Source organism: Paraflavitalea pollutisoli (assembly GCF_029360705.1).
Taxonomy (GTDB): domain Bacteria; phylum Bacteroidota; class Bacteroidia; order Chitinophagales; family Chitinophagaceae; genus Paraflavitalea; species Paraflavitalea pollutisoli.
This window is the reverse complement of the sequence record NZ_JARKMX010000008.1, coordinates 2557244-2614914: the sequence shown is the minus strand read 5'-3', so window position 1 is coordinate 2614914 and position 57671 is coordinate 2557244. Positions and strand designations below refer to the sequence as shown.

Annotated in this window: 48 protein-coding genes (2 of these 48 running past the window's edge); 21 read left to right on the top strand and 27 right to left on the bottom strand. The window is 51.6% G+C overall.

Translation table 11 applies throughout. The features are described 5' to 3' along the window. On the top strand, positions 1-238 hold the end of the coding sequence (locus tag P2W70_RS24070) for an outer membrane beta-barrel protein (protein ID WP_276484096.1). 2177 nt of this gene lie to the left of the window's left edge; only the last 238 of its 2415 coding nucleotides appear in the window; its start codon lies beyond the left edge, outside the window; it ends in the stop codon at positions 236-238. Positions 239-241: 3 nt separating this feature from the next. On the opposite strand, the gene P2W70_RS24065 is transcribed toward P2W70_RS24070, so the two are convergent. Beyond that, complete coding sequence (locus P2W70_RS24065; protein WP_276484095.1) at positions 242-1531, bottom strand: nucleoside hydrolase-like domain-containing protein; 1290 nt, start codon at positions 1529-1531, stop codon at positions 242-244. Positions 1532-1892: 361 nt separating this feature from the next. On the opposite strand from P2W70_RS24065, the gene P2W70_RS24060 reads away from it, so the two are divergent. Continuing rightward, on the top strand, positions 1893-2558 hold the full coding sequence (locus P2W70_RS24060; protein WP_276484094.1) for a hypothetical protein: 666 nt from the start codon (positions 1893-1895) through the stop codon (positions 2556-2558). Between the two features lie 5 nt (positions 2559-2563). Here the strand turns inward: P2W70_RS24060 and P2W70_RS24055 are convergent, their stop codons facing one another. Together P2W70_RS24055 and P2W70_RS24050 are read right to left on the bottom strand one after the other, a co-directional pair. After that, complete coding sequence (locus tag P2W70_RS24055) at positions 2564-3265, bottom strand: LytR/AlgR family response regulator transcription factor (RefSeq protein WP_276484093.1); 702 nt, start codon at positions 3263-3265, stop codon at positions 2564-2566. Continuing rightward, on the bottom strand, positions 3262-4308 hold the full coding sequence (locus tag P2W70_RS24050; protein ID WP_276484092.1) for a sensor histidine kinase: 1047 nt from the start codon (positions 4306-4308) through the stop codon (positions 3262-3264). The genes P2W70_RS24055 and P2W70_RS24050 overlap by 4 nt, the downstream gene beginning before the upstream one ends. Positions 4309-4509: 201 nt before the next feature. On the opposite strand from P2W70_RS24050, the gene P2W70_RS24045 reads away from it, so the two are divergent. Then, the gene (locus tag P2W70_RS24045; protein WP_276484091.1) at positions 4510-5343 is read left to right on the top strand and encodes a hypothetical protein; all 834 of its coding nucleotides are present in this window, start codon (positions 4510-4512) and stop codon (positions 5341-5343) included. After that, complete coding sequence (locus P2W70_RS24040; protein ID WP_276484090.1) at positions 5340-6500, top strand: acetyltransferase domain-containing protein; 1161 nt, start codon at positions 5340-5342, stop codon at positions 6498-6500. The genes P2W70_RS24045 and P2W70_RS24040 overlap by 4 nt, the downstream gene beginning before the upstream one ends. 164 nt (positions 6501-6664) lie before the next feature. Here the strand turns inward: P2W70_RS24040 and P2W70_RS24035 are convergent, their stop codons facing one another. From P2W70_RS24035 to P2W70_RS24015, 5 genes are all read right to left on the bottom strand, one after another. Further along, positions 6665-7339 (bottom strand): hypothetical protein, encoded by a 675-nt coding sequence (locus P2W70_RS24035; protein ID WP_276484089.1) that lies wholly within the window; start codon positions 7337-7339, stop codon positions 6665-6667. Between the two features lie 21 nt (positions 7340-7360). Then, positions 7361-8014: an NADPH-dependent F420 reductase gene (locus P2W70_RS24030; protein WP_276484088.1), complete on the bottom strand. Its 654-nt coding sequence runs from the start codon at positions 8012-8014 to the stop codon at positions 7361-7363. A gap of 108 nt (positions 8015-8122) precedes the next feature. Further along, a complete protein-coding gene (locus P2W70_RS24025; RefSeq protein ID WP_276484087.1) occupies positions 8123-8725 on the bottom strand; it encodes a Crp/Fnr family transcriptional regulator in 603 nt (200 codons plus the stop codon). A gap of 156 nt (positions 8726-8881) precedes the next feature. Next, positions 8882-11422, bottom strand: coding sequence for an excinuclease ABC subunit UvrA (gene uvrA, locus P2W70_RS24020; RefSeq protein ID WP_276484086.1), 2541 nt, complete (start codon positions 11420-11422; stop codon positions 8882-8884). A gap of 54 nt (positions 11423-11476) precedes the next feature. After that, positions 11477-12493 (bottom strand): SphA family protein, encoded by a 1017-nt coding sequence (locus P2W70_RS24015; protein ID WP_276484085.1) that lies wholly within the window; start codon positions 12491-12493, stop codon positions 11477-11479. Between the two features lie 129 nt (positions 12494-12622). Between P2W70_RS24015 and P2W70_RS24010 the strand changes: the two genes are divergently transcribed. After that, a complete protein-coding gene (locus P2W70_RS24010) occupies positions 12623-15004 on the top strand; it encodes an ABC transporter permease (protein WP_276484084.1) in 2382 nt (793 codons plus the stop codon). A gap of 65 nt (positions 15005-15069) precedes the next feature. Here P2W70_RS24010 and P2W70_RS24005 read toward each other — a convergent pair whose 3' ends face one another. Then, positions 15070-16284 (bottom strand): erythromycin esterase family protein, encoded by a 1215-nt coding sequence (locus tag P2W70_RS24005; protein WP_276484083.1) that lies wholly within the window; start codon positions 16282-16284, stop codon positions 15070-15072. 221 nt (positions 16285-16505) lie between these two features. On the opposite strand from P2W70_RS24005, the gene P2W70_RS24000 reads away from it, so the two are divergent. From P2W70_RS24000 to P2W70_RS23985, 4 genes are all read left to right on the top strand, one after another. Further along, complete coding sequence (locus P2W70_RS24000; RefSeq protein ID WP_276484082.1) at positions 16506-16946, top strand: leucine-rich repeat domain-containing protein; 441 nt, start codon at positions 16506-16508, stop codon at positions 16944-16946. A gap of 94 nt (positions 16947-17040) precedes the next feature. Next, positions 17041-17391, top strand: coding sequence for a hypothetical protein (locus tag P2W70_RS23995; RefSeq protein ID WP_276484081.1), 351 nt, complete (start codon positions 17041-17043; stop codon positions 17389-17391). A gap of 65 nt (positions 17392-17456) precedes the next feature. Beyond that, positions 17457-18020, top strand: coding sequence for a hypothetical protein (locus P2W70_RS23990; RefSeq protein WP_276484080.1), 564 nt, complete (start codon positions 17457-17459; stop codon positions 18018-18020). A gap of 30 nt (positions 18021-18050) precedes the next feature. After that, the gene (locus tag P2W70_RS23985; RefSeq protein WP_276484079.1) at positions 18051-18629 is read left to right on the top strand and encodes a hypothetical protein; all 579 of its coding nucleotides are present in this window, start codon (positions 18051-18053) and stop codon (positions 18627-18629) included. Between the two features lie 39 nt (positions 18630-18668). On the opposite strand, the gene P2W70_RS23980 is transcribed toward P2W70_RS23985, so the two are convergent. The 7 genes from P2W70_RS23980 to P2W70_RS23950 form a co-directional block, all read right to left on the bottom strand. After that, positions 18669-20183 (bottom strand): glycoside hydrolase family 32 protein, encoded by a 1515-nt coding sequence (locus P2W70_RS23980; protein ID WP_276484078.1) that lies wholly within the window; start codon positions 20181-20183, stop codon positions 18669-18671. A gap of 377 nt (positions 20184-20560) precedes the next feature. Beyond that, on the bottom strand, positions 20561-21334 hold the full coding sequence (locus tag P2W70_RS23975; protein ID WP_276484077.1) for a patatin-like phospholipase family protein: 774 nt from the start codon (positions 21332-21334) through the stop codon (positions 20561-20563). A gap of 106 nt (positions 21335-21440) precedes the next feature. Further along, positions 21441-21656, bottom strand: a complete 216-nt coding sequence (locus tag P2W70_RS23970) for a hypothetical protein (protein WP_276484076.1) — start codon at positions 21654-21656, stop codon at positions 21441-21443. 51 nt (positions 21657-21707) lie between these two features. After that, positions 21708-22004, bottom strand: a complete 297-nt coding sequence (locus P2W70_RS23965; RefSeq protein WP_276484075.1) for a Bor family protein — start codon at positions 22002-22004, stop codon at positions 21708-21710. A 93-nt stretch (positions 22005-22097) separates the two neighbouring features. Then, positions 22098-22817: an SDR family NAD(P)-dependent oxidoreductase gene (locus tag P2W70_RS23960; RefSeq protein WP_276484074.1), complete on the bottom strand. Its 720-nt coding sequence runs from the start codon at positions 22815-22817 to the stop codon at positions 22098-22100. Positions 22818-22968: 151 nt separating this feature from the next. Then, a complete protein-coding gene (gene dinB, locus P2W70_RS23955; protein WP_276484073.1) occupies positions 22969-24120 on the bottom strand; it encodes a DNA polymerase IV in 1152 nt (383 codons plus the stop codon). 3 nt (positions 24121-24123) lie between these two features. After that, the gene (locus P2W70_RS23950) at positions 24124-27279 is read right to left on the bottom strand and encodes a DNA polymerase III subunit alpha (protein WP_276484072.1); all 3156 of its coding nucleotides are present in this window, start codon (positions 27277-27279) and stop codon (positions 24124-24126) included. A gap of 449 nt (positions 27280-27728) precedes the next feature. Between P2W70_RS23950 and P2W70_RS23945 the strand changes: the two genes are divergently transcribed. Further along, complete coding sequence (locus P2W70_RS23945) at positions 27729-28016, top strand: hypothetical protein (protein WP_276484071.1); 288 nt, start codon at positions 27729-27731, stop codon at positions 28014-28016. Positions 28017-28141: 125 nt separating this feature from the next. On the opposite strand, the gene P2W70_RS23940 is transcribed toward P2W70_RS23945, so the two are convergent. Then, a complete protein-coding gene (locus tag P2W70_RS23940) occupies positions 28142-28792 on the bottom strand; it encodes a protein-L-isoaspartate(D-aspartate) O-methyltransferase (protein WP_276484070.1) in 651 nt (216 codons plus the stop codon). Positions 28793-28958: 166 nt separating this feature from the next. Between P2W70_RS23940 and P2W70_RS23935 the strand changes: the two genes are divergently transcribed. The 4 genes from P2W70_RS23935 to P2W70_RS23920 all read left to right on the top strand — a co-directional run bounded on the left by P2W70_RS23935 (position 28959) and on the right by P2W70_RS23920 (position 33648). Beyond that, positions 28959-30566 carry a Na+/H+ antiporter gene (locus P2W70_RS23935; protein WP_276484069.1) on the top strand — a complete coding sequence of 536 codons (1608 nt, stop codon included), beginning with the start codon at positions 28959-28961 and terminating at the stop codon, positions 30564-30566. A gap of 103 nt (positions 30567-30669) precedes the next feature. Next, positions 30670-31755 (top strand): helix-turn-helix domain-containing protein, encoded by a 1086-nt coding sequence (locus P2W70_RS23930; protein ID WP_276484068.1) that lies wholly within the window; start codon positions 30670-30672, stop codon positions 31753-31755. A 187-nt stretch (positions 31756-31942) separates the two neighbouring features. Further along, positions 31943-33094, top strand: coding sequence for a DUF4932 domain-containing protein (locus tag P2W70_RS23925; RefSeq protein WP_276484067.1), 1152 nt, complete (start codon positions 31943-31945; stop codon positions 33092-33094). Positions 33095-33243: 149 nt separating this feature from the next. Beyond that, a complete protein-coding gene (locus tag P2W70_RS23920) occupies positions 33244-33648 on the top strand; it encodes a DUF4259 domain-containing protein (RefSeq protein ID WP_276484066.1) in 405 nt (134 codons plus the stop codon). An 84-nt stretch (positions 33649-33732) separates the two neighbouring features. Here the strand turns inward: P2W70_RS23920 and P2W70_RS23915 are convergent, their stop codons facing one another. Beyond that, positions 33733-36123, bottom strand: coding sequence for a TonB-dependent receptor (locus P2W70_RS23915; protein ID WP_276484065.1), 2391 nt, complete (start codon positions 36121-36123; stop codon positions 33733-33735). Between the two features lie 343 nt (positions 36124-36466). On the opposite strand from P2W70_RS23915, the gene P2W70_RS23910 reads away from it, so the two are divergent. Beyond that, on the top strand, positions 36467-37297 hold the full coding sequence (locus P2W70_RS23910; RefSeq protein ID WP_276484064.1) for a glycosyltransferase family 2 protein: 831 nt from the start codon (positions 36467-36469) through the stop codon (positions 37295-37297). Positions 37298-37384: 87 nt separating this feature from the next. Here P2W70_RS23910 and P2W70_RS23905 read toward each other — a convergent pair whose 3' ends face one another. Beyond that, on the bottom strand, positions 37385-38341 hold the full coding sequence (locus P2W70_RS23905) for a hypothetical protein (protein WP_276484063.1): 957 nt from the start codon (positions 38339-38341) through the stop codon (positions 37385-37387). Between the two features lie 74 nt (positions 38342-38415). Here P2W70_RS23905 and P2W70_RS23900 point away from each other — a divergent pair, with 74 nt between their 5' ends. Continuing rightward, positions 38416-39177 carry a glycosyltransferase family 2 protein gene (locus P2W70_RS23900; RefSeq protein WP_276484062.1) on the top strand — a complete coding sequence of 254 codons (762 nt, stop codon included), beginning with the start codon at positions 38416-38418 and terminating at the stop codon, positions 39175-39177. 9 nt (positions 39178-39186) lie between these two features. Here the strand turns inward: P2W70_RS23900 and P2W70_RS23895 are convergent, their stop codons facing one another. After that, positions 39187-40122 carry a glycosyltransferase family protein gene (locus P2W70_RS23895; RefSeq protein ID WP_276484061.1) on the bottom strand — a complete coding sequence of 312 codons (936 nt, stop codon included), beginning with the start codon at positions 40120-40122 and terminating at the stop codon, positions 39187-39189. 93 nt (positions 40123-40215) lie between these two features. Between P2W70_RS23895 and P2W70_RS23890 the strand changes: the two genes are divergently transcribed. Then, positions 40216-41331, top strand: coding sequence for a glycosyltransferase family 2 protein (locus P2W70_RS23890; RefSeq protein WP_276484060.1), 1116 nt, complete (start codon positions 40216-40218; stop codon positions 41329-41331). Positions 41332-41341: 10 nt separating this feature from the next. Here the strand turns inward: P2W70_RS23890 and P2W70_RS23885 are convergent, their stop codons facing one another. Next, positions 41342-42010 (bottom strand): hypothetical protein, encoded by a 669-nt coding sequence (locus tag P2W70_RS23885; protein WP_276484059.1) that lies wholly within the window; start codon positions 42008-42010, stop codon positions 41342-41344. A 31-nt stretch (positions 42011-42041) separates the two neighbouring features. Beyond that, the gene (locus P2W70_RS23880; RefSeq protein WP_276484058.1) at positions 42042-43022 is read right to left on the bottom strand and encodes a glycosyltransferase; all 981 of its coding nucleotides are present in this window, start codon (positions 43020-43022) and stop codon (positions 42042-42044) included. A 452-nt stretch (positions 43023-43474) separates the two neighbouring features. On the opposite strand from P2W70_RS23880, the gene P2W70_RS23875 reads away from it, so the two are divergent. The 3 genes from P2W70_RS23875 to P2W70_RS23865 all read left to right on the top strand — a co-directional run bounded on the left by P2W70_RS23875 (position 43475) and on the right by P2W70_RS23865 (position 47441). Beyond that, positions 43475-46030 (top strand): TonB-dependent receptor, encoded by a 2556-nt coding sequence (locus tag P2W70_RS23875; RefSeq protein WP_276484057.1) that lies wholly within the window; start codon positions 43475-43477, stop codon positions 46028-46030. A 264-nt stretch (positions 46031-46294) separates the two neighbouring features. Then, positions 46295-46849, top strand: coding sequence for a hypothetical protein (locus P2W70_RS23870; protein ID WP_276484056.1), 555 nt, complete (start codon positions 46295-46297; stop codon positions 46847-46849). A gap of 34 nt (positions 46850-46883) precedes the next feature. Then, on the top strand, positions 46884-47441 hold the full coding sequence (locus P2W70_RS23865; RefSeq protein ID WP_276484055.1) for a hypothetical protein: 558 nt from the start codon (positions 46884-46886) through the stop codon (positions 47439-47441). Here the strand turns inward: P2W70_RS23865 and P2W70_RS23860 are convergent. Further along, the gene (locus P2W70_RS23860) at positions 47427-48443 is read right to left on the bottom strand and encodes a glycosyltransferase (protein ID WP_276484054.1); all 1017 of its coding nucleotides are present in this window, start codon (positions 48441-48443) and stop codon (positions 47427-47429) included. The genes P2W70_RS23865 and P2W70_RS23860 overlap by 15 nt on opposite strands. Positions 48444-48495: 52 nt before the next feature. On the opposite strand from P2W70_RS23860, the gene P2W70_RS23855 reads away from it, so the two are divergent. Continuing rightward, positions 48496-50352 carry an ABC transporter ATP-binding protein gene (locus P2W70_RS23855; RefSeq protein WP_276484053.1) on the top strand — a complete coding sequence of 619 codons (1857 nt, stop codon included), beginning with the start codon at positions 48496-48498 and terminating at the stop codon, positions 50350-50352. Positions 50353-50366: 14 nt separating this feature from the next. Here the strand turns inward: P2W70_RS23855 and P2W70_RS23850 are convergent, their stop codons facing one another. The 4 genes from P2W70_RS23850 to P2W70_RS23835 all read right to left on the bottom strand — a co-directional run. Then, positions 50367-52436, bottom strand: coding sequence for an SIR2 family protein (locus P2W70_RS23850; protein ID WP_276484052.1), 2070 nt, complete (start codon positions 52434-52436; stop codon positions 50367-50369). Positions 52437-52486: 50 nt separating this feature from the next. Beyond that, on the bottom strand, positions 52487-52912 hold the full coding sequence (locus P2W70_RS23845; protein ID WP_276484051.1) for a response regulator: 426 nt from the start codon (positions 52910-52912) through the stop codon (positions 52487-52489). 20 nt (positions 52913-52932) lie between these two features. After that, positions 52933-56319, bottom strand: a complete 3387-nt coding sequence (locus P2W70_RS23840) for an ATP-binding protein (RefSeq protein ID WP_276484050.1) — start codon at positions 56317-56319, stop codon at positions 52933-52935. A 97-nt stretch (positions 56320-56416) separates the two neighbouring features. Then, positions 56417-57671, bottom strand: the 3' portion of a protein-coding gene (locus P2W70_RS23835; protein WP_276484049.1) for an alpha/beta fold hydrolase. The gene runs 188 nt beyond the window's last position; 1255 of the gene's 1443 nt are visible here — the last part of the coding sequence; the start codon falls outside the window, past its right edge — the gene reads right to left on this strand; its stop codon occupies positions 56417-56419.

The following is a 57671-nucleotide window of genomic DNA, read 5'->3' as shown; positions in this document are numbered from 1 at the left end:
TTCTAAACGGCTGGGGCAATCCTGGAGGTTCACCTTCGCGGTCAATGATGTCTTCCATACGGCCTTTGACCGTACCAGTACGTTGTTTGAACAAACGGAACTAAGAGAACGGTACTACCATGAAACGAGTAGGGGTGTACGATTCTCCATTGCCTATAATTTCCAGCACAAAGTAAAGAACAGTAACATTAACGAGAAGGCTAGCAATAGCGAGGAAAAGAGAAGGGTGGGGAAGTAAGGTCTACTTCAGCCAGGCCAGCCGCTTCGCCCAATCCAGTAAAACCTCGTTGCGCCATTTGGAGACCGTTTTGCCTCCCTGTATCTTACCATCGTAGTAAGCTGTAGCGGATTTATCGGTATACCAGTTGCGGCCCAATTGGTAATCGGTAGCGTGGCGCTTGCCTGGCCAGGCATTGGTGACCACCAACACACCCGTTTGTGCGGCAAATCCCTGTATGGTGGATACTATACGATAGTTGACGACCTCCGCCTGCTTGGGAATGTAATGCAGTGCATATTGGCCATTGCCCCGGTAGTAGCCCGCCCATTTCTGCACCACATTTTTGTACGTTGTTTCCATATAGAAACAAATGGAGTCGGCCGGTATTTCAATGGCCGGACCTTTCAAGTTAAACTCTACGATCGTACAATATGATACCGTGTCTTTGGCAGTGGTTACCCGATCATACACCACCCGTGGACTGTAACTGAATGGCTCAAAACTGCCACCCCAGCTTTCCCGCCCGGGGTTATTGGGGTCTCCATCCATCATGTACAGCAGCGACGGCGTATCGCCCATCTTCACCACGCCATCGTAGTAGCTTTTAAAGTCGGCCCCGAGGTGGCCAGCCCCTTTTATATATTTATCGTAGTAGCCTGAATTATCGACGCTGTCGATGTACTCCGTTTTCGAGAAGAAACCATAATAGGAAGCGTTGACCTCGATAAACCAAAGCCCCGGAAAGTTCTTCACGATATAGGCATAGCTATTGGCACTCCATTTTTTATTGGGACCACCAATCCAGTACACTTTTATATTACGCTGGATGGTCGGGTCATCGTGCAAGGCCTGCGCCACATCTTCCAATCCGCCCCACACCAATACCCACAAAGGTTGCTTGCTTTTCTTCTTCGCACAGTTAATGATCCAGTTGGAGCCCTCTGTAGCCGTTGTGTAACCTACATAAGGTGCAGCACCCTTCTTTCCCTGTTTGGTAACAGACCGTAATTGAGCCGGCTGCGCCATAGCTGGCTGGTGCTGCTGCAATTTGGGGAGGTCTTTTTCGTACAGGTCGATCATGCGGAAGATCTCTGCGGTACTTCCGCTACCATAGGAAGGAGAAGACACCAGGCCCTCAATGGTGAATTTGTCGCTGTACATCAGCAAATGCGCCATCGACTGGTTATCGTCTGGATCGGTGCCTCCAATATCTGTACTGATCAATACGCGGGGTTTCACGGGCACAGGCTTTTGTGCCTGTAAGAGCAGCACAGTAAGTATTAGCGAGGCAAGCAATGTTAGTTTTTTCATATTCGATACTTTTCAGCCAGACGGCGTTGACTATTTTTTCGACCTGGTATTGGTGGTAAGTAGTCCAATACATGCCTCTGCTTCGTGTTTGCCGTTTAAAATTAGTGGTCTGCTTTTGCGAATGTTTATTTAGGGGCTGTTTTATTTACGCAAACGTTCCCAGTTGGAGATTGTGGTACTGTCGGAGAATAAAAAATGATGTGTAGGAAAGTGATAGTGGGAGAGCCGGTATATTCTCTTTGTGTCGCATAGTCTGGATAAGAGGAGGGTGGGGGAGCAGAGGGGGGAGGTACTATGTCCAGTGGATTATTTCGGTTATGACGTTTGGTTGTAATGTTGTAATATAGTGTTTTCTATAATCATGAAATTTTATCTTCAGTCAGCCACGATATTAGCATGTACACTTGTTTGCGTAGCTTCAATGGCACAGGCTCGGCGAGTAAACGCAGTCGACGAAACGTTTGCGCAGTCCTTATTGAAGTCTGGCGTAGATACGGTGCTTATTTATAGGCCCTATTCGTTTTACGGCAGCGGCATGATTTCTGATTCGTCTGTCCTGGAGGATATTAGTTATATTTTTTCAAAAAAAACCGGCATGCTTGTAGTCGAACGGCTGACTTCGGAATACAGCGATGGCTATCGGCCGATTTCGACTCACAAGGTTGTTGCTAAAAAGGATTCACTCCAAATATTTGATTTTTTAGGCAGTAATTTTAGATCCATTTTTGCAGATACCTTGTTGCCTGGCATGGTTAAATACCCCATTGATGGGAGGGATACCTTGGTACGATGGCTTGGATCACATGCACAATACATCGGGTTGGTTGTGTTGACGAAAGCAGGTAGGCACGCAAATGGTTTCTTTAATGATGACCTCTGTGATGGTGTTATCCGGAATGAGGATGGCAGCGTAAGAGTGAAGTTTGAGAGCATCAATTATACATATAATTTATCGACTTCGATCTATAAAATCACTTCCCTGTTGAAGCAACAGATATCAGCAATCACGGATGTTTATGGCTATTAAAAGCGTCACCCCACCACCTTCTTCATAAACTCATTCTTGAACACCCGGCCGATAGGAAGCGGAGTGCCACCAATGATGACCTGGTCGGCCTGAATGCGCTCGATCTTGTCCAGGGCGATGAGGAAGGACTTATGTATGCGGGCAAACTTACCCTCGGGCAGCTTGTCTTCCATATAACTGATGCGCTCCGAAGCCACCAGCACCCGCTGCGTGGTGTGGACCTTGGTGAAGTCCTTCAGCCCTTCGATATAAAGGATGTCCCGCAGATATACCTTCACCTGCCCTTTACCAACCTTCAGGAAGATATACGCCGCATCAAAGCTGTTGGGCGCCTCAGGCTTTTCAACCGGCGCATGGTTGTAATAATTGAACCGTGAGATGGCCTTCATGAACCGCTCCTGCGTGATCGGCTTCACCAGGTAGTCCATCACATCCAACTCAAAGGCCTCCACGGCATATTCGCGGTAGGCGGTGGTGAGTATCACTTTTGGGCATACCTTCAGCGAGCGGATCAATTCCAGGCCCGTGAGCCGCGGCATCTGGATATCGAGAAACAACAGGTCGACCGTATGCTTCTGCAAAAAGCTGAAACCGTCCAGGGCATTGTCAAACGAAGCCACCACCTCGAAGTCCTGGAGGTTGGCCAGGTGTAAGGCGATCAACTCCCGCGCTGGCTGCTCATCGTCGATAATGACACAGGTTATCATCCGGCTGTCTTAATTTTTAGTATGACCAGGTACGCATGCGGCTCGGCCACGATCTTCAATTCATGGGTGTCGGGATACAACAGCTGCAGTCGTTTCTCCACATTCCTGATGCCCAGTCCGCCGGGCTGCGGCTCTGTGGTGGTTGACTTTTCCTCTACACTGTTTTCAATCTTCACCGAAAAACTGCCCGGCTGCCGTGCCACGTCTACCCGTATCCAGCCTTCGCCTATCGAGCTGGCAATGCCATGTTTAAAGCTGTTCTCGATCAGGGGCAACAGGAGGAGGGGTGGTATATAAAGATCGGTCAAATCATCGTATATATTGATGGAGGCATCGAGCTTGTTGCCATACCGGTTCTTTTGCAGCTCGATATAATGCCGCAGGTAGGCGATCTCGGAATTCAACGATACAAAGTCCTGCCGGGCCTCGTACAGGTTGTAATTCAAAAAGCTCGAAAGATGGGCCACCAGTTTGGCCGTGTCGGGGCTCGTCTTCAGCGCGGTAGCATAAATATTGTTCAGTGCATTGAAAATGAAATGCGGCTGCACCTGCGATTTCAGCAACTCCAGCTCGGCCATGGTTTTCTCCTGCAACAGGTTTTGTGCCCGCTCTTTCTCTTCGTACCAGGATTTGACAAAATAAAACAACGCATATACGCCCGTGATGACGTAGAGATTGAAGATCTCGACGATCATCTTCCCAAACGAATACAAGGGTACCTGTTGGGCAAAAGGGGCATACCGCGGATAGAGCACGTAGTAATTGAAATGCCGCCTGATCAACAGCAGGACGAGTGACAGGGAGATCTGCAAAACCCAGAACTGCCAGTGCTTTCCGGGAAGGTAGAATTTTTTGATCAACACATGCACGGTGATCCAGGCCACAAGGAAGGATAAAGGCAAGGCCATGCACGCGTTCAGGAAATACAGCCTGTATTGACCCGACAGGGCTGCCAGGCCAAACCATTCATACAGGAAGTAGACCGTCCAGAAGGCCGTGTTGAAAATGATTTCCCGCTGCTGCTTTGTTGGTAACCGATCCACTTCCCCTTTTTGTAAACAAACATAGGCATTATTGCACAGCCTGTAGGGGGCAGGGGGCTTTTGTCTTGTTGATCCAGGTGTCTTTTCGACCAACACCGTTCTTTTCAGACAAACTGCTATCGACGGGTTCACCGGGTGTTGACCGAATAACAGCGGCGATCATTCATTTTGGTCAATACATTTGATGGCATAAGTATAGCCATGAATTATCTGATTAAAATGGGTAGAGCATTTTATGCGCTGGCGCTGATCGTGTACGGAATCCAGCAATGTTATTTTAGCAGCTTCCGGAATGTGTTCGTATCTCCCTATCAGCAATACCTGCCCTGGCTGCCATTGTGGGCCTGGTTATTTGGCGGGTACCTGATCGCATCGGGCCTATCGATATTGACTGGTAGGCGGGGAAAGGAGGCAGCCTTACTGGGAGGGGCTGTTTTCCTTTTTTTGTTCCTGAGCACGCAGCTTACGTATCAACTGATATCCGAGCCCAACAAGATCTATCACCTGGGCTTGTGGGTGAATCAGTTTAAGGAGTTGGCTTTGAGTGGCGGCGCTTTCGTGGTGGCTGGCTCTTTTTCCGAGGGAGCGTCGGATAACAGGTTCTACGCGCTGCTGAACAAACTGGTGCCGTATGGCAACTTGCTATTCCTGTTTACGATTACGGTGTTTGGCATGGGGCATATCATCTATGCGGAGCTGATGCCAAACGCTGTGCCGGCCTGGTTTTCGGACAGGCTATTCTGGATCTACTTCACAGGGATACTACTCGTTGGGGCAGGCATTACCATAGGGTTTGGCATTCGGTTGCGGGTAGTGGCGCTGTTGCTGTCGGTCATGATCTTTTTGTGGTTCTGGATCATTCATGTGCCGGGTGCTATCGGTGATCCCATAGCACGCAGGGGCGAGTACCCGGCCAGTGCGGCTGATGCCCTGGCTTTTTCCGGTGTTGCCTTACTGATTGCCTTCACCATGCCCCGGCAACAATGGGTAAGCGATATTGAAAACTGGGGTCGATCACTAAAACAACCTTTATGAAACGGATCTATACGATCGATGTTATGCGTGGTATTGTAATGGTGATCATGACGCTGGACCATGTCAGGGATCTGTTGCATACCACCTCCATGGACTTTCAGCCTACAGACCTTACGAAGACCGACCCCGCGTTGTTCTTTACCCGCTGGGTGACACATTTATGTGCGCCTACGTTTGTGTTCCTGTCGGGTGTCTCGGCATTCCTATCCCTGCAACGAAGCACGGATAAAGCCGCTGCCAGGCGCTTTCTCGCGAAACGAGGTTTGTGGCTGATCGTGATAGACCTGACGCTGGTCAACTTTGGTATTTGGTTCGATGTACATTTTCAGGTCTTCATCTTTAATGTAGTGGCTGCTATTGGCTTTGGGTTGGTGATGCTGGCATTGCTGGCCGGTTTCCAGGTAAGAACGATTGCGATCATTGGTCTCTCCATAGTGTTCCTGCACAACCTGTCGCCGCTGGTGCCGTTTGGTGAGGCATCGGTGTTCACGCAAGTCCTGATGCCGTTCTTTGCCCCGCAGGCTTTTCCATTGCCGGGCGATCGCGTGTTTATCGTTGGCTATGCTCCCATTCCGTGGACGGGCGTTTTGCTGGTGGGCTACGCGGTGGGGAAGGTATTTGGGTGGGAAGCTGGGCGGCAGCGTCGTTTCTTTGGGCAGGCAGGTGTGGGGGCCATCGGATTGTTCCTGGTATTGCGGCTGATCAACGTGTACGGTGATGGCGCACCGTGGGCTGTACAAAAGAGCAGCCTGTTCACATTCTTTTCCTTTATCAACCTCACCAAGTATCCGCCATCGCTACAATTCTGCCTGTTGTTCCTGGGTATTTTGTGCTTGTTGCTGGCAGCCTTGCAGGGAGCCAGTCGCCCGTGGATGGAGCGAGTGGCTGTTTATGGAAAGGTGCCCTTGTTTTATTTCATCGTTCATTTTTACCTGATACACCTGCTGCTTTTTGTGATGGTATGGGCGCAGGGATTTGGCCCTGCGGATATGGTCTTTGGGTCCAACTTCGGCCGGCCCAAGTCGGGCAGTGGTTTGCCGTTATGGGCAATCTATCTCGTGTGGGTGGGGGTAGTGATCGTATTGTATCCATTGTGTACATGGTATGGTGCGTATAAGGAAAAGAATAAAGGCAAGGCTTGGCTGCGGTATCTGTAGCGGCAAATATACTTTGGGTTGTGGTAGATGTTGTTGGGGCTCATCAGTTGGGAATTGAGTTACAAGGCGGGGCAATCCATTGACTGCCCTTTCCTGAAATTGCCAATTGCGTGCCTGGATGTAGAATGCAGGGCTGAGGGTGACAATATGGGTAGAAAAGCGTATTAATCCTGCCGGGTGATCTTTACGTCAGAAAAATAACCTTCAGTGCCTATGTCAACCCACAAACCAATTGTGCCAGATAGATCCGCTCCCAGTTTCAAGTCGTTCACGATCAGCACGGGCTGTTTACTATTGTTCAGATACAACTGTGCCTTCATGCCCTTGACAACGATCTTCAGCGATATCCACTCATTGAGGCCCATGTCTGCATAAGACTCATACTCGCCGGGGTTCTCTTTTCTAAACCGCTCGAATGTATAACCCGGATAGGAGAAATATTGAATAGACCGGTTTCTTCTAAGCTGGTTATCGGCCCTTCCATTAGTAGGGCGTATGTAGATACACTCGAACTTATTAACGCTATCACAAACCCGGAAGGCGATGCCGATAAATCCTCTGGCCATGGCTGGTGCATTTGGCAATAGTCTGCTGAGTACCCTGGCTTCGATTATCCCGTCCTTAAACGTGACACCCTTCAGTAAGGCAAAAGTTGGTTCGTCAAATCCCGTCACCGAAGAATCTTTGATGACTTTTGCCACATTCTTCCCATCCAGCATTGTTGCCTGTACTATAGCACCAACGGGCAACAGATTGCTTTTGTCCAGCCTCACCGTTTGTGCAAACAGTCCCCCAAGCAGGCAGCTGCAAAAGGATAAAACAAACACAACTTTTTTCATACATCATGATTTGAAGAGTGACTAGATCTTATCGGCCACTTCGACCTTGGTAGTGACCTTACCCAGTGCGCCGAACTCGTGCAGTTCACCAAAAACTTCGATACGGATGGATTGATCTATGCCGCCCACACGCAATGGTTCGAATCCCGTGTTCTGTATGAGTGTTTCGATAGTCGCATTGATGTTGGTATCGTCTGTGGCATAAAAGAGGACTGCGGGTACGGGTTGTTGAAATGCGGCAGTGGAGAGGGAGCCTGCACCCAGCGTTCCCAATGCTTTGGCTAATTTTGCACCTTTGGGCAACAAATTAGCAATGATCTCTCCGGCTGATTCTTTTTCACCGATTATTTTTTTAAATCCGCCTTTTTCGTCTGGAGCTATCGGATTGGAGGGATCAACGATAATCTTGCCTTCCAGCGCCATGCTATAGGTGTTCAGCAGTTCTTTGATAACATCGAACCATACCGCCAATACGATAACATCGGCTGCCCCGATGGCCTGTGGGATATCCAGCGGGGTGGCCAGGCTTCCCAGTTTGGCGGCGAGTTCGTTGCGTTTTTGCTCGTTGCGGTCTGCAACAATAATTGCTCTGTTACCTTTCACCAGGTTCGTTGCAACGGCCGCACCTATATTTCCTAATCCGATGACTGCTACTTTTACATTTTGGGTTGACATGTCTATTTCTTTAGTTTGAATGATTGATTATCAGTGCAAACTTACGGTCGCGGGGCAGGGTACTCCAATGACCTGGTTCAAGAAATAGTCTTGATGTAGTTCAAGTTTTCAGGGGTTGCCGGCTTTTGTTCGCCGGTTTCTCAGCCTGCTCAGAAACTCTGCGCTTATACCCAGGAAGGACGCAATTTGTACCTGCGGAAGGCGGCCTAAAAGATGAGGGTATATCTCTTGGAATGAGCGGTATCTTTCTTCTGCGGTGGAACTAATATTTTGCAGCAACCGTTCCTGCAGTCTGACATAGCTATTTTCTATGAGCACACGGAATATCCGGTCAAACTTTGGCGCTTTGAGATACAGTGAAATCAAATCTTCCCGGCTTATTTGAAATACCACCGTGTCTTCGAGGGCATCAATATTCAATAGCGATGGTTGGGTGCCATGGAAACTGGCGATATCAGCTATCCAATTGTTTTCGGCACTGAATTGAAGAATATGGGTATTGCCTTTGTCGTCGACCTTATACATTCTCAGACAGCCTCTTAATACAAAGTAAAAATGTGTGCAGGTATTGCCCTCCTGTAACACGTACTGCCTTTTTCTGAATAGTCTGGGATGGAATCTGGCGAGCACGAGTTCCTTTTCCGGTTGGTTCAACGGAATAAGACGGTCAAAATAATCCAACAAAGGTTCTGCCGACTGATCGGGCAACAAGTGTTTCGTCATTTGCCCTAAAGATAGGCCTAGATCCTGACATGGCTGAAGAGGAGTGATTTGCAGGACCTACCTACTTTTTGGGTATAATGTACCGTTTTTGCGGGACAAGCTAGGCAAACCTTTTACGGCATCAAACGCTAGCCTGGTCAGTGGTTAAGCGGGCGAAAGCGCCGCCTTTAAATAAGGCGCCGTTCTGCTATTCTTTGACTGCGCTACTTTGGCAGGTGTGCCGGCAGCTACTACTTGTCCCCCTTTGTCGCCTGCGCCTGGCCCCATATCGATGACCCAGTCGGCCTGGGCGATCAATTGCATATCGTGCTCAACTACCATCACGCTGTTGCCGGCCTCTACCAGGTTATTCAGTTGCACCATCAGTTTTTCTACATCGGATGGGTGGAGTCCTGTAGTTGGTTCGTCCAATATATACAAGGTATTGCCTCGCTGCGTACGTTGTAGTTCCGTCGCCAGTTTGATGCGCTGTGCTTCGCCGCCGGATAACTCTGTTGCCGCTTGCCCCAGGCGCAGGTAGCCCAATCCCACTTCCCTTACCATATTCAGTGCCCGGTTCAGTGCCGGCTCGTCTTCAAAGAAATGAAATGCTTCTTCTACCGTCATGGCCAGCACATCGGCAATGTTCTTCTCGCGATAGCGTACTTCCAGTGTCTTGGCATTGTAGCGCTTGCCCTGGCAGGTAGGGCAGGGCGAGTACACGCTGGGGAGAAATAACAATTCCACCATCACAAAACCTTCGCCCGAACAGGTTTCACAGCGACCCTTGGCCACGTTGAAGGAGAAGCGGCCTGCATCGTACTTGCGTGCCTTCGCCATCTTGGTAGCAGCAAACAATTTACGTACCTGGTCAAACAATCCGGTATACGTGGCGAGGTTGGAGCGTGGTGTGCGACCAATGGGTTTCTGGTCAACCCGTACCAATCGTTTGATGTGCTCGAGGCCACCGGCGATCTTGCCGGTGGTTGTTGGCATGGTCGTGTCTGTTAACTCCTCTGCATCGGGCTCGTCGTTGTCAACCTCATGCCCCAGGTGAGTGGCTACCAGGTCGACGAGTGCCTGGCTGATGAGGCTTGATTTGCCAGAACCGGATATGCCGGTAATGGCGGTGAATAGACCGAGTGGTAGATCAATATCTAATTTGACGAGGTTATTGCGGGTAATGTCTCTTAACTGCAACCAGTGTTTAGCTTCTCGTGGCTCTTTGGTTACCAACTGCTGTTCGCTAAAGAGATAGCTGCGGGTACGGGATTCCGTGGCCTTGGCCAATCCTTCCAGCGGCCCGCTATATAATATGCGACCCCCTTTTTCACCGGCAGCAGGACCTACGTCTACGATCCAATCGGCTTTGCGGATCACTTCCAGCTCATGCTCTACCACAAAAATGGAGTTTCCGGAGTTCTTCAAACGGTCCAGCGCTGCCAACAATGCTTCTGTATCTGCCGGGTGTAAACCGGCAGAGGGTTCATCAAGTACGTATACGACGCCAAAGAGATTGGACTGTACTTGTGTGGCCAGCCGAAGCCGCTGTAACTCGCCCGGCGAGAGGGTAGGTGTGCTTCGCTCCAGGGCCAGGTATCCTAACCCGAGGTCGAGCAATACCGACAGGCGGTTCATGAGGTCTTGCGCTATACGGAGAATCACGATGTCTTTCTCGGGATGCTCGCCATGTTGTTTATCGTGAACAGCTTCCTTGCTTTGCGCGTAGGGAGCAAAGATATCGGCCAGCTTGCTGAGGGGCAGTGCCGCCATATCAGCGATGTCCATGCCGGCAAATTTAATGCTGAGAGCTTCCTGCTTCAGTCGCTTGCCATGGCAAAGCGGACATTCCATATTGAGCATGTATTGCATCACCCTTTTTTTCATGAGGGCGCTTTGCGTATTGGCAAAAGTGTGCATCACATGCCGCCTGGCACTCGAGAAGGTGCCCATATAGCTGGGTGGCTCTTTCCGCTTGTAAGCACGTTGCATTTCTTCGGCGGTAAGTCCTGAGTATACGGGTACGATGGGTTGTTCATCGGTGAAAAGTATCCAGTCACGGTCTTTTTTCGGAAGTTCCCTCCAGGGGAGGTCTACATCATAACCCAGCGTCATGAGTATCTCACGCAGGTTTTGTCCCTGCCAGGCAACCGGCCAGGCAGCGACGGCCCGCTCGCGGATACTGAGCGAAGGATCAGGCACCATCGATTGTTCGGTTACCTCATAAAGCCTGCCGAGGCCATGACACCTCGGACAAGCACCATCGGGCGTATTGGGTGAAAATGATTCTGCGTATAAGATGGATTGACCGGGTGGGTAATCACCAGCCCGGGAAAAGAGCATCCTGATCAGGTTGGATAGGGTGGTTACGCTGCCAACCGATGAGCGGGTGGTGGCAGCACCCCGTTGTTGCTGCAGGGCGATGGCGGGTGGTAAGCCGTCGATGCTATCAACTTCAGGTACCTCCATCTGGTGAAACAGTCGGCGGGCATAGGGTGACACGGATTCCAGGTAGCGCCGCTGTGCTTCTGCGTACAGCGTACCAAAGGCCAGCGATGATTTACCGGAGCCGGATACGCCCGTAAATACAACCAGGGCATCGCGGGGAATATCTACATCGATGTTCTGCAGGTTGTGTTCGCGGGCACCGCGAACGCGCACAAATCCATCCCTTCCTGTTGGCTGCTGGTCCTTTGGCTGCTTCATGCTGCAATTTACAGCAAAGAGAATGCCTTGCAGGTGTTGGAGGGGCGCTGTGTATTATTTGGTCTTTTTAGGCGCCAGGAATTTGGTGTAGGGGGCGAGCGTAATAAAAAAGGAATTGCCTTGTGTGCGGTTGCTGGCGCCCATTTCCCCGATCCAGCGCACAAGGATGCTGGACCTGATCTTGGGGATGAAAATATTGGCTTCTGCGCCGAGACCATAAACATGGTCCTTGTTGGCCAGGTCAAACTGGCTGTTGCCGATGGCGGGGAACGTCATCTTATCGCTGGAGGTTTTGAATTGCATATAATATACTAAACCGGCATTGATGATCATGGGGAGGGGAACTCCTTTTACTGGTTTGTACCAGGTTTTACCGGCTCCGCCTTCAATGGTGAGCAAATTACCGGCCTGGACTTTGTTGTCGCCTGTGTTTTTCTTTTTGCTGTTGAGGGCATAGGAGAACATGGCTGCAAAACTCCATTCCTTTTTGGGGTCGAAGTGTACGGTGCTGCCTGCAGAAATTTCATTGGTCCACATACCGAGGCCTGCATTATCGTCACCGCCCAACTCATATTTGCCGGTGGGGATATACAAGCCATAGCCTGCGATAAAGTCGGCATGCTTGGTTTTCCACCCCAGCTGTATGGGTTGTGCGTATATGTCAGTAAAAGCCAGGGACGATTTGGTCGAGATCAGGTTGCCTTCTATTTTGTTCGACGCAAAAGCCACCAGTAGGGACGCGCCGTAATTGGCGCCGAGTATTTTTGCGTTGGTTACGATGCTTCCACCCAGACCCACCAGCGACAGGTTGATGGATGTTGCTGTTAGTTTACTTCCGCCGCCGGTTACAAATTTAGATGTATGGTAGTTGTAGAATACCACTGCTGATGCTATAGATGGAGGTGCCTGGGTGCCGGCAGAAAGGCCCATATCCCCCAGTACGTGGGTGCCTTTTAACTGAGCGTTGGTTGGCAGGAAAAGCAACAAGCCAACAACGATCAACCAGTACGCTGTATAATTCCGGTGCCGGACAGACGCCTGTCTGCCCGTGCCGACGAGTTGATGCTTCATGCCAATAGGACACCACTGGCTGAAAATTTCCGCCAACTGCCTGGTAAAAAGGCGATCCATTGCGGGCCGCGCAACATTTGTCCGGACGGTGTGTCTTTTTGCTACTCATCCACCATTCAACCAACTACTATGCGCAGCATCCACCTGAAAACAGCCTTCCGCAACCTGCGGAAGCACAAGGCATTCCACGTGCTCAATATGATGGGACTGGCCATTGGCATCGCCTGTGCCGGCCTGATCCTGCTTTGGGTTGAAGATGAACGATCGTACGATCAGATGCATACCCGATACGATCGTTTGTACCAGGTCAATATTAATAAAACATTTGACGGGCGTGTGTTTACGATGGGCTCCACACCCCGGCCGCTGGCGGCTGCCCTGGAGCAGGAATTGCCGGGCATTGAAAAAGCAGTCCGGGTATCGGATCAGCCTAAACAAGCGCTCTTCGGTTCGGGCGACCAGGCGTTGTATGCGGCCGGGCGGTATGCCGATCCTGCTATCTTCGATCTGTTTACCCTTCCTTTTATCGAGGGGGATGCGCGTACAGCCCTCCAGGAGCTGCATTCGCTGGTGATCACTGAAGCTACAGCCCGGAAGTTCTTTGGACAGGAACGTTCTGTCATTGGGCGTACCGTGCGTTTCAACAACGAGCATGATTTTATCATTACCGGTGTGTTGAAAGATCTGCCTGGCAACAGCACCTTGCAGTTTGAATGGCTGGCACCTTTCGCCTTCGATGCGCAACAGCATGATCCGGTTAGTTGGAACAGTTACGGTCCTTACACCTATGTATTGCTGAAGCCGCATATTGCCCTGGCGACAGTGAATCAGCAATTGCAGCATTTTATACATGGTAAAGATGATAGTCAGCAAAGTGATGCTTTTTTATTTGCCATGGCCGACTGGCATTTGTACAATCAGTTTGAAGAGGGGCATCAAACCGGCGGTGGCCGCATAGAGCAAGTGCGGCTGTTGACGACCATTGCCTGGATCATTTTGTTGATCGCCTGTATCAACTTTATGAACCTGGCTATTGCTGCAGGCCAGCAACGTGCCAAAGAAATAGGGGTGCGCAAGGTACTTGGCGCAGGCAGGTTGACGCTGTTCATGAAATTCGTGGGTGAGGCCATGCTCATGAGCACGTTGTCGGCAGGTGTGGCCATCGTTATTATGCTGCTCGCCCTGCCGGGGTTCAACGGGCTGATGGGAAAAGACCTGACACTGGGGCTACAAGAACCGCTGCACGGGATGGGCTTGTTGGGCTTGGTGCTGGTGTGCGGTCTGGTGGCTGGTATGTATCCTGCATTTTACCTGTCAGCCTTTAAACCGGTGCCCGTGCTGAAGGGGTTGAAGGTAAAAGCAGGTAATGCGGTGTGGGTGCGTAAAGGGTTGATCGTGTTGCAATATGCGGTATCGGTGGTATTCATCATCAGCACGATCGTCGTGTACCGCCAGTTGCAGCATGTACGTAGCCGGGAGCTTGGTTTTAATAAAGAACAACTGGTAGAGATCGATATGCAGCACAATATTGCCGGTTCCTTTGAAGTGATCAGACAAAGCCTGTTGAATTCAGGGCAGGTGGTGAATGTGGCGCTTGCAGATCATGCAACGATCAAAGGTGGGAATACAGACAGCCGGTTTAGGTGGGCGGGCAAAGACGCTACGCGGGAGGTGAGTGTTGCCTACCGTACGGTGAGTGCAGATTACCTGGCTACCTCTGGTATGCAACTGGTGGCTGGAAGGGATTTTTCTACTGCTGGTATTGCTGGCCAGCGAAACGTGCTGGTCAATGAAACGATGGCCAGGCTGATGGGGCGAGATATGGCCGTAGGGAAGGTGATAGAGACACAGCGTGGCAATGCGGATGGTGTGTATACGCCGCTTACGGTGATTGGGGTGGTAAAGGATTATGTGTTTGGTAACCTGTATGGAAAACCGGGACCGGTTATTTTGTTGACTTCGCCGGAGAAGGCGCAATTGGTCTATGTGCGCTTCAAGCCATCCTGTAAGTCGGAGCAGGCGAGTCAGATCATGGGAGATATGATGAAGCTGCACAATGCGGCGTATCCACTGGTATTTCGATATGTAGAGGATGTGTTCAATAGCCGGCTGGAAAATGAGGCGGCGATTGGCCGGGCATCGGGCATCTTCGCCGTGTTAGCAATAGTGATCTCTTGCCTGGGTTTGTTTGGCCTGGCAGCTCATTCGGCGCAACGGCGGGTGAAGGAGGTCGGTATCCGCAAGGTGCTGGGTGCTTCTTCGTTGGGGGTAATGCGCTTGTTATCGGGTGAGTTTGTATGGTTGGTGGTGATTGCCTGCGGGGTAGCTTTTCCGGTGGCGTGGTGGATGATGCATGACTGGCTGCAGGCTTTCGAGTACCGGGTTGCGATTGCCTGGTGGATCTTTGCGTTGGCGGGTGTGCTCTCGGTTATCATTGCCTTGGTGACGGTGAGCACGCAGGCCATCAAGGCAGCGCTGACCAATCCTGTTCGTGCGTTAAGGGCAGAGTGATTTGAGGTGAGCATAACAGCCATAAAAAAGGGAAACGTCGCTCCCTTTTTTATGGCTGTTTTTTTTTAGAATAATGCGGTGGTATGGCGTGTCTCTTTCAAAAAGATTAGGGCGTCGAACATGTTGGGAAGTGTTACCGGATAATAATTGCCGGTTTTAGTAGCCTTGTTGTAGCCCAGCATTTTGATGGGCCGTGGTTTTGCCCATTCGGCGCGGTCTGCAGCGCTCAGTTTGGCAAAGTCGATCAGGTAGGCAGCTGGTTGTGCGTCATTGAAGGTCTGGTTCCAGGAGTTGGCTTCGATGGGGTAGAGGTTGGCGTGTAGCAGGGAGTCCTTGAATGTATGATCTACATTGATGAACCGCGTATTAATGTAGGAGTAAGTGCCGGTACCGCCGCTTAGTCCGATGGAGTAATAGTCGTTAGGATTGCGTTTTACGATGGTGGCGCCCATCATACCTACTTCTTTCATCAGCCAGGCGTAGCGGGCGATATGCGCGCTATGTGCCCATACGATGATCTTGGCGGATGGGTCAGCTGCGTGGAAATTGATGCGCTCGCCCATGATCTCGTCTCTCGAGGTGACGATCTTTTTTAAGGTGCGCATTTCATATTCGTACCCTGATTGAGCGTGGTAGATGTATTCTTTTAAACGGGCGTCGTTGTAGTTGCCGGCGATGCAAATAGAGTCCATCTGGCGCAGTACGTGGGAATTGATGACGAATTGAGCGGGCGTTTGAGGAGTTCCTTCTTTTGTTTGCTCAAGCAGTTGCACGCAGAGGTTATTCAAGCCTTTATTGTTATAGGGAGCAGCTGCACGTTGAATGTATCGGGGAAGGATGTCGCGGTAGCTATCGTCGCAACCGGCCAGGCGCAGGTTTTTCTGTTTGATGGCTTGTTTGCGGAACCAGAAGAGGAAATTGCGCATCTCCTTCGACTGGTAGATCTCAAACAAGTGCTGCCGCATGAGCGTGTCGAGGTTTTCGGTGGACAGCTTTTCCTGCATGGCCAGCATGTCTTCATGGGGATTTTCGAGTATGACCATGTTAAACCCTTTCTCACGTAGGAGGCGCTGTGTGATGGCTGCCCGCAGATCATAGAAGTCGCCGGTGCCATGGGTATCTTCACCGATGGCGACGATGCGTTTATCGCCAATCATCTTTACGATACTATCCAGGTATTTTTCTTTGCGATCGATGGTGGTGATTGCTGAGGTGGGTACTATCTGACAAATGGCTGGCAGGGAAAGCAATATCATTAAGCTAACGAGTAAGGTGCGCATAGTGGTAAGTTTGTACAGCAAAGAAAGTGTGCCTCCAGCCGGTAGTAAAGGCCGGTTCGGCAAGGGGTGGGGTTGGGGCGACAAAAAAGAGGGGCGCCAATTACGTCGAAGAAAAAGGGGATTACGTCGAAAGGGAAACTGGGTTTGTTTGAAGTTGAAAGCGCTGTCTTTGGCTTGTGGAAATGCGGTTGTTTTTGTATGTTGTAGCAAAACGGATTGCAATGTATAAGCTTAAACTGCTATTTGTTTTGGTGGCGCTAAGCGGCTCCCTTTATTCATTCTGTCAATGCAGTGACTGTAAAACTTTAAGTGAGGCATTGAGTGACCCCGCCATGGTGAAGAAATTGAAACACAACGGCCCGCAGTCGGGTCTGATGCTGGATAGCCTTCCCGCGTCTATCGGGCTTTTACAAAATGTGGAGATCCTCTACTTGTCTGATCATAATATCAAAAGTATTCCTAAAGAGATTGGCAGCTTAAAAAAGTTAAAGGAGTTAAGCTTTGCGGGTTGTCGGCTGACATCCCTGCCGGAGGAAATATTTCAACTGACCAACCTGAAAGAATTGATCTTGTTCAGCAATCTTTTTTCGGAGGCGTATGCCCAGGAGCTTAAGGAAAAATTCAAGAAAAGACTGCCCCATACGAAAGTGATGATGGATTGATGAGGCCTTCTAAAAGGACCTGGAGCATGCGGCTTGCCAGCGAGTAGCATGACGTGTGCGGATTTGTATAAATGGAACCCTAAACCAACACGATATGTCTGATGCTGCTATTTCTTCGGAGATCGAGGCCATTCATGAGAATGTTCGATCATTACTAAAGGACAAGGTGCCAGACGGTAAAATTGTTGAACATCTGAGTGCGCTTGGTCATGAGCCCTATTATATTGAAACTGTCATTGAAAACATACGGGAGGAGGGAGAAGATCGTAAGAGTTTCAGGAACTCCCTGATCATGGGAGGTTGCTATTTGATTGGTGGAAGTGCTTTAAATGCGATTTCGTACCTGTCGGCCACTAATGTAGGTGCAGGATTCTTTTATTTGTTTTGGGGTGTGATGGTTTTGGGTGTCGTGACCATTGTTAGGGGATTTATTCTTTATAGATAACACATATGCGAGGCAGTGATTTGGTTTGTTGTACAGCTTTCGATACTTGTAGTAACGTTCGACTCATGAAAAATGTAAAATTGGTGCTTACTATTCTACTCGTTGCGCTATTGGTTGATGCCAATGTGTGCATTGGGCAGGGCATTAGCTTCAAAAAGTACACAAATCAAGCAAATAGGTTCTCTTTTGATATGCCCGCTTCCTGGTCGATCAGTTACAGCAGAGTGCAGGGGGGCTCGATCTGCACGCCGGTCTCTATCGCGGAAAGAAAAGAATACGCAGAGTGTTTTGAAGGGATTGTATTCAGGCTGGAGGTAAAGAAATTGAGCCTTGATTCTGTATTGGTGTTGGATGGTTACAAAAAGGTTGATGGGAGTTACTATACAACTGACCGGGTTCGCGACTCTGTAAAAGCTGAATACATAAAAGGTAGTAGCTGGACTGGGATTTGTCACAATAATATTTGTGGCATCTCGTGCAAGGAGACTGGTTTTCATGCGGCCGCGGGTGAATGCGAATTCTTCTATTTCTCAAGCGGCAACACAACAGTTCTACTTATGACCAATGGGAGAGCGCTCAGTGATCCTGTTCGAAAAAGGTTATTAAGCAGTTTTACATTCAATAAATAGGTGGTTAGTCAGATTGGTAATTAAGTTTATATGGCTCATACTATTCATCTCGCGTGTTATAATGAGGATTTTTCATCATCCGGAAGTATCGATTTCGGATTGTTGCAACAGGTTATTGCTACAAGAGATGATCTTCGATTGGAACGCGAAGATGGGCGTAGTACCTTGACAATTTGGAAGGAGGAGGCGAATGAATGGTGGCCGCTACTGTGGATAACGGCTGAAGATGCCTATATAAATTCAAATCCAATTTTTGAGTTTGGGCTTTACTATGACCTGGCTGGTATCGCGGAATCGGTGAAAGCCAGTATCGTTACGGAGGAGGGTCACGTTCTATACCTTTTTGGATATGGGTATATGTATGATCCTGCGGAAAAAGAAGATATGGAGATCGAGATTGGTGAGCTACAAAGCGAATTCGCCAACTCGAAGAATCTCGGATTGGCGATTAAGCATATTGCTGCTAATAGAAAACAAGTCAGCCCCATTAAGCCGTCAGTGAAGACGGAAGACTCGAAACTCGTTGCCAAACTTGAATCCAAACAACACTATCTGGTAATCGTTGTTTTCGTCATTTTAATCACTTTGCTGGTGATCAAGAAGTGTTGATGGGGGTGCGTCAACAAAACTTCCCACCGTTATGAGGCATTATTTCCAAATCGACTTAAACCCCGTCACCTGTATATCTGCCTTCCAGGGCGCTGGTGAGCTTACCTGTACCTGACCCAGTAAGGAGGTAGGGAAGAAAGTGGATGTCATCGTCGTCAGGCCGCCATCGGCAAACAATTCTACCGAGGCCACGTCTACCACCAGGGTAAGGTTGATGACGCCACCCTGTGCCATGCGGGGCGCTACATGCCGCCGGGCAAAGTTTTTCACGAAATCACTTTTCCCTGCACGCGAACGATCGATATAGTATTCATTGGATTTCTTATCGTAGCCTACCAGCAGTTCTTCGCCGGCGGGATTGGAGAGTCGGATCGAAAAGTCCTGTTTGCCTGCGGAATTTACAGAAAGGGCGTAGGGCTCGCGCAGTATGCCTGGGCGCACCAATTGGTAGTCCTTTTTGGCTATATCCCGCTGACGTACCAGCATCCGGCCCGACTTCATGAGTTCAGCCACCGGTTGTGAGATGACCCTATATCCTTCACCGGTGCGTACAAGGCCCAACTCACGGGGTATTGTCATCGCACCGCGCCAGGTGCCAGTTGGTACGCGGTCTGCATAGTCCCAGTTGCTCATCCACCCCAGGAAGATGCGTCGTTTGCCGGTATTGCTCCAGGTAATGCCCGCGTATTCATCGGGCCCATAATCCAGCCAGCGCGTTGCCTGGTCGTCCGCCGTAAACGTATGCCCATCAAACCCACCCACAAAATATTGAGTCGCGGAGCCGCCGTTTGGGCCACCGGGATTGATGTTTACGATCAGCACCCATTTCTGGTTGCCCTCATGCTCCAGCGTAAACAGGTCGGGGCATTCCCATACACCGCCATGCGCGCCTACTGCTGCGCCAAACTCGCTTTCGCGGGTCCAGTCTTTCAGGTTGGGCGACGAGTAGAAAGTAATCCTGTCTTTGGTGGCCAGGGTCATGATCCACCGATGGCTGCTTTCGTGCCACATCACCTTGGGATCACGGAAGTCGGGGATGCCAGGATTGCGGATCACCGGGTTGCCGGCGTATTTCGTCCAGGTTTTGCCCTCATCGAGGCTATAGGCTAGGCTTTGGTATTCGTGCAGCCCTTTGCCTTTCTTTTCTTCTACCGGATCGTGGTGGGTGAAGATGGCGACCATAGCCGGATTACCAGGTTTGCCGAAGCCCGAAGTGTTTTGTTCATCTATGACGGCACTGCCCGAAAATATATATCCCAGGCTATCGGGGTACAGGGCGATGGGCTGCTCTTGCCACTGGACAAGGTCTTTGCTGGTGGCGTGGCCCCAATGCATCGGCCCCCACACGGTGCCGTCGGGATAGTACTGAAAGAAAAGGTGATAGGTACCTTTGTAAAAGACCATGCCGTTGGGATCGTTGATCCAATGGGCTTTGGGCGTGAAGTGGAGTTGCGGCCGGTAGGGGAGTTGATAGGGGGGGCGCGGTTGTGCTGATGCAGACAAACCCAGGTAGAGGGTGATGATGGCAGCAAGGATGCATTTATATGGCCTCATAGCAGGAAGTGGCTATTCAGGTTGACCGATCGGAAAGTCCGATGGGAAGTTTCGCCGCTCAAAATTACAGGAAATTTGATGGAAGCCGGGCGGTCGATGTGGTAGTGGGGGACTGGATAATCTTGAGCGGGAAGGTGGTGGTTGGTTGTGTTGCTGCCGGACGGTACCCCTTAGATGCGAAAAAGGTTGATATGTGTCAAAATGAGCCTGCCAGGAAAAAAAACTTGAAAATCCTTTAGTACCGAAACGCGGATCCGTTGTTATAATAGTATAAGGATAAGGTTTAATGGTTAACGAATTTGATTAGCGACGCCCTGCATGTCTATGCGGGGTTTTTTCTTTTAGGGATGGCTGTCGTATCAGGAGGAGGAGCTGCCTCACCCCGCTACCTGCATCAATTTCTCAAACTTGGGCCGGGCTTTGGCGGCGGCTACATAACCGGCCTGGAATACTTCGTCGGCCTTCTTCACATCAAACATGCTGAATTGGTGCAGGTCGGGCTCCAGCATGACCGCGCATTGGTCAAACTTGGCCTCTATAGCCGGAGCAATGGCCATGTGAAAACACTTCTCCAGGATATTCATCTTCCCTACCGGGTTCATGACCTGCTGGCTCGATGGCTTGTTTACATGACAACCAATGATGCGGTCGCACACCGGTAGTAAGGGCTCCACGGGGAAATTATTGAGCAAGCCACCATCCACCAGCAGGCTGTCGCCGATCTTCACGGGCGCAAATACTACGGGCACCGATGCCGATGCAATCACGGGTTCATACAATGGACCACTCGAGAATACCGCTTGTTTGCTATTGGTGAAATCGGTGGCCGTCACGAAGAGCTTCGCCGCCAGGTCCTCAAACTTGTTGTGGGGAATGTATTTCTGTAAGGTCTTCAGCAATGGCTGCATCGAGAAGAACCCGTCTTTCTGCCAGAGGAAATTGGTCCAGCCAAAATACCCGTTCTGCTTTAGTATGTTGAGGATCGCATCCGGGGCATGCCCGGCCAGGTACATGGCCGCGGCAATGGCGCCCGCACTGGTGCCGGAAATGGCATGGGGTTTCAAGCCGATCTCATCGATGAATTTCAATACGCCCAGGTGGGCAAAGCCTCTGACGCCGCCACCACTGAGTACAATACCTGTTTTGTTCATGCCGGTTAAGGGTGTTGGTCCTTAAACGGAAAATTAGGTCAAATTGATGTGCCGGCGCCCGCTATTTTCCGGGACGTTTTCCGGCATACGGCTGTAATGGCCTGGGCTAGGCTTCTGAGCCAGCGGTGGAGGTGGGCGCAACCTTCGTTTTTCGGCTTAGGTAAACCACCCCCGCAATCAGTAAGAACAATAAGATCTTGCCCACTAAATAGCCGAAGCCATAGTTGGTTAGTCTGCCCAGATCGAATACCAGGATATTGATGATGCCCAACAAAAGCATGATGGCCACCACCATCGATACCCAAAATATAATCTTTCTCATATAAGTGATTAAAAAGAGAGTCGGTACAGGGACAAACTCTCTTTTATGTTCTTACCTGGTTACCGTGGTAGTGCTCGGTGCATAAATGCCAAAGGTGATCGCCGATACCAACCCATTGACGAAGGTTTGCCGGGTATGAACGGTATAGTTTTCAGCGCCCTCTGCCATTTGTTTCGAATCGGATACACCCACCGGTGCCAATCCAAAGACCACATAATGATTCCATTTAGTGGTCTGAGTGCTTCCCTGTGCCCCTTTACCTACCACACTCGTGTAGGAATAACAGGAAGTCAGTAATACGGATGACGCGACAACGATCGCGGCCATACTCATTGCTTTTTTGATCATTTTTTTCAATGTTTATTTAAAGGATTATTAGCTAATCAGCATTGGACAAGTCTTTCTGTCCCGGCAGCGGTCATTCCAGGTGATGGCTTGGTGTTACCAGTTCACCTCTTCGCCCTTGTGCAGGAACTTGCCGGTGGGGGCATAGACTCCTTGCGCGATCAGGTCGACAATGGGCGCTACCGCTTCAGCCGCCGTCAGTGGTGCTGTGGGACCGCCCATATCTGTTTGGGCCCATCCCGGGTGCACGGCATTGACCCGCACCTTTGTATCACTCAGCAAACTGGCCAGGTGCAGGGTGTAGGAATTCAGCGCCGCCTTGCTGGTATTGTAGGCAAAGGTTTTCGGCATAGCCGGCTGCGTAGCCAGCAAATGCAAGGAACCCATATTGCTCGATAGGTTGATGATCGATGCTGCCTCGCTTTTCAGCAGCAACGGCACCAAGGTATTGGTGAGCTCTACGATGCCAAAGAAATTGACCTCGAAGGTCTTCTTCAGGTCATCCCGTTCGATGGTGGTAGCGGAGTTGTTGGATAGCTCGCCATCGAGCATGACACCCGCATTGTTGACGAGTATATCGAGATGGCCATAGGTGCGTTCGATGTGTTCATACACCCAGGGAAAGGACAGGGGATTGGTCATGTCGAGTTCGATTGTCTGCGCCAATTCCCGGGCTGGCAACCGCTCCCAGGCTGCTGTTGCCTGGCGACGGTCGCGCACGCCCATTAATACAAAATGTCCCTGGGTGGTGAGTTGGTGGGTGAGCTCCCAGCCAAGCCCACGGCTGGCCCCGGTTACGAGTGCGATCTTTTTCATGCAGCTACTGCTTGTTGGTTGATTATCGGATACGCAATGATAACCGGATGGGCTGGAGTATAAAACGCCGTCGCGGCTGAACTGTCGGTATTGATCGCCCAGCTTGCTGATATTTGGGATGAGCCTGGGCTGGGTGCATGTCTATTAGGTGCTACAGTCCGCTGCCCCGCATCAGCAGGCGCTCGCCATACTGCCGTTTGATGCTGTCGATGGCCTGGTACAGCTGTACCTGGTGCTCGGTATCTTCAAACATATTGATCTGGTCATTGCCGGGCACCAGTTGTGTAAACCGCACACCGATCAGCCGCACCAGCATACGCCGCTCATAGAGTTTATCGAACAATTCCCGCACTACTTTTTGCAGCTTGTGATCGGCCGCCGTGAAGGCGATGGATTTCTGTTTGGTGACGGTGTCGAAATTGGAATACCGAAGCTTCACGGTAACGCAACCGGTTAGTTTGTTCTCCGTGCGCAGTTGAAAGGCGATGCGCTCCGTCATACGCACCAGTTGGGTATGCAGGAAGGCGATATCGATGGTATCCTGCTGGAAGGTGTTTTCGGTAGAGATGGACTTCTGCTCATGGTAGGGCACTACCGGCGTTTCATCGAGCCCCTGTGCCTTGCGCCACAGCGACTGCCCGTTCTTGCCGAGCAGGTTGGTCAGCATTTCCTGGGGTATCTCGCTCAGCACCTTGATGGTCTCTACGCCCATCTTCAGCAAGAGGAAGGCTGTTTCCTTGCCCACACCCGGCATCTTGGCCACACTGAGGGGCGCGAGAAAATTCTTTTCCTGTCCCAGTGCTACCCACATCTCCGCATTGGGCTTGCCCTCGTTGGTGGCTACTTTACTGATGAGCTTGTTGCCGGCCAATGCATAGGAGATGGGCAAGCCGCTTTCTTTAACCACCTTCTTCTTCAGGTTGCCGGTAAACTGCAGGCTGCCAAAATACTTGTCCATCCCGGTGAGGTCTACATAAAATTCATCGATCGAGGCTTTTTCAAATAGGGGCGTCGAGTCGGCGATCACCTCCGTGACGAGCCGGGAGTACTGGCTATAGGATTCCATATCGCCCTGGCGGATGATGGCCTGCGGACAAAGGCGGCGCGCCAGTTTCATCGGCATGGCCGAATGGATGCCAAACCGGCGCGCCTCGTAACTGCAGGAGGCTACAATGCCGCGGTCGCCACTACCGCCTACCAATACCGGCTTTCCCTTGAGCCGGCTGTCTTTGAGGCATTCCACGGATACAAAGAAGGTGTCGAGGTCGAAATGGGCAATATGTCGTTGGTCGCTCAGGTACATGGTTCAGAGGTTTGCGTAGGATCGTTGTTTGTAACCCAGTTTTTCGAGGAAGGATACTTCTACACTGTAGTGGCCAAAGTCTTCGATCACTTTGCCGCGTATATGGTAAAACCCTTTTCCTTTCAGGGGGTATTGCCGGAAAGAAGGGGGAAAGTGTACGGTATCTACCCAGTTTAGGTGTTCGTCGAGAAAGGCGCCAAACGACATGGTGGTATTGTTGGCCGTGGGCACCACTTTGTAGTCGATGAAGTACAATACCAGCTCTACTGGTTTGCCGAGGCAGCGGGGCAGTTCTGTAGCTGCCAGTCCCGTTGCCTGGGGCGGATCGAGCAGTTCGAACGGATTGCGGAAGGGAAAGCCCAGCAGTTCGATCTCGTCGTACATATCATCGATGGGATTGTCGCTGAGGTCGGGCAGTTGAAAGTCGACCGGCTTCTCCTTAAACAGGGCGTTGGGCAAGACCGGCGCCGAATACCGCTTCTGCAGGAAATTGGCTTCCCACAACAACTGCTTCTTCGATTTGCCGGTAAACCGGAATGCGCCGATGGAGATCAAGACATTCAATGCCTCTGCGGGCAATGCCGTGCGGGCGATGAAATCCTGCAGGTGCAGGTAAGGGCCATGCCGTTTGCGCTCGTTGACGACATAATAAGCCAGCGATTGCTCGAGGTTCTTCAGGTGTACCAATCCGGCATAGACATCTTTGCCGTTGATGTTGGTAAGGTATTCGCTGTGGTTAACGCAGGGCAGGTGAGGAATGCCGCCTGCTTTGCGCAATTCGATAAAGTAGAGCTCTGTGGTATAAAAACCGCCGAAATTATTGATCACGCCCACCATGAACTCGATGGGGTAGTAGGTCTTCAGGTAAAGGTCCTGGAAGCTTTCTACGGCAAAGCTGGCCGAATGGGCTTTGCAGAAGCTATAGCCGGCAAAGGATTCCATCTGGCGCCATACTTCACCCGCCAGCTCGGGCGTATGTCCTTTGACGGCACAGTTGTGGAAAAACTGTTCTTTCATCAGGGCAAAGCGGTTGTGGCTTCTGTATTTACCACTCATGGCACGTCGCAGCGTATCTGCCTGGGCGAGCGTGAAGCCGGCAAAATGGTGTGCTACTTTCATTACATCTTCCTGGAAGACCATCACGCCAAAGGTTTCGCCAAGGATCTCTTCCATCACCGGGTGCAGGTATTTTGTTTCCTGCGGGTTGAGGTAACGGATGATGTACTCCCGCATCATACCGCTGCTGGCCACCCCAGGCCGTATGATGGAACTGGCTACCACCAATGCTTCGTAGGTATCGCAACGCAGCTTGCTGAGCAGTTGCCGCATCGCCGGACTCTCGATATAAAAACACCCGATGGTATTAACCGATTTCAGGTTGCGCTTCACGATGGCGTCTTTCTTGAACTTCTCCACTTCATCGATCTGTATCCGGATGCCCTGGTTCTGGTATACGAGTTTTACCGTCTCTTTGATATGGCCTAGTCCCCGCTGACTCAATACATCGAGTTTGTCGAGGCTGATGTCTTCCGCAATGTGCATGTCGATCTGCGTAGTCGGGAATCCCTTGGGCGGAAAGAAGGTGGCCGAATAAGCATGGATCGGCTCTTCGGAGATCAGCATACCGCCGGCATGAATGCTGATGTGGTTGGGAAACTGGTGGATGAAGCGGCTGTAGTACAGGATCTTCCAGGTGACCTCGTCGATCACACCGAGGGCCATGGGTGATAGTTGCAGCGCAGCCATGGCTTCTTCCGTCAACCTATACTTCTTACCCAACCGCAGGATGATGGCAGCATAATTGACGGGCAGGTTATTGGTTTGGTAATAGGCTACCCCTTTGTGATAGTCATCGAAGCTGGCGGGTTCGTTACGCAATTGCTGCCAGGCTGTGAAAGCGGTGGCCGTGATGTGTGGCAGCGTCGATAAGCCGTGGATCTCCGACTCGGGCAGGCCGAATACTTTCGCCAGCTCTCTTACTACGGCACGCTCCTGGAAGGTTACGTAGGCTCCTACGAGTGATACGTACTGCTCACCATATCGTTTGAATACATAGTCGATGATCTCGTCGCGATCGAGCCAGGAGAAGTCGATATCGAAGTCGGGTGGGGAGCTGCGCTCGGGGTTGAGGAAGCGCTCGAAATACAGGTTGAGCTCCAGCGGATCGACATCTGTAATCGTGAGGCAATAGGCCACGATGCTGTTGGCGCCACTGCCCCGGCCGACGTGGTAGAAACCCCGGCTTTTGGCGTAGCGGATAATATCCCAGGTGATGAGGAAATAAGCCGTGAAGCCCAGGTCGTCGATCACCTTCAATTCTTTCTGTACACGTTCGGCGGCGGCTTTGTGATAGCCGTAGCGTTGCTTGAGACCATCGGTGGCAAGCTTGTGCAGCAGGCGCCGGTCGTCTTCGCGCGCCGTGGTGAAATACTTCCGGTTCTTCGGCGCGGGTCCATCCATTTCTATATGACAGGCTTCCTGCAACCGCAGGGTGTTGGTAATGATCGCCGGGTATTCTCCAAAGGCACGCAGCAACTGATCCTGCGGTACAAAGTATTCGTCGGCGCCACAGACAGCGGTGGGCGGTAGTTTGGATACTACTACGTTGTGGTCGATGGCACGTAACAATCTGTGTACATAATGGTAATCCTTATCCTGAAAGGTGACTGGCTGCAGCATCACCAGTTTGTCGCGGTGGGCTGCGGGCAGGCTATGCAGTTTGTTCACTTCGGAGGGGCGTACACCGATGCGTTCATTGCGCAGGAGTGTTTCTACTGGTTTGGCCAGCAACGGATAAATGATAAAACCATCGTCGGGCTGGAAGAAGAAAGTGGTAATGGCTGCCGCTGCGGGAAAGGGTTTGTTTTCCCGCAGGTGAGCCGATATAAAGCTGTTGATCCATTCAAATCCCTTGTTGTTGGCAGCGATCAGTATATAGAGTAATTCATCTCCGTTGCGTATCTCGGCGCCGAGGATAGGCTTGATGCCCGCCGCGCGGCAATGCGTAACGAATGGCCAGGCATCGGCGGTACTGTTGATATTGGTGAGCGCCATGGCCGATACACCAGCCACGCCTTTGTCGCTGCCTTCCTGCACCAGTGCTTCGGTGCTGAAAGTGCCGTACTTGAGGCTGAAGTAAGTCTTACAATTGAGGTACATAATATCCGCTTGTGCTGTTGAATGATCTTCCCTGTCTCTCTTCCATAGTGGGCAATACGAGGCCTGTAACCGTTTTTCGGTTACCTGTCTGGTATGCGCCGTTGGCAGTGTGGGAGTGTTGTGGTACAAACTTACTAAAGATATTAGTAAGTGTGTGCGCTGCGCCGTGGTGGGTGGTTGTACTGCTGCAAACGGTCATTTTTGCTGCGACCGGATGGGTAAATGCGCAAATCCGCTGAGGGACATTGTTTCACGCGATGGACATAACTGTATGCAGAACCGAAAAAGTACAAATTGTAACGAGTAAAGGATGCCTGCTAACGGTCAGAGGACAATTAGTCCTGATAAAAATACCAATGTGCCACAAAAATGTGATGCAGCGGAGGATGATTAGGACGAGGTGATGAAGGCTTAAAAGCAACTTATGCCGTACTTTGTATCCAACGACCATGCACAAGGATAATAGATACGATGTGATCAAAGTGATGATCGAAGCCGGCAAAATAACTGAATTCTCTCAGTTGTTCGAGTATATTCCCAAAAGTGTCATGGCCATCGACCTCAACTCCAGTTACCGGCGGTTGAGCCGCCTGGCCAAGCAACTGGATAAACTGGAGATGGGTGAGCTGTACGCGATCAGCAAACTGGTAGGCATCAGGATGGAGGTAGTGTATGGGTTGGCCGAAAAACAGTTCCTGGCGCGGAAAGCCGAGCCCGGCAGAAAACGAAAACATTGACGGATCGATAAACGTTTTGTACCATTAGCCTTCTTCCTACTGATAATCCAACCGTGATAAACTATTTTCCACCAGGTAATACCAGGCCATCCACTACGGATGGTTTTTTTGTGCTAATTGCTGTGTCATTGCTTGCCCGGGAGCATGGGTACAAAGGAAAATTTGTCGAATACTTCTTCGGTCAGTGCTCCGTCGACGTTTTTAGTTAGGCGCAACATGCGCTGCATGCCGGCGGGCCCCACCGGGGCTACCAGCACACCACCATTCTTTAATTGATGACCGAGTTCGACAGGGATACCAGGTGGTGCGGCGGTGAGGAGGATACTGTCGAAAGGGGCTTCATGCGGCAGCCCTGCATAGCCATCTCCATAATAGCAATGCAAATTGGGATATCGCTTCAATAGTTCGAAGTCTTTGTAGCGGTCGTAGAGTTTACGCTGTCGTTCTATGCTGTGTACGATCGCTCCCAGCTCGGCGAGTAGCACGGCCTGGTAGGCACTGCCTGTACCTACTTCGAGGATCTTGTCGCCGGGTTGTACGTGCAACAGGGCGGTCATATAGGCGACTGTAAAGGGCTGTGAGATGGTTTGGTCTTCGCCGATGGGAAAGGCCCGGTTCTCATAGGCCCGGTCTACCAGCTCGGGCGGCATAAAGGCATGGCGGGCTACGGTATTCAATGCATCCAGCAGGCGTTCGTCGGTGATGCCTTGTTTACGCAGCAGGTCAACCAATCGCTGCCTTTTTTCCCGTTGTCTTTTCGTATCTGAACCCCGCATAATATTGTCTGTGCAGCAAAATCATTGCCAATTCATGCTGCCGGCTGTCGCACTACGTTGCTGTTGTAATCCCTTTTGTACTACCTTTAAGCAACGGGTATCCCACACACTGCCAACCTGCTACAAGACTTTCTGCCTCTGCCTGCCACCAACTACTTGTTTTCTTATGCTGATACACCAGAACCTGTTGTTGATCTTATCGTTGTTCTTTTTGATGGCTTTGCTGTACCTGCTAAGCCAACGTTGGAAAATATCATATCCCATATTCCTGGTGATTGGTGGGTTGGTCATTGGTGTGGTGCCCGGCCTTCCCAAAGTAAGCCTCGATCCCGAGCTGGTGTTTCTCATTTTCTTACCGCCGTTGTTGTTTGAAGCCGCCTGGTCATCGTCGTGGGATCAGTTGTGGAAGTGGAAGCGCTCGATCCTGTTGCTGGCCTTTGGCCTGGTGCTGGTGACCTCTGCTATTGTGGCGTATTATGCGGCTGCGCTGATCCCTGGCTTCACACTCGCGCTGGGGTTCTTATTGGGCGGCATTATCTCTCCGCCCGACGCGGTGGCGGCTACATCGGTGTTGAAAGGCATGGCGGTGCCGCGCAGGGGATTGGCCATCCTGGAAGGGGAGAGCCTGGTGAATGATGCGGCTTCGCTGACGGTGTTTCGTTTTGCGGTGGCGGCGGTGATGACGGGACAATTTGTATTGCGCGAGGCAGCGGTTGATTTCCTGGTGGTGGCCATCATGGGAGCGCTGGTGGGATGGGTGATTGCCTATATCCTGTATGTCGTTTTGCGGTATTGGGCGCGTGCATCGAGTATTACAACGCCGATAACCCTGATCGCTCCCTATTTGATGTATGTGGTGGCGGAGGAATTCAACTGGTCGGGGGTACTGGCGGTGGTGAGTGGTGGATTGTTTCTGTCTTTCCGGTCGAGCAATTACCTCAACTTTGAAACACGCCTGCAAACGAAGGAGGTGTGGCAAACGGTGGGTTTCCTGCTCAATGGCTTTGTATTTATCCTCATTGGTCTTGAGTTGCCGGTGATCGTAGCGGGTATCAAGGGGTATTCTATGAGTGACCTGATCAACTCAACGTTACTGATTGCTGTGATCGTGATCGTGATCCGCATACTCGTGGTGTATATCGCCGCTTTTGTACCACGGATACTGAGTCGTCGCATCCGTGCGCGCGAGCAACCGCCGGGATTCAAGCTACCTTTTATTGTAGGGTGGGCGGGCATGCGTGGTGTAGTGTCGTTGGCGTCGGCGTTGTCGATACCCATCGTATTGCCTTCGGGAGAAGCGTTTCCGGAGCGTAACCTGATCATCTTTATCACCTTTGCCGTGATCCTGATCACACTTGTATTTCAGGGATTGACGCTGCCGCTCTTTATCCGTTGGCTAAAGGTGGAGGAAGTAGATGCGTACGTACCCACGGATCAGCAGGTGGCGACGATTCGTCTTGAACTGGGCCGGCAGGTACTGGACTTTCTCGATAGCAAATATGCCGATGATATGAAGCGGTATGAGTCCATCGCCCGCATCCGTGAGCAAAACCTGCTATCGATTACGGCACTGGAGCATACTTTGCAGAATATGGAAGATGCCAATAGTTTCCGGTCGGAGCGCAAGTTGTACAAGCAAGTGATGCTGGAGATCGTTGCCTTGCGACGCGAAAGCCTGCAAACGATGCGGGGAGAGAAGCGCTACGACGATGCGGTGATCCGGTTGCTCGAAAGTAATCTTGACCTGGAGGAGGCGCGGCTATACAGGATCTAACCGCTGCGGGGTGGGGCCGCTGCTACCGTACTATGACCTGTCGGCCTTTCATGCTTTTGCGGCCATCGGCTTTTAGCTATCTTGGGGACCAATACGATTCGTTATGGAAAGTTGGCAAACAGGTTTACTGCTGATCGCAGCGGTGCAGGGATTGTTGCTTGGGGTTACGATGGTGCTGCCCGGCAAGCAAAAGCATGTGTCGGGCATCTACCTGGGCATCATTATCCTGGTATTGTCGCTGGAACTGCTGACGGCCTGGAGTATCGGATCCGGCTACCATCATTCGCCGCAGGTGATCCCTTTCTGGTTGCTGGAATCTTATCTTTTTCTGCCGGCCGCGGCCTGGTTATTTATGCAGAGTAACCTGGTAGCTGACTTCCGGCCGCGGCCACAACATCTCCTGTTGTTTGTGCCGGGTTTTGTCGAGGTGATTACGGAATCGATCGCTTATGTATATAACCTGTCGGCTGCGCACCCCATTGCCTTGTTGCGCATCCGGGCCTGGTGGCTGGCGACGGAGATACTGCCCGTCATCTGCATGGCAGCTGTATTGGTGTGGAGTGGGCGGGCCTTATTGCAAAGGATTCGCCAGGATAAAGCGCTGGCTGCTGTTGCCGGTTTGCATCCGACGCGGTTGCTGCCGATCTTCGGGTCGTTGGCGTTGCTGGTGGTGTTGTGGGTGGCAGACGCTGTATTGCTATGGCCAGTATTTCCGGCGGTGGCCCTGCTGATCGTAGTAAGCTTATTTTCCCTCAGTTTTTTCACCTATACGCAATCATCCTTTCTGCAGGCAGTGTCCTTGGTGAAAAGCAGGCCTGCTGTGCAACCGGCCTTCCATGCCCGGCAGGATGAGCTGGAGTGGGAGCGCTTGCAGAGTCTGTTGGCCCAGGATGGTTTGTACAAGCGTTCCAAGTTGTCACTCGAGGAGCTGGCCAAATCGTTGGACCTGCCCAGTCGTTATGTATCGCACCTCATCAATACTTATCATGGCGCCAATTTCCACCAATACCTCAACAGCTGGCGGGTGCAGGAAGTGATCCGTAAGATGGCCGATCCCGCCGAGCAGCACAAAACATTGGTGGCCCTCGCGTTGGAATCGGGCTTCAGCTCCAAATCGTCTTTTCAACAGGTCTTCAAACTGCATACGGGGCAGTCGCCTTCGCAATTTGTGAAGCGGGAGGGAGAATAGCGCTTGTTGGTACAGACGCTTGATTTCAGTATCTCTCGATGAAACACCGGATGTGCCGTATGCCCCCTCATAAGGCTTGCCTGTTGTGTGCCACCAGGTCCAAAAAGCGGGTGTACACACCTGTATACCCTTGCTGCACTTGGGTTGTAGCGGGTAATGTTGCTTTCTTTGCTGTCAAATAGCAAGCATGAAAAACACGTTCTTCCTGTACTTTTTTGGATTGTTTTTTCCACTCACGATCTATGCCCAGCCTTTCCGGCATGTAAACCGGGGTAAGGCCATCGGTGTACATTTTTACAAGAATATCGAGTTCCTGGGCGCTACCTTTTTCATCGGCTCGATGGCTGCCCAGGCGGATACGGATGCGCTGCAGGCGAATACCAGGATTAAAAAACGGGATTGGTTTGCGTATGATCTTTCCCTGTACTACCGGTTCAGGTCTTTTGCAGATCACCCAGACATGAAATTAGTGTCGGCTTTTGGGGAGACGCATGGTGGTTCAGACCTTTCCCAATTGCTGACTCACCTGGCACCTTTCCCGCATGCGGTGATCCGGCCGGATAGGGACGGTCCCTGGCTGCGGCCCTTCATTCGTTCGAAAGACAGTGCTACTTCGGTAAAGGAAGTAATTGACTTCATCGAGGCTTCCAACCGGCTGTACAAAGCGATGGACTTCGAAGCCTGTCTGCGTGACAACAGAATCTTGTATGAAAAGTCTTTGCTCGAGATACGCTCGGTGCTTCCCCCGGCCGCACTCATCAAAACGATGGAGCAATTCTATCGCCATGCTTTCGATCATTATGCGTTGCTGCCGAGTCTGACCATTCCTGCCGGAATGGCGTTTGGCGTGCAACATACGGATGGCAGGAAGATCGTGGTGATGAACCTGTTTGGCCCCTTTGCCGTGCAGCAATTCAAAGACCGTGCTGCGATCAATATGGGCTTTGCGGATGCGGAGCATATCCGCGAGTTGAGTACCCATGAGTTTGGTCACTCTTTTTCCAATCCTGCAGTGCTGTTGGTGTCGAAAGAGAAGTTGAAGGCCACAGCCTGGATCTATGAGCCGGTGCGGGAGGCCATGAGCAACCAGGGGTACGATAACTGGCAGAGTTGTCTGATCGAGTATTTTGTGCGGGCGGGCGAGGTGGTGATCGCCCGCAAGATGGGCAACCCTGCTTCGGCGAATAAATTACTGAAGTCTTATGTAGAACAACGACGTTTTGTGTACCTGCCACTCTTTATAGAGCAACTGGAGGCGTATGACCGCGACCCATCTATGGCGTATGCAGACGCCGTAGCCCGGACGGTCGATCGGTTGATGGCGTTGCCGAAGCCGTAGTAATGGCGCAGGGCTTGCCGGCAAAGGCTGATAACCTACATGATATTTGCCATAACTCCAATTGCTTATATTTGATGTAGTCCTTTATTGCTTTCCTCTTACACCCGTGAAAAAGGGGGGGAATGCATTCTTATTAAAAAAATACCACAATGGGTACCTGGGCAACTGGCAGTTTTGGCAACGACGGGGCAGGAGATTGGGCAATAGCAATGCTGGAAAATCCAACTTATGATTTTCTGCGGCAATCCTTGAAAGATTCCATAGATAACCCCGATGATACATGGACGAATGAACAATCCATCGCTGCTGCAGAAACGGTATGCATATTATATGGACACATTCCGGCGGATTATGAAGAAGTAAAACATAACCTGGAACCGGCTGTTGAGTTGTTGAAACAGCAGGTGGTTCCTGCCGACATAAAAAAGTTGGCCATTGATTGTGTAGAAGCCGTAGAAAAGGCTTCCATGTTAAAGGATACGTGGGAAGGTGATCCGGATTGGGAAGCGGAAATAAAAGCCCTGAAAGAACGATTGCTGCAAATAATTGCCTAACTATATTGCCTGCAAGATAAGTGGACACGAAAAAGCCCCGCCTGGGTGACAGACGGGGCCGTGGTTGGTTGTTTGCGGTTATTACTAAAATCTGTAAGCGATGCTGAAACGAGCAGTTCTGGGGGCTTCTGCCTGCCAGTAGTAGGCGCTCAGCCAGTCGTAATAGCTACCGGTGTAAAGATATTTGTCGAGTACGTTGAATACGTTCACGTTCAGGCGGAGGCGATCTCTTTCATAGAAGATACCTGCATCGAGCTTGAAGTAATCGGGCAGTTCCATCGCACTGGGTTTAGTGGTCCACTCGGCAGTAGCACGATCTACCAGCCAGGAGAAGCCGCCCGTAAAGCCGAGACCTTTGAATACTCCTTTGGAGAGTTTATAGTTGACCCAGCTGTTCACAGTGTGCTTAGCGAAACCAGGCACTACGTCGCCGGTTTTGTACACACCGCCTTGTGCTACTTCGGTAAACTTGCTATCGGTATATGCGTAGTTGGCTACCACGTTCAGGTTTTTGATGATGGTACCGCGCAGGTCAAACTCTATACCTTGTGCTTTCTTCTGACCGATCACCACGCTGTAGTTCTCATTGGCGCCATTGTTGGGGTCGCCGGTGAGCTCATTGTTTTTCATGATGCGGTAGATAGAAGCGGTGGTATTCCAGCGGCCGTTGAACCAGTCGCGTTTGATACCAAACTCCAGGTTGGCACCGGTAATGGGGCGGATCTTGTCGTTGTTGCGGGTATGACCAGCCTGGGGTACAAATGCTTCATCATACAATCCATATACGCTGGTGTTCCTGTCCAGGTTTACGCTCAGGCCTACACGGGGTGTAACGCGCTTGGCTTCTTCCGGATCGCCACCAAAATTGATCTGGCTTACGTAGGTATAGCGACCCGCCAGGGTAAGGCGAACTCTGTTGTCGAAGAAACCCAGTTCATCCGATACATAGAGGCCGGTGTATTTCTGCGAGATATCGCCGCCAATGGCGATCGCTCTTGTTTTCAAGGGCTGGCTACGATCCCATACGGGGTAACCGTTGCCGGGGTAACCATAATTGGGGTTGAGTGGATCAAATTCGCCACCTGCGGTGTCGAGTGCATGCGACTGTGACCAGTCGGCATAATATTCTTTGTTGCCCATATCGAGTCCGGCGAGGATGCGGTGCTGGATACGGCCGGTTTGTACGGTACCGTTTACGAATGCCTGGGCGAGGGTCATTTCGCTTTGTGCATCCCAAAGCCCGGTGCTGCGGATCACTTTGCCGTCGGCAGCTACTGAAGAAGGCCACATACTGGTACCTGCCTGGTTGTAGTTGTAGTAAGCGGCCTGGGCGGTCAGTTTCCAATCGGCGCTCAGGTCGTGCTGGATGTTTACGGTGAAGCTGTGGTCATTTATCTTCGTGGGTTCCAGACCAGGCTGCATGAAGGTGGTGTTGCGGGGATACTGGGCAAAACCATCTGGTCCGAATACGTAGAATGAACCAACGTCGCTCATGCGGGCGTTCTGGTACACATATTCTGCGGTGATCTTGGTCTTGTCATCTACCTGGTAAGAAATTACGGGTGCCAGGGTGTAGCGGTCATTGTATTCGAAGTTGCGGAATGACTTTTTGTTTTGTGCGGCGAGGTTGAGGCGGTACAGTAGGCGACCGTCCTTGCTCAGCTTGCCGTCGAAGTCGAGGTTGGCGCGGTAGAGGCCAAAGCTACCTACGGTGATGCCTGCTTCGCCTTTGGTTTGGCCGGTTGGTTTCTTGGTCACTACGTTGTACATACCGCTGGGATCGCCATTGGCAAGCATAAAGCCGGCAGGACCCTTTACGAACTCGATGTGGTCGACGATGCTCATGTCTTCGGTAAGCGGACCCCAGAAGGAGCTTACGACGTTGAAGCCATTGCGGAATGCCTGTATCTGTGATCCACGCATGTGGATATTGGTATAAAGATCTCCCCAATGCTCGAGACGAACGGCGCCGCTGATGTTGCGTACCACACCGTCACTCATGCTGATGATTTGCTGATCGGCGAGGTTGGCGCTGGTCACTACCTGTATGTTTTGCGGAGCTTCGAGCAATGGTTCGTTGAGGCGCAGGGAAGCGGAACCCTGACGGGCATTGTAGCCACCTTTGCTGGTACGTACGATCACTTCCTGCAACTCCTGGTTGGATACCTGCAGGGAGAGATTTACCGTAATGGTCTTGTTTTCTTCTACGGTCACGTTGTGGAGTGCGCTTTCATAACCAACAAGGGTAGCTTCCAACTGGTAGCTGCCGGGCTTCACACCTCTCATGTGGAAATTCCCTTCTTCGTCGGAGGTCACTGTTTTCTTCGTGCCTTTCAGCAATACCGTTACCCAGGAGGCGGGGCGGTTGTCGCTGGAGGTGATATGTCCTTTAATGGAGCCTGTACCTTGTTGAGCTAATACGGGCGCAGCGAAGAACAGGATGCTGGCCAGTAAAATAGCGGAGTAGCGTTTCATGTGATTCTTCAGTTTTTAATCTGGGCGCAAGGTAGTCCCCGGTATAAAATGACCGGGGCCGTGACCGGGAAAAACCGTTTACGCAAACCGGAAAATATGCGACGCTACCGGGAAATTGCCCTCCCGGCTGGTATCACATTGGTTTACTGATATATATCAAAATCGCTCTTTTTGACCATTTTAAGGATAGTATTTTAATATAAAACTTCGTAAGTATAATAATATTCAGTAATTTAAGGTTGGCCGTCCAATCCGTCCCGCGACAACTTCCTGTCCGTTCCTGCCCCATTCCTATCGACTTGTTTGCCCCCATCTCTGAGCCGTCTTTACTAATCCATTTTTCATGCATAATGATACCTCGGTAGGTATCCTGGTCTCTACCTATAACTGGCCAGGAGCGCTCAAGACCTTGTTGCACAGTATTTTGGAACAAACGCGGCTACCCAATGAGATCCTCATTGCCGACGATGGCAGTACCGTCGCTACCCGCAAGCTGGTCGACTGGTGTCGTCCGCTCTTCAAGATCCCCATCACTTATACCTGGCAGGAAGATCAGGGATTTCGTAAGAGCCTTATTCTCAATAAGGTTATGAAGGAAGCAACGGCCGATTACATCATTCAGATCGACGGTGATATCGTGCTGCATCCGCGCTTTATTGAAGACCACCTGCAGCAGGCGCGCGAGAGGATGTTTGTGCAGGGCAGCCGGGTGATCCTCAATCCCCGCACCACGGCCAACGTATTGGCGGGCGCCGTCAAGCAGCTGCATTGTTTTTCCCGCGGCGTTTCCAACCGTTTCAATGCCATTCGTTTTCCACCATTGTCACCGCTGATCAGATCCAATCCCAACAGTTCGGCCAATATCAAGGCCTGTAACCTGGCTTTCTGGCGCAAGGACTATATCGCCATTAATGGATATGATAATGATTTTCAAGGCTGGGGTTGGGAGGATTGCGAGTTTGCTGCCCGCCTAATTCACTCGGGGGTACTCAAAAAAAGGGTGAAGCTGGCGGCCATCTGCTATCATCTCCATCATGATTACAATGCCCGTTTTCACCTGAGTGAGAATGAAAAGAAGTATATCGACACCATCAGTTGTAAACAAGCTGCCTGTATCAATGGGCTCAGCCAGGTGCCGGTCGTGGCAGCAGATTCAAATACCTCGATCGCCTGAGGAAGCGTCTTTGTTACGGGAAGCAGGGAGTTGTCTACAGTGTAGCCCTATTGAGGGTGGAATGCCGATGGGCATCAAGCCCGTTGGCTATGGGTGTTCGGGTTTGTTCTTGCTTATCCATGCTTTCAACCATCTCTTAAAACGACGCTTGGGTTTGTTGTAGATGCGCCAGCGTTCGATGAGGTTGTGTTCTTTCTGCAGAAAATAATAATCGGCGGATGGTTCGGGTATCATGTGCTCCGGATGGATGATGGTATCGATCTCTCCGACCGGTAGATTGGCGTGGTGGTTATCGGCGTGGTGGGTATGTGTAGCATGCTGACCAAACCCGATATTGCTGATGAGGTTGGTGTTGGGGGTGATGCAGTAGGCCTTTTCGAAGAAGGTGAGAAAGTTTAACTGGTGATCCCAGGTATCGATAGCGCCTGATTGCAACTGTTGAAAGTTGAGTGTCCAGTCTTCGGTCAGCAACCGGTCGTTGTACAGGGGTTGTAGTATGGCTGGTACATCTGCAGCTTTGAACCGTTGCAGATCGCGATCATATTTTTCCCATACCCTTCGCCAGCTGGCCCATCCCCAGATATTGTTGTAGTGTGAATAATAGTAGGTGGCATCGCCCCATTGACGTCCGTTTTGCAGGTTGGTGCCGGTGATGGTGTGTATGCGTTCATCGTTGCGGTATGTATCGAGCAGTGCATCGCAGAAGGAAAAGAAGCTGATGGCGGGCAGGCAATCATCTTCGAGTATGATGCCTTCTGCTTCGTGGTGGAAGAACCAGGTGATGGCATCGGATACGGCTATGCGGCAACCCCGGTGTTCATCGAGCAGGCGTGTCTGGACCTCGCAATCCCAGTCGACCTGTTGTACAATGGCACGGGCCTGTTGACATAGCTGCACATCCTGCTCGTTGCCCGGTCGCGGCGCGTCGGCGGCGATGTACAGCCGGGCTGGTTTTACCTGCCGGATGCGGTCAAACACCAGGGCGCCTTTGTCGGGCCGGTTGAAAATCAACAACAAAACGGGCGATTGAACGGTGTATGCCATGCTGTATCCGGTAAGGTGCGAAACGCTGCTTAAAAATAAGTTTTTTAACATTACAATTTTCGTTAACATAGGGTATGAATACTCCCGCTATGCATTACCCATCGGCTCCCCGGGTCAGTATCGTGATCGCCTGTTTCAATGCCGGCGATCAATTGGCAGCCTGTTTGTCGTCGATTAGGGCGTTGGGCATCGCCGATCTGGAGGTGGTGGTGGTTGATGGTGGCAGCCAGGATCATACGCTGCAGGTATTGCAACAGGAGCATGTGTTGTCGCTGCAATGGGTCAGCGAGCCCGACCGGGGTATTTATGATGCCTTGAATAAAGGGGTACGGTTGGCGCGCGGTACCTGGATCCATTTCCTCGGCACGGATGACCGGTTGTTGCCCGACTTCAAACAGATGGTAGCCTTGCTACAGGATGACGATACGCTCTACTACGGCAATAGCCAACCGGCTTACCGCGACCGGGTACGACCCAGTTATGAATTGCTGGGCGGTCCCTTCAGCAAATACCGCATCGCGAAGTACTGTGTCAATCACCAGGCTATTCTTTATCCCGCCCGAATATTTCAACAATACCAATACGACCCGCAATACCGCATCTTTGCGGACTATGCACTTAATATCCGCCTATGGGGCGATCCGCAGGTAAAGCGTTCCTGGCAACCACTGGATATCGTGCAGTACAACATGACGGGTTTCTCCTCCTTACATACTGATCGGCTTTTCAAACAAGACAAGCCAGCACTGGTGCGTGCCCATCTTGGCTGGTGGGTATACATGCGTTTCCGTTGGAAGAAGTTTCGCAAGAAAGTATATGGCGAACCCAATTGGTAACCGCTGCGCTTATTTTCTCCCCATGAGTTTATTGAAGACCGAACCCTGACTGCGTTTGCGGTCATACACGCAAGCGATTGTCCGGTATTTCTCGTGTCCGGCATTTTGCAGGGCACGTGCATACTCCTGGTAAATGAACAACAGGTCGGGGCGTTGTGCCAGGGTATACCGGTTGTACCGGGCAAAGGGCAACTCGATCTTGTCGATGTTGAATGAGCTGAAGTGGAAGAAGCGCAGGGGATGGGTATTGTTGACAAGTTGTTGCATGCCCTGGGTAGTCAGGGTACGTTCGTGCAGGTTCCAGGGCGCCATATTGAGCCCGGGATCTTGTAGTATGTGCACGCCTTTGAAAAAGAGGGGTACAAAGTTGACGGGCAGCTGATCTACAAAGATGCCATTGTAGACATCGATGTAACCTTGCTGGTAGGTACGTTCTTTCCACCAGTCGAGGAACCGGTATACTTCGTCATGAGCGCGTACGGCGAGGAAACCCAGGTTGTAAAGGCCAAAATTGAGGAAGACGGATTCTGCCGGTTGTTTTCCATCGAGTGGGATGGGAGTGTAGATATGGGGGGTAAGGAGGATGTTGGCTTCGTGGAGTGCAGTATCCAGGTTGTTGAGCGAATCGAATACCTGGATATCGGGATCGAGGTAGATGACGGTGTCGAAGCCACGTTCCTGCAAGAGGTATTGAAAGGCTTTGGGTTTGATGCAGGTATTGAGTTCGATGATATTGTATTTGGCGGCCAGGTCGTTGATGAGGGGCTCTATGTCTTTGATAGGAATGACTTCGTCGGCGACGGTGCTGTAGTCGATGTCGGGGTGCTTTTCGTCGCAGAGAATGAGCAGGAAGGTGGTACCCGTATCGTGCTGCCCGAGTGAGCGGCCCAGGGTGGCGGCATAGGCTAGGTAGTTGTTAGAGCAGATGGTAAAATAAGCTTTCATGGTGCTGCCTTTGTTCGGATATTGTTTTACATTAGAGAATCAAAGCTTTGCCCGCAAATGCCTGGCCAGCTATACTGATCAACGGATTTCGCTATGAAGATAAGCATAGATGTGGTGATTCCCTCTTTCAGGCCGGCAATTGACTACCTGCTTTCGATCTTACAGTTGAAACGTCCTGCCAATACGGTGATGAAGTTCTTCCTCATCATCGATGATCCATTGGTCAAGCTTCCTCCGGAATTAGTGGCTATAAGTAATCAGGAGGATGTGTCGTTGGTACGCAACGAGCAGAACCTGGGTGCACCGGCGAGTCGCAATAAAGGGATCGATATGGGCACTGGAGACTGGATCTTGTTGCTCGATGATGATGTGCATGTGCCGGTCGATCTGCTCGAGATCTATGCTGCGGCTATCATGCAGCACCCTACCGCCACCGGTTTTATAGGCTTGGTGGAATTGCCACCGGCTTCGAAAGCCTTTACGCAGGCTATCTGTGCGACGGGTGCCATGGATATTTTTACCATTGCGCGGCGGCAGAAGGAGTATGCCTGGGGTGCTACCGCCAACCTGCTCATCAGCCGCCACGCGTTGGGGACCGACCGCTTTTCGCTGCGCTACCCGGCGGCGGGGGGCGGTGAAGATGTGGACCTGCTGTTGCGCGTGCGGGAAAAACAGGGTGGCGTCAATTATCAATGCCTGCCCGCCGCCGCCGTGACGCATCCCTGGTGGGCGGAAGAGAAACCGATGTATCGCCGTACGTTCCGCTACGGTGTCGGCAACAGTTGGCTGGGGCAGTTGAATCCACGGTATACCTATCGCGACTTCTTCAATACTCCGGAGGTGTTGTTCCTGGCCTTGCTGGCACTGGTGCCGCTGTTTATATTCAAGCTTGTTGCTTTGTGTGCCTGGTTGTTCTTTGTGGGGGGCGTATTGTTGATCGAAGTATTGGCCACGACCATCCAGGCGTTGAAGCGCTCGCAGGTGATCAGTATTGCCATGCTGTGGTACGTGATCCTGTTGCGGTGGGTGTATGAATGCGGTGTGTTGTGGGGAAATCTGAAACGCGGCCGGTTGACGGGCCTGGGCGAACGGTTTCACGATGACGGCCGCGTGCAGCGTATCTTCTTTTATCGACTCAACACACGCAAGACCATCAAGTGGATCTTGTATCCGGTGTTGATCTACTGTACGCTTTATTACTTCCTGTAGCAGTCCTTGCTCACGATACTTTCTTCCAGGGCCATTTGTAGCCATAGAATGATCCCTTAATGAGTTGTTTGGATTTGATCACGAACCGGTCGGCGAGGTCGAAGCGGGAGAAGAAGGCGTGGTACACCAGATTATTGTACGTGGTACCCGGACCGAAATCAGTGTGTGTAGGATGAAAGAGTTTCCATTCCTTTTTCTCGATGTGGGTGGGCCACCAATAGTTGACATGGCCACCGCGCTGCTCAATCACGGCGGTGAGGTTTTGTCCGGCGTCCATGGTGTCGGTCATGCGCATGTCGGGGTAATCGAGTTCGCGCAGGTAGGCCGTGGATATGCCAAAGAAGAAAGGACCGATATATAGATTCTCTCCATTGCCCAGGTGGTTGGCTGTCTGCGCCGCGCCGACGATGCTGCGTGGCTGCTGCAGGTCGCGCAGGAGGCGCGGCAACCATTGTTTGCTGACGGGCACACAATCAATATCAAAGAAGATCAGGTAGTCGGTGTCTTTTTCTGTGCGACAGATATGATTGAGAAAGTCGCCGTGTTCGAAATCTTCCCGCACGACCTGGTGTACTGTTTGTCCGAAATAGCGGAAGACCGCCTTTTGGTAACGTGGTACCTTGGGGTTTACATTGCCTTTGTAGAAAGAAAAGATCTTGTAGCGTGGTGTGGTTGCCATGTTGTGGGTGGTGGTTGTTGGTGTGGTACGGTTACAGGCGGTAGAGGAATCTTTTGATGGGCGTACGTATGGGGTGTGGGTTCCAGCTGAGCGGGGTGGTATAAAACAAGGTTTGCTGTTCTTCTTCCAGCAGTCTGTTGATAAGTTTCCAGCGAGACAATACTATGCGCAATGGGGTGAGGGCCATCAGGCGCCAGCGGTTCTTGTGGTAGTTGCGTCGATAGAAGCGCAGGGCATGGTCGTATTCCTGTAATACGATGCCTGCCTGCCCGATACCGTCCATCAGTTGTTCGCGGTAGGGGATCGTCAACCGTTCCTGCGGGATGAAATGTTGCAGGCTGAGGCGTTCATCATAATAGAGCTGGTGGCCTCTCAATAATAATCTTTTGCAATATTCAAAGTCGTCGCCGGTGCTGAGGGTGGCACCCTGTCGTCCCCCCAGCAGGGAGGGGTAGCGGGGGTGGTACATTTCCTGGAAGAGGTGGCGACGGGTGATGAGTCCGGCGCCGAGTATGAATCCCCGGTGGCTGATATCGCCGGTCGCGGAGGCGGGTGTGCCCAAGGCATACTTGTCGCGGTAGCTATCGAACCAGTCGGGCCAGGTGTCTGCATCGCTGGTGGGCTCGTTGCTACCGCCTGCGGCGCCGATATTGTCTATGCTGTTCATTACTTCATAGGCCACAGCCACATAATCTTTGGCCAGCCAGTTATCATCGTCGCAGAAGATGATACAATCGTAGCGGGCAGTGGCTACGCCTTTTTTACGGGCTTGTTGTTGTCCGGGCTCAGCTTCCTGCACGACGTGAAGGCTGGCGGGAGCGCCGAGCGATTGCCAGATGCCGGCGGCAAAGGAGCCGGTGTTGTCGGTGGAGGCATTGTCGACCAGTACGATCTCCCAGGGCAGGTCGATCGGTGTTCGTTGGGCAGCGAGGTGCTGCAGCGTTGGTACGATGCGGGCCTCGCTGTTGTAACAACAGATGATGACGGAAACGCCGGTCCTGGTATCGATCATGATCCGGGTGGTTTCCTTAAAACTACAAAATATTGGGTGGAATTATGAAAACGGGAGCTGTAAAGCTCCATGTAATAAATGGTGGGACGGCTTGTTGATCAGGGAATGAAGTCTTCTTCAAAAAGCAAGGCTTCTGTACGCTGCCGTAGTATTTTTTTTCGAAGCCGCCTGAATGAATAATAAAATAGGGAGAATAGTACAACCAAACCAGCTATGCAGCTGTATAATAGCTGGTTGTTCACCTGCTCCGAAATGATGCCTAGCTCCATGGCTGTTATAATTACCCACTAAATTAGTGGACTTAAATCAAAACCTCAAATATATTACCTACTAAATTAGTAGACTATACTAATTCTGTACTATCTTTATTCTGCCGGGAGAGCTATACCCACTATATAATAACGTTCCTGGTCATAAACTAACTACTAATAAATGCATTAACCACCTATTGTATGAGAAAGTTGTTCTTCCTTGTTTTACCCCTCTTTATACTGGTACAGCGCGTTGCCGCCCAACAGCAGACGCTTTCGGGTATTGTGAAAGATAGTACCGGTCTGCCCGTTGCCGGGGCCACCCTTTGGATCAAGGGTTCCAATTCGAATGCCATTGCTGATGATAAAGGTCAGTTTAGCATTGCTGTTAAAAAACAACCTCCATTTCTATTGCGTATCACGTCGGTAGGATTCAAGCCGCACGATATCGAGATCACTTCACTGTCTGCCGATGCGCTGCATGTAGTGCTGGCCCGTGATAATCACCTGACGGAAGTGGTGATCACCTCGCGTCGCCGGTTGGAGACGGCGCAGGATGTGCCCATTCCTATTTCGGTAGTGGGTGGCGCGCAGGTAGAAGCTACCGGTGCTTTCAATGTAAACCGTTTGAAAGAACTGGTGCCTACGGTGCAATTGTATTCTTCCAACCCCCGCAATACCACGCTCAATGTACGTGGCCTGGGTTCTACCTTCGGCCTCACCAATGATGGTATCGATCCTGGTGTGGGCTTCTATGTAGACGGTGTGTATTTTGCCCGTCCGGCTGCTACCACCCTCGACTTTATCGATGTAGAGCAGATCGAGGTATTGCGTGGTCCACAGGGTACGTTGTTTGGTAAGAATACCACAGCCGGTGCTTTCAACATCACCACGCGCAAGCCTTCCTTTACACCTGGCGCTACTTTCGAAGCGAGCTATGGTAATTATGGGTATGTGCAGGCCAAGGCTTCCGTAACCGGTGGATTAATCGCTAAAAAGCTGGCTGCCCGGTTGTCGTTTTCGGGTACACAGCGGGATGGCTTGATCTACAATGTCTCTACACAGAAATATACCAATGACCTCAACAACCTGGGTGTACGCGGCCAATTGCTCTTTACGCCCAGCGACAAAGTGAGCATTACAGCAGCAGGTGATCTGTCGCGCCAAAAGCCCGATGGTTATGCACAGGTGGTAGCGGGTGTGGTAACCACGCAACGTGCTGCTTACCGCCAGTTTGAGAACATCATCAAAGACCTCAACTATAATTTGCCCAGCCGCAATCCATTCGACCGGCTGATCGATCACAACACCACCTGGCGTTCGGGCAATGAGCTCGGCGGCGCTTCGGTCAATATCGATATCAAACTCGGTAAAGGTACCCTGACCTCTACTACCGCCTGGCGCTACTGGAACTGGGACCCATCCAATGACCGTGATTTTACCGGTCTGTCTGTGCTGCAATTGTCGCAGGCTACTTCTAAGCACCAGTCATGGACGCAGGAGGTGCGTTATGCGGGTAATTTCTCCCGCCGATTGAGTGGTGTGATCGGTGTATTCGGTATTCAGCAAGACCTGAAGACCGATCCGGTGCATATTGAAGAGTCGGGCGATGCGCAATGGCGTTTCTCGCAAAGTACCACCAGCGATAAATGGAAGACGCCCGGCCTGTTCGATGGCTTTGGTATTAAAACCAAGTCGCGGCTGCAAACCACCGGTGCTGCGATCTTCGCCCAGGTTGACTGGTCGATCACCGATGAGTTGCATGTCCTACCCGGTCTGCGTTTCAATTACGACAAGAAAAAAGTGAACTACGACCGGCAGACCTATGGTGGTTTGGAAACCACCGATGCGAGCCTGATCGCTTTGAAGAACCTGGTGTATACGGCCCAGGCGTTCGATACGGAGGTGGATGAGAACAACCTGTCGGGACAGATCACATTGGCGTATAAAGCCAATAGCAAGCTGAATGCCTTTGCTACTTTTTCTACCAGCTATAAGCCGGTAGGTGTAAACCTGGGTGGTTTGCCAACTGCCAATGGTAAAACGATGATCGAGCTGGCGCAGATCAAGCCGGAGTATGTGACACATTATGAGTTTGGTGTAAAAACCCGGCCATTTGCCAATGCTACTGCGAATATTACCTTCCACCATACCGACGTAGAGGATTACCAGGCGCAGGTGCAAACGGCCGAAGTAGGTGTAAACCGCGGCTACCTGGCCAATGCGGAGAAAGTACGTGTATGGGGCGTAGAGTTTGATGCCAATGTATCGGTGGGTAAGTACCTGTCGCTGTATGGTGCCCTCGCGTACACCGAAGGGGAGTATGTTTCTTTCAAGAATGCGCCTGTGCCGCTGGAAGAAACCGGTGCCGCCAATGCCTTTAAAGATATCTCCGGTGGCGACTTGCCCGGTATCTCCAAATGGGCTGGTTCATTGGGTGGTGAGATCACTACGGGCGATAGTAAGTTCCTTGGACTGGGTGGCAAGTTCTTCCTGGGCGCCGACAGCTATTTTCGTTCTGATTTCTCTTCCAGCCCTTCGCCTTCCAAATACCTGAACATTCCCGGTTATGCGCTCATCAACGGACGACTTGGTTTCCGAGCCATCAATGGATTGTCGTTGTTTGTATGGGGCCGCAACATCGGCAACCGGAATTATTTCGAGCAATTGTTGCCGGCGGCGGGTAATGCCGGTCATTATGCGGCGGTGCTGGGTGATCAGCGCACATATGGTGTAACGATCCGTTATTCTTTGTAGACTTATTCGTTTCCTTTCGGAAGCACGAGATATTATTCTTTAGCAGGTTTTCTGTGTTGTTTGTTTAGTAGCTGCCTGTGCTGGTCGATGCCTCCGGTGTCGACTGGTACGGGCAGTTTTCTTTTATGCGGGCGGGAGTTTTGGTTGCGTGGGTTATGCCAATAGCCTGTTAAAACGCTGTTGTCGAATTCTTAATGTTGATTCCGGCTATTGCTTTGTGTTGGTAAACAGGGCAGATTTGTTGGTATAACCAATCTGTGCGGTATGTATAAATATTTACTCTTCTCTTTTTGTCTATTCTTTGCGGCGGTGCCGGCACGTAGCCAGGAAGTATTGCTCAGTGCCGTGGAAATGTTTTCTATAGAGCCTGGACGTATTTTGAGGCATGAAGCTAAACTCATTGGGAGCATAGGTTATTTTTGGATCGATGTGGTGAAGGTAAGCGATATTCGGGGTGATACCAGTCGAAAGGCCATCAGGGTATGGGCGCGCAACAATGAACCAAATGAGCAATGGGCATTAAATTTCGATCCGGTGGAAGCTTACGGTGTACTGAACCTGCTGGAACATTGTCAGCGGACGTATCCGCAAACCGGAAAGGGGGCTCAGACCATCGTGTATACCACTTCCAATAGCCTGCACGCTTCTATTACCTTGCCAGAACGGGATAAGGCTTCCTGGGGTGTCATTCATTTCCGGCAGTTCTATGCTTACTCCAATGTGGAGGTGCCACGACGCATTACCTCCGCGCCTTACCGGGATCTCGATAAACTCGTTGAACTCTGGAAGCAAGCCCTGGAAACGTTGAAAGAGCTGTAGCAGCGAAAGCTTTTATCATTTAACCATACTATATATGCCTATTCTTTTACTATTGTTCTCGTTGGTTATGGCCAGGGCCGTGCAAGGCCAATCCGAGCAGGACCGTATGAGTCTGTTGAGCCGCTATGAAAAGTTTGCTGCCACACCAGGGCGTGTGACGGCTGTTAACAAACAATATATCGGCAAGGTGAAAACCTGGCGGGTAGAAGTGCGTAAGGTGACTGATGTGAAAACGGACTCTTCCCTGTTGGGACTCAGTTTGTTCTTTAATGAACAGGGTCTTCGTTATTCTTTCTTTCTCGACGCGGATGAGTTGCCTGCTATACTTGATTTGTTGCGTTATGGGCAACGGATGGTGGAGGGTAGTATCGGGGATAAGACCAATGTGGATGTCATTGCAGCAAATGGCGTGCATGTATCCTGTTTTTATCATGCTGGTCTGTACATCAAGGGTTGGTACCTGGTGTGCCGTCAGGTGTATCCTGGTACCAATATCAAGGCCTATGAAGATTCGTTGGAAATACCTGGTAAGGAAATAGAAAAGATGATCGTTTTGATTCAGCACGCGCAGGCTGCTTTAGCCCAATTGTAAATACCGAATGATGCTGCGTACCGGACGGGGCAGGGGATGGCCTACTGCCTGCCAGATGCCGGCTTGCTGACCCAGCCAGGTGGCGAGGGCAAACTGCCGCTGCGGGGTGCGACGGAGGCTAACGGCAATGGCTTTTTTGACTGCCTGGCGACTGAACTTTGTGGCGGGGATCTGCTGCCGACCGATGTTCATTGCCTGCTCCGGGAATACCTGCAACAGGCAGGTCGCATAACACAGGCTGGTGCCGAATGCCAGCCGCTTGAGGTAGGCTGTATTGGCGCGATTGCCGGTGATCATATGGGTGAGTTGCAGTAATGGACTGCTGCCGGCCGCATATCCTGCTGCGATGCAAAGCAGTACCATTTGTGTGTCTTCACCACTGGTGAGCCGCTGACCAGTGCGGCCAGCCAATGTGAACTCGCCGAGGTGTGCGCGTACCACATATTCTTTCAACAAGGCTGTTTTTGTACATAGGCCCGTGCCAAAGGGATAGCAAGCTTCCCAATTGGGTAAACTGGCGAACTGTGTACGCCGGGTGTGCTTTTCCTGAAAGGCGATGCGTGCATAGGCTTCGAGGCCGGGGTCTATGCCATCAACAAAGTCGACGGAGACGTGACCTGGCCCCCAGGCTGCTACTTCGGGATATTGTTCCTGCAATATTTGCAATTGCTGCAGGTAGTCGGGCGCTGGTTCGTTGTCGTAGTCGAAGTAGACGGTATGGACACCCTGCGCTTTTTCGATAGCAGCCATGCGGGCAAACTGTACGCCTTGCCGGGCAACCAGGAGGGTTTGCCAATGCGCGTGTTCGGCGATCATGGTCTGTACGATCGGTAGCTGGTGGACGGGTTGCTGACTGTTGTTGTCGACAATGATCACTTCGGTAGTGATATCGTGGGTGTCGAGCCGGGCTACGGCGGTGAGGCAGCGTGCCAGCAGGCGTTCATCGGGATTCCAGGTGCAGATGACGAGGGTGTACTGTATGGTGGTGTTATAAGCTTGCACGGTATCTATACGATTGATTAAAAATAGGTCTTAAATCAGTATCTTCAGTAATATGAAGACCTATTTCCGGTTATTGTCTTTTGCGCGGCCCATGGCGCGCTATGCGATTCCCTATATTCTCTTCACTTTGTTGGCGGTTATTTTCAGTACGCTCAACCTGGCGTTGGTGGCGCCGTTGCTGAGCACTTTGTTTAACCAGCCTAATAGTCGGGAAATGCCCCCCAGACCGGAACATTTCTTCGATATATTCAAGGCTTTTAACTATTACGCAGCGCAGGCTACCCAGCATTATCCCATCTTTACCATCCTGCAAATGATCTGCGGGGTCATCATTGTTTCGGTTTTACTAGGTAATTTGTTTCGCTACCTGTCGGAGCGGACGATGGAAAACCTGCGTATCCATACGTTGCTCAACCTGCGCAAGGCGGTATTCCAAAATGTCATGAACCTGCACCTGGGGTATTTCAGCAATGAACGGAAGGGTGATATCATGTCGAAGATATCGGCAGATGTGCAGGTGGTACAGTATTCGGTGACGGGTACGCTGCAGGTTGTGTTTAAGGAACCGCTGACACTGATCGTGTACCTCATCACGTTGTTTATCATTTCATATAAGCTGACACTGGTATCCATTCTCGTGATCCCGCTGGCGGGCTGGATCATTTCGAAGATCGTGCGCAAGCTCAAGGAGCAGGCGATCGCTTCGCACCAGTCGTATGCTGCTATGATCAGTTACCTGGATGAAGCGTTGCACGGCATCCGGGTGATCAAGGCTTTTAACGCAGTAGGGTTTATTACCGGGCGGTTCAATGCGGAGAATGAACGGTATTCTTCCATCATCCGATCTATGGCGAAGCGGCAGCAGCTGGCGTCGCCGGTATCGGAGTTTATGGGTATTCTCATGGTGGCCGGTATCGTGTTGTACGGTGGATCGCTGGTGCTTTCCAATAACAGTGGGTTGAATGCGGCAAACTTTATAGCCTATATCGCTTTGTTTTCGCAGGTGATGCGGCCGGCGAAAGCGATCTCTGCCTCTTTCTCGCAGATCCATTCGGGCATTGCTGCCGGTGAGCGGGTGCTGGCCCTCATCGATGAAAAGCCACAGATTGCCGATGCGCCGAATGCAGTGCCGGTACCGGGTTTCCGGGAGGGTATTGAATTGCGCGATGTGACTTTTGCCTACCAGGAAAAAGAAGTACTGCACAACGTGAGCTTTACGATCCCCAAGGGACAAACCATTGCGTTGGTGGGGCATTCTGGTGGTGGCAAATCGACCGTGATGGATTTGTTGCCGCGGTTTATTCAACCCGGGAGCGGTGAGGTATTGATCGATGGGGTGAATATTCAGCGTTACACGATTGCGTCCTTGCGTTCGCTGATGGGCATCGTGAACCAGGAGTCGATCCTGTTCAACGATACCATCTACAACAATATCGCTTTTGGTTTGCCGGAAGTACGCCGGGAGGCGGTAGAAGCAGCGGCTCGGATCGCCAATGCGCATGACTTTATACTGGCTACACCGGATGGCTACCATACCAATATCGGTGACAAGGGCGTGAAGTTGTCGGGTGGTCAGCGGCAGCGTATCTGTATTGCCCGGGCTGTGCTGATGAACCCGCCGATCATGTTGCTGGATGAGGCGACGTCGGCGTTGGATACCGCTTCGGAGAAGCTAGTGCAGGAGGCGCTCAACAACCTGATGAAGAACAGGACCTCGCTGATCATTGCGCACCGCTTAAGTACCATTCAACATGCCGACAAGATCATTGTGCTGGAGCATGGGCAGGTGGTGGAAGAGGGTTCGCACCAGGAATTGTTGTTGCGTAACGGCGTGTACCGTCAATTGATCGATATGCAAAGCTTTTTGGTGACGCCGGTGGATGAGCCCAGCGTGCAGCCGGGCGTGTGAGCAGGTGACTCTCTTTATCCCTCCGTTTGTTTTTTCATCACAGCTACCAATGCTTCTACTTCTTCGGCCAATCCCAGTTGCTGGCAGGTACTGCGATAATGCGCGGTATTGCGCTCCTGCCTTGTCAGCTCGGCCCGGAAGACGGCATCGGCAAACCAGGATATGACCTGTTCGCGGGGGGCGGTCGTGTAGTTGCCGAGCAACAGCGCACCATGAAAGCAGTATTCCGGTTCATAGGCTGCGACCCTTCTGATATAATCTCCACTTACTTTTTCGTCGATCTGCTGGAACAGGGTCAGCAGAAATTGTTTGCTGACCGCTTCTGTGGCAAAACCCAGCAATAGTATTTTAAGGTATTCTACCATCGATTCCATGTACTGCGGTATCCTGTTGAGGGCTTCAAATCCTTTTTGTGCCTGTTGTATGTATTGCAGGGCTTCTGTAAACTGTTTGTCCCTGCGGGCGGCCATCGCCATTACCAGGGCGCTATGGGCCAGCAAATGCGGTTCATGGTATTTTTCTGCGAGGCGGCGTGCTTTCTCCATATCATCTTTAGCCGAGGCCTGTACTTCTGGATGCTCCAGTTGCAATTTCATCATGGCACGGCGGCAAAGCAATTGTGCCAGGCGTGGTTCATCGCAGGCGGCTTCCATTTCATTGATGGCATAGTGCAGGAACCCAACGTTTTCCAGTTCGCCGTAAATGAGTGCAAACCAGGAGTAGTAATAGATGATATCTGCCATTTCCGTAGGGGAGGGCTCTCTCCGAAAATAGGGACCCAGGCCTTTGGGGAAGGTCGAGAAAAGGATTGGGTTGCCGAGAAAGGTTTGGGCGAGGGCAATGAGGCCAGGAGTTTCGGGCGAGGTGTTTTGCTGGTGCTTGAGGTTCATCTTCGCCGGGTTGGTAAATAGTTCCTCGAGCCCTGCGGGTTGATCGCCGATGGTGGATTGGGTGATCAGTACGCCTGCGCTGGCGGCTCTTTCTACTTTGTCCTGGAAATTGAATACATAGGAGCGACCATGGTTAAGCAGGAAGCGGGACAGGGCTTCTCCTGCATAATCCTGCTCGTAACGGCTGTGCCAGGCTTTGTCGTAGATGTAGCGGGCGCTTACTTCATCGCCGTACGATTCTGCGAGTGCGGTGAGCATGTTGATGGCGTCCATGGGTTCGAGTGTTGCGACCTTTTCCTGCAACTTTTCGCGGATGGGCGTGGCTGGTTGATCTCCTCCTGTAAAAGGCTGGAAGGGCGTGCGGGTTGTTTGCAATTGCTGTTCGAACCAGGTGGCAGCATCGATGGTTTGCGTAGTTGCCTTGTGTCCGTATTGATCGATGATGGCCTGCATGCCCGGACGTATATCGCTGCCGGGGCGGTTGAGGTAAGTAAATCCTTTGCCGGTGGGGGCGGCATCCCAGAAGCCGAGGTAGTTCTTGTCATCATCGAAGTCGGCGCCGGAGAAGCCTGCAAACAATAACTGATGTTGTTGCATGAGCTGGTTGAGTGCAGTCTGCAATGCCTTTGCCCGGCCTTTGAGCCGCTGCTGACGCGTATCGATGAGGGAGGCAGGGTCGGTGCAGGAACCGTGTATCTTGATGATGGCCATCGGGGCTGCCTCGTTGTGGAGGGCGAGTTTATTGAAACCTGCTTCGTCGTAGTAAGCTTCGTAGGGTATGCTGGCGGCTTCGAAGGCACGTTCGAAGTTGCGGTCGAAGTTGGTGGTGACGACGGCTTTGATGGTGCCTGTTTTTGCCAGTAGTGCGGTGTAGTAATGAATGGCATTGTAGGCATCGGCGTCTACGGCGCTCAGCAGTTCGAAGTAACGAATACCTGTGCGCTCGGCCATGAGCTGTGCCTGGTAGTCGGGCGGAAACTGGTTGCTGTCGCGGTGGCCGCGGATGGCGCCGAGGATCTTGTCGCGCCAGGCGTCTTTGATGCCGTATTGTGGCAGTCTGTCCCACAGGGTGTCGAGGATGGCATCGTTGAGGGCGTTCCAGCCAGGTAAGGAGGCTGGTGGGGCCATGGAGGCGCCTGCGCCTGCAAATAGTACAAATCCTTCGTTGCCTGTTGTTGTATGGGTGGTTGCCATGGTTGCCGTTTTAAGGAGTTCTGCGAACGGCAAAAATACGAACTATGGCATTAGGCTGTCAACTGGTGTATGGAGTCTCGGAGTTGTTGTTCGTTGGTTTGGCTGAGAAGCTGGCGGAGTATGTTTTTGAGCTCCTGGTAGTCGGCTGGTTTGGTGATGAAGCCGAGGGCGCCGAGTTTGGCAGCGATATCGCGGTCACGTTTGGCGGCGGAGGTGGAATAGATGATGACGGGGATGTTTTTGTTGGCAGGGTTCTCTTTGAGTTCGGTGAGGCATTGCCACCCGTTCATGCCTGGCATATTGATGTCCAGAAAGATAATATCCGGTTTGGTACTGTGTTGATCCAGGTGCTCGAGTGCCTGCCGGCCGTCGGCTGCGGCATAACAGGTCACTGTGTCGTCAATCTCCTGAAGTGCTTCGACAAACAGTTCGGCGTCATCCGTATCATCATCGACCAATAGAAGGGTGTTGTACATTTTTTATTGGAAAAAAAGGGTTAGTGGCTGTTGGGTGTATGTACGGGCAATATTATGTAAAATTCTGCTCCTTGCTGTTGTTTTCCTGTTGCTTTTATGGTGCCATGATGTCTTTCTACAATCTTTTTGCAGAGGGCGAGTCCGAGGCCTGTGCCTTCATAGCTGTTGACCGGGTTGAGTCGTGCAAATGTTTCAAAGATGCGGTCGGCGTATTGGGCATCGAACCCGATGCCGTTGTCGGTAACGGAGATGTGGGCTTCGCTGCTGCCGTCCAATCCAACGATCTGTGCTTTGATGCTGATATGCGGCTTGCCGGTGGTCTTTGCAAATTTGAGTGCATTTTGTACGAGGTTGTAAAAGAGCTGGTGGATCAAGGTGGAGTTGCCCTGTATGACGGGGAGGGTATTGGTTTCGATGGTGGCGTCTTTTTGCTGTATCAGTAATTCGAGGTCGCTTTCCACCAGTCGAATGATGTTGTTGAGGTCGATGGACTGATTGGGCTGTTCGTTGTTGCTGATGGCAGAATAACTGAGAATGCCTTCAATGACGGCGATCATTCGATCGGAGGCGTTTAGTAATTTGTCGAGGAAGACTTGTCCTTTCTCCGGTATATCATGGCTGTATTCATCCTGTAACCGTTTACCGAAGGTCCTGATCTTCCGCACCGGTTCTTTGAGGTCGTGGCTGGCGACATGGGCAAACTGCAACAGGTCGTCATTACTCCGTTGCAGTTCACGGGTACGTTGGCGTACCGCCGCTTCGAGCTTTTCGGTGTTCTCGGCTGCTTTTTTACTGGCCGCTACCTTATCGGTCACTTCATAGGCGTGCAACATAAGGTCGGTCACCGTGCCTTGGCCGTTGGTAATGGGATGAATGACGAAATCATAATAGCGGTCGTGGGCTTCGAATGCTTCGGTGTGTATCTGGGTACCATTGATGTAGGCTTTGGTGAGCAAGGCCTGAAACCGTTGGGCATCTGCCGGCGTGCAGTTTTCTTCGATCGAACGGCCGATGAGTTGCTCTTCGGTACGATGGAATAGTTGCTGATACTGTGGGTTGGCCAGTGTATAGACGAATGCAGGGGCTTGTAAGATGGCGATAGCTGCCGGCGCCTGCATGAAGAAATTGCGCAATAATTTTTCTGTTTCGCGGCGGCTTTCTGCCATACGGATGTGGGCTTCTACTTTGGCGACGAGTTCGCGTGCGGAGAAGGGTTTGACGAGGTAGTCATCGGCCCCGGTTTGCATGCCTTCGATCTTGGCTTCTTCGCCGGCGCGGGCGGAGAGGAAGATGACGGGGATGCTGCGCGTATGGGTGAAGCTGCGTATTTTCTTAAGCAGGCCCAGTCCATCGAGGCGAGGCATCATGATGTCGGAAACGATGAGGTCTGGTTGATGCTGAATGATCTTGTGCCAGGCATCTTCTCCATCGTTGGCGGTAATGACCTGAAACTGATCACACAACAAGCGCTGTACGTATTCGCGCATGTCGGCATTGTCGTCGGCGAGCAATACTTTGGGTGGTGTGAGCTGCAGGTTGTGAACGGGCGATTTTGCCGGCTGTGCCGACAGCGGTTGAGCCGTCATTATTTCCTCGTGGTTCCATTTCCCGGCTTCTTCCACAAAGGCCGCTGAATGTTGCGAGAGCCGGTTGACAGGTGCTTCGGTGATCCTGTCGGGATGCAGGTGTTGTTTACCGGCAGGTATATATACGGTGAATGTCGATCCTTTGTCTTTTTCGCTCCACACCTGTATGTTGCCTTGGTGCAGTCGTACGAGTTCTTTTACCATGGCGAGGCCGATGCCGGTGCCTTCCTGGCTGCGGCCGCCGGTGTTTTCAACGCGGTAAAAGCGGTCGAATATTTTATCGAGCTGATCGGCTTCTATGCCGATGCCCTGGTCGGTGACGGATACCTGTACATTGCCGTTGACGGCTTTCACTGCTACGATGATCTTTCCGTCGTTGCTGTATTTAAAGGCATTGGAGATGAGGTTGAGGATGATGCGTTCCCACATGTCGAGGTCGACATATACAGCTGCTTCTATGGGTTCGATCGAGACTTCCAGGCTCATGCCTGCTTTTTCGATGGCCGAGCGGAAGGTGCCGGCCAGTTCGGCGGTGATCAGGCCGATGTCGACGCGGGTGAACCGCCCTTCGATGCGGCCTGCTTCAATGCGGGAGAACTCGAGCAGGGTATTCACGAGTTTCTGCATGCGCAGGGCGTTGCGGTGGGCGAGTGCCACGCGTTCGCGATTGTGTGGGAGAGTGGTTGGGTCACGGAGTATTTCTTCCATGGGGCCCATCAATAAGGTGAGTGGTGTACGGAACTCGTGGCTGATGTTGGAGAAGAAGGTGGTTTTGGCGCGGTCGATCTCGGCGAGGGCGGCAGTGCGTTTTCTTTCTTCTTCGAGGGCGTGCACGTTGGCAAAACTGCTGGTGACCTGGTCGGCCAGCAGGCTGAGGAAGGAGCTGTATTTGTCGTCGTACAGGCGGTGTGGATTCTGACCAACGATGAGTATGCCGTAGGGTTCTGTGGCACCTGCCTGCTGAATGGGCAGGAGGATGGCCTGGGGAGGCGGCAGTTTCCAGGCGCCGGTGGGCAGGGGACCGATGATGGATTCAGGTTGTTCAAGCTGTTGGGGTTTGCGGGACAGTAGTCCGTCTCGCATAAGGTTGGGGAGTTTATTCCCCGAACTTAATGAAATATTTTCCGGCAGGGTGTGGTTTGCCAGGGCGGGCAGTGAGGTGCGCGCCAGGGATGCCTGATCGCCTGCGATGGTATAGAAGGCGGAAAAAGTAATGTCGTGCGGGTTGCAATCCAGCGCCTTGAACATTCTATCGATCACTTCCTGGTTGGTGGTGCATTCGGCGAGGTGGGCGCCCAGTAGCGACAGTGTTTTGAGTTGCCGGTCGCCGATGATGCGATCTGTATCGTCGGTATTGGCGCAGAAGATGCCTTCTGTGCGGCCTTCGTCGCCCGGAATGGGCGTATAAGAATACGTGTAATAGGTTTCTTCCGGATAGCCGTTGCGGTGCATGATAAGCAGCTGCGACTCGAAATAGGAGCCTTCGTTTTGCTCCATGGCTTTACGGGCGATTGGCCCCGCTGTTTCCCATATATCCTTCCAAACCTGGGAGGCGGGAGTGCCGAGTGCCCAGGGGTGTTTACCCCGTACAATCTCTTTATAAGCGTCATTGTACAGTTTGATCAATTGTGGTCCCCAGCCGATCCACATGGGTTGGCGGGAGGTGAGCATGATGCGGACGCAGGTGCGCAGGCTTTGCGGCCAGGTATGCACGGGGCCGAGGGGGGTACCCGCCCAATTGAAGGCACGGATGCGTTCTCCCATTTCGCCGCCGCCGGCGAGGAATTCAGGAACCATTTCGGTCATAGAGGTCTGCTGCATGTGGGTGGGATATACAATGTCGTGCCAGGCCGACAAGCCCCCAAATTTACAAGCTCTCGTCAATATGTCCGATAGTGGTTTTCTTGTATGCGGTCGATTATTCTATACGTACTTCTTTGATGGGCGACACCAGTTTTTGATAGGGGTTTTCCAGGAATGATTTAAGGAAGTCGACCCCATTGACATAATAGCGGGCACCGTGTCCGTTGTCGTGAACGATCATCACCTGGGCGTTGGGCATGGTGTGCTGAATGATGCGATTGTAGTAGGGCCGGCACCAGGGATCTGCATCTCCCGCTACGATGAGTGCCGGCACATTGGAATAAACGGGTGTTTTCGCGACGGGTGGTTCGGGCTGCACTTTCCAGCAATCGCAGATGGGATGATCGACGTTGTTGAATGCATAGCCTTTGAACCAGGGTAGGATGTCGTCTTGTTTTTTAATCAATGTTTTATTGGCATAGGCGATCTGTTCGGTGCAATACATACTGTACCGCATGCCTTCGGAAAGACTGTTGTCGTTGCCGAAAACCTGGTCTAGCTGACCGCGTACGTGTGCGGTATGGCGACCTTCGATCAGGTCGAGCATCAGGGCAGCGACGGTGCGCATCTGGCGGTTGTTCATGCGGTCTTTGAGGGCATCGAGCAATTCCTTTTTGGTATAGTAGGTGGTGAAGCTATCGGTGGTGCCGGGCGCGGCATAGCGGAGGGGGAACCGCTTGCCGGTGATGTTGGTGAAATAATCGTGTAAGCGCTGGCGCAGGTTGTTGTAGCGGGCGTCGTGCGTAGAGTCGGTTTCAACATCGGTGAATATCGTGTTGACGGCTTCGTTGAAGTTGAACTGGGCATGCTCTTCATAATTGACGAATCCCGGTAGGGGCGAGTTTAACAGCAATACGCGTACGGCTTCCGGATGATTGCGGGCGACGGTAAGCATGAGGCCGCCGCTGTAGGAGATGCCCATCAGGTTGAGGGAATCGACGCCCAGTATTTTGCGGAGGTCGTTGATATCGGCCGCACTCTCCATGGTATTGTAGGCGGAGAGGTCGATGCCCTGACGGGTGAGGCGCTGGCGGCATTGGGTAACGGCGAGGGCTACCAGGCTATCGCGATTTCGGTTCTCCTTATAAGCGCGTTGACGGGCCAGGGGTACTTCGGGGCAGTCGAGGCAGGGCTGGGCGAGCCGGGTGCCGCGCTGGTCCATGAAAATGACGCCGCCAAAGTTGAACCATTCGGAGTTGTACCGGATGCTGTCGAAATTGGCGAGGGTGGAATAGCCGGGTCCGCCGGTGGTGAAAAGGGTAATGTTCTTTTTGGCATCTTGTTGGGGTTGGCGCACGAATACAAATGGT

Excerpts from the sequence above, each read along its gene's own strand:
- P2W70_RS24065 (WP_276484095.1), bottom strand. The coding sequence starts at position 1,531 with ATGAAAAAACTAACATTGCTTGCCTCGCTAATACTTACTGTGCTGCTC.
- P2W70_RS24060 (WP_276484094.1), top strand. The coding sequence starts at position 1,893 with ATGAAATTTTATCTTCAGTCAGCCACGATATTAGCATGTACACTTGTT.
- P2W70_RS24055 (WP_276484093.1), bottom strand. The coding sequence starts at position 3,265 with ATGATAACCTGTGTCATTATCGACGATGAGCAGCCAGCGCGGGAGTTG.
- P2W70_RS24045 (WP_276484091.1), top strand. The coding sequence starts at position 4,510 with ATGAATTATCTGATTAAAATGGGTAGAGCATTTTATGCGCTGGCGCTG.
- P2W70_RS24040 (WP_276484090.1), top strand. The coding sequence starts at position 5,340 with ATGAAACGGATCTATACGATCGATGTTATGCGTGGTATTGTAATGGTG.
- P2W70_RS24035 (WP_276484089.1), bottom strand. The coding sequence starts at position 7,339 with ATGAAAAAAGTTGTGTTTGTTTTATCCTTTTGCAGCTGCCTGCTTGGG.
- P2W70_RS24030 (WP_276484088.1), bottom strand. The coding sequence starts at position 8,014 with ATGTCAACCCAAAATGTAAAAGTAGCAGTCATCGGATTAGGAAATATA.
- uvrA (WP_276484086.1), bottom strand. The coding sequence starts at position 11,422 with ATGAAGCAGCCAAAGGACCAGCAGCCAACAGGAAGGGATGGATTTGTG.
- P2W70_RS24015 (WP_276484085.1), bottom strand. The coding sequence starts at position 12,493 with ATGAAGCATCAACTCGTCGGCACGGGCAGACAGGCGTCTGTCCGGCAC.
- P2W70_RS24010 (WP_276484084.1), top strand. The coding sequence starts at position 12,623 with ATGCGCAGCATCCACCTGAAAACAGCCTTCCGCAACCTGCGGAAGCAC.
- P2W70_RS24005 (WP_276484083.1), bottom strand. The coding sequence starts at position 16,284 with ATGCGCACCTTACTCGTTAGCTTAATGATATTGCTTTCCCTGCCAGCC.
- P2W70_RS24000 (WP_276484082.1), top strand. The coding sequence starts at position 16,506 with ATGTATAAGCTTAAACTGCTATTTGTTTTGGTGGCGCTAAGCGGCTCC.
- P2W70_RS23995 (WP_276484081.1), top strand. The coding sequence starts at position 17,041 with ATGTCTGATGCTGCTATTTCTTCGGAGATCGAGGCCATTCATGAGAAT.
- P2W70_RS23990 (WP_276484080.1), top strand. The coding sequence starts at position 17,457 with ATGAAAAATGTAAAATTGGTGCTTACTATTCTACTCGTTGCGCTATTG.
- P2W70_RS23985 (WP_276484079.1), top strand. The coding sequence starts at position 18,051 with ATGGCTCATACTATTCATCTCGCGTGTTATAATGAGGATTTTTCATCA.
- P2W70_RS23980 (WP_276484078.1), bottom strand. The coding sequence starts at position 20,183 with ATGAGGCCATATAAATGCATCCTTGCTGCCATCATCACCCTCTACCTG.
- P2W70_RS23975 (WP_276484077.1), bottom strand. The coding sequence starts at position 21,334 with ATGAACAAAACAGGTATTGTACTCAGTGGTGGCGGCGTCAGAGGCTTT.
- P2W70_RS23970 (WP_276484076.1), bottom strand. The coding sequence starts at position 21,656 with ATGAGAAAGATTATATTTTGGGTATCGATGGTGGTGGCCATCATGCTT.
- P2W70_RS23965 (WP_276484075.1), bottom strand. The coding sequence starts at position 22,004 with ATGATCAAAAAAGCAATGAGTATGGCCGCGATCGTTGTCGCGTCATCC.
- P2W70_RS23960 (WP_276484074.1), bottom strand. The coding sequence starts at position 22,817 with ATGAAAAAGATCGCACTCGTAACCGGGGCCAGCCGTGGGCTTGGCTGG.
- dinB (WP_276484073.1), bottom strand. The coding sequence starts at position 24,120 with ATGTACCTGAGCGACCAACGACATATTGCCCATTTCGACCTCGACACC.
- P2W70_RS23950 (WP_276484072.1), bottom strand. The coding sequence starts at position 27,279 with ATGTACCTCAATTGTAAGACTTACTTCAGCCTCAAGTACGGCACTTTC.
- P2W70_RS23945 (WP_276484071.1), top strand. The coding sequence starts at position 27,729 with ATGCACAAGGATAATAGATACGATGTGATCAAAGTGATGATCGAAGCC.
- P2W70_RS23940 (WP_276484070.1), bottom strand. The coding sequence starts at position 28,792 with ATGCGGGGTTCAGATACGAAAAGACAACGGGAAAAAAGGCAGCGATTG.
- P2W70_RS23935 (WP_276484069.1), top strand. The coding sequence starts at position 28,959 with ATGCTGATACACCAGAACCTGTTGTTGATCTTATCGTTGTTCTTTTTG.
- P2W70_RS23930 (WP_276484068.1), top strand. The coding sequence starts at position 30,670 with ATGGAAAGTTGGCAAACAGGTTTACTGCTGATCGCAGCGGTGCAGGGA.
- P2W70_RS23925 (WP_276484067.1), top strand. The coding sequence starts at position 31,943 with ATGAAAAACACGTTCTTCCTGTACTTTTTTGGATTGTTTTTTCCACTC.
- P2W70_RS23920 (WP_276484066.1), top strand. The coding sequence starts at position 33,244 with ATGGGTACCTGGGCAACTGGCAGTTTTGGCAACGACGGGGCAGGAGAT.
- P2W70_RS23915 (WP_276484065.1), bottom strand. The coding sequence starts at position 36,123 with ATGAAACGCTACTCCGCTATTTTACTGGCCAGCATCCTGTTCTTCGCT.
- P2W70_RS23910 (WP_276484064.1), top strand. The coding sequence starts at position 36,467 with ATGCATAATGATACCTCGGTAGGTATCCTGGTCTCTACCTATAACTGG.
- P2W70_RS23905 (WP_276484063.1), bottom strand. The coding sequence starts at position 38,341 with ATGGCATACACCGTTCAATCGCCCGTTTTGTTGTTGATTTTCAACCGG.
- P2W70_RS23900 (WP_276484062.1), top strand. The coding sequence starts at position 38,416 with ATGAATACTCCCGCTATGCATTACCCATCGGCTCCCCGGGTCAGTATC.
- P2W70_RS23895 (WP_276484061.1), bottom strand. The coding sequence starts at position 40,122 with ATGAAAGCTTATTTTACCATCTGCTCTAACAACTACCTAGCCTATGCC.
- P2W70_RS23890 (WP_276484060.1), top strand. The coding sequence starts at position 40,216 with ATGAAGATAAGCATAGATGTGGTGATTCCCTCTTTCAGGCCGGCAATT.
- P2W70_RS23885 (WP_276484059.1), bottom strand. The coding sequence starts at position 42,010 with ATGGCAACCACACCACGCTACAAGATCTTTTCTTTCTACAAAGGCAAT.
- P2W70_RS23880 (WP_276484058.1), bottom strand. The coding sequence starts at position 43,022 with ATGATCGATACCAGGACCGGCGTTTCCGTCATCATCTGTTGTTACAAC.
- P2W70_RS23875 (WP_276484057.1), top strand. The coding sequence starts at position 43,475 with ATGAGAAAGTTGTTCTTCCTTGTTTTACCCCTCTTTATACTGGTACAG.
- P2W70_RS23870 (WP_276484056.1), top strand. The coding sequence starts at position 46,295 with ATGTATAAATATTTACTCTTCTCTTTTTGTCTATTCTTTGCGGCGGTG.
- P2W70_RS23865 (WP_276484055.1), top strand. The coding sequence starts at position 46,884 with ATGCCTATTCTTTTACTATTGTTCTCGTTGGTTATGGCCAGGGCCGTG.
- P2W70_RS23855 (WP_276484053.1), top strand. The coding sequence starts at position 48,496 with ATGAAGACCTATTTCCGGTTATTGTCTTTTGCGCGGCCCATGGCGCGC.
- P2W70_RS23850 (WP_276484052.1), bottom strand. The coding sequence starts at position 52,436 with ATGGCAACCACCCATACAACAACAGGCAACGAAGGATTTGTACTATTT.
- P2W70_RS23845 (WP_276484051.1), bottom strand. The coding sequence starts at position 52,912 with ATGTACAACACCCTTCTATTGGTCGATGATGATACGGATGACGCCGAA.
- P2W70_RS23840 (WP_276484050.1), bottom strand. The coding sequence starts at position 56,319 with ATGCAGCAGACCTCTATGACCGAAATGGTTCCTGAATTCCTCGCCGGC.